Raw genomic sequence first — 54,543 nt, forward strand, 5'->3', positions numbered from 1 at the left:
TAAACGAGCTGCACCGAAAGCCCCGATCAACGAGAATATCTCGGCACGCGAGGTTCGGTTAATTGGCGCTGACGGCGAGCAGATTGGCATCGTCTCGATTGATGAAGCGCTTCGTATTGCTGAAGAAGCCAAGCTTGATCTGGTAGAAATTTCCGCAGACGCAGTCCCACCGGTTTGCCGGGTGATGGACTACGGCAAGTCGATCTTCGAGAAGAAGAAGCAGATTGCCGCGGCGAAGAAAAACCAGAAGCAGATTCAGGTAAAAGAAATCAAGTTTCGTCCAGGGACGGAGGAAGGGGATTACCAGGTAAAACTGCGCAACCTGGTACGTTTCCTGAGTGACGGGGACAGGGCCAAGGTATCCTTGCGATTCCGCGGCCGTGAGATGGCCCACCAGGAGCTGGGGATGGAACTCCTCAAGCGGGTTGAACAAGACCTGCTCGAGTACGGTTCGGTCGAACAGCATCCTAAGATGGAAGGACGCCAGCTGATCATGGTCATCGCCCCGAAAAAAAAGAAGTAATCACCAGGGCACGGCAGGCCTTGCGATTATGTTTATCAACTGAATGCGGAGTATCCGAACATGCCAAAGATGAAGACCAAAAGTGGTGCTGCTAAGCGGTTTCTGAAAACTGCTAACGGTATCAAGCACAAGCACGCTTTCAAGAGCCACATCCTGACCAAAATGTCGACCAAGCGTAAGCGTCAACTGCGCGGTAGCAGCTTGCTGCATCCGTCTGACGTGGCAAAAGTCGAGCGCATGCTGCGCCTTCGTTAATTTTTGGATCAAGAATAGAGGAAGTAACTCATGGCTCGTGTAAAGCGTGGCGTCATTGCCCGTAAGCGTCACAAGAAAATTCTGAAACTTGCTAAAGGCTACTACGGCGCGCGTTCCCGCGTATTCCGTGTTGCCAAGCAAGCGGTAATCAAGGCAGGCCAATACGCCTACCGTGACCGTCGTCAGAAAAAACGTCAGTTCCGCGCTCTGTGGATCGCTCGTATCAATGCTGGTGCTCGTGTTAACGGTCTGTCCTACAGCCGTTTCATCGCTGGCCTGAAAAAAGCGTCCATCGAGATCGACCGTAAGGTTCTGGCTGATCTGGCAGTGAACGAAAAAGCGGCGTTTGCTGCGATTGTCGAGAAAGCTAAAGCCACCTTGGCTTAAGTACCCCCGGCAGTCACCTGGGGCCACCTCTGTGGACCCAGGTGTCAAACGTCATAAATAGGGGAAGAGCCTTAAAGCTCTTCCCCTATTTCGTATCTGGAGTCTGTACATGGAAAACCTGGACGCGCTGGTCGCTCAAGCACTAGAGGCTGTGCAAAGCGCTGAAGATATCAATGCCCTGGAGCAAATCCGGGTTCACTACCTTGGCAAGAAGGGCGAGTTGACTCAGGTGATGAAGACCCTGGGGAACCTGCCAGCCGAAGAGCGTCCGCAGGTCGGTGCGCTGATCAACGTTGCCAAGGAGCGTGTCACAGAGGTCCTCAATGCGCGCAAGGCGTTGTTCGAGGAGGCGGATCTGGCTGCCAAGCTCGCCGCCGAGTCCATCGACGTGACCCTGCCTGGCCGTGGCCAGACTTCCGGTGGCCTGCATCCGGTGACCCGCACCCTGGAACGCATCGAGCAGTTCTTCACCCACATCGGCTACGGCATTGCCGAAGGTCCTGAGGTCGAAGACGACTACCACAACTTCGAAGCGCTCAACATCCCAGGCCATCACCCGGCCCGGTCGATGCACGACACCTTCTATTTCAACGCGAACATGCTGTTGCGCACCCATACCTCGCCGGTACAGGTCCGCACCATGGAATCGCAACAGCCGCCGATCCGCATCGTCTGCCCAGGCCGTGTGTACCGCAGCGACTCCGATATTACCCACTCGCCGATGTTCCACCAGGTCGAAGGCCTGCTGGTTGATCGCGACATCAATTTCGCCGACCTGAAAGGAACGATCGAAGAGTTCCTGCGGGTGTTCTTCGAAAAAGAACTGGCCGTGCGTTTCCGCCCTTCGTACTTCCCGTTCACCGAGCCATCGGCTGAAGTCGACATGGAGTGCGTGATGTGCAGCGGTAAAGGCTGCCGCGTCTGCAAGCAGACTGGCTGGCTGGAAGTCATGGGCTGCGGCATGGTTCACCCGAACGTGCTGCGTATGTCCGGGATCGATCCGGAAGAGTTCTCCGGCTTTGCTTTCGGCATGGGCGCCGAACGCCTGGCCATGCTGCGTTACGGTGTGAATGACTTGCGCCTGTTCTTCGACAACGACTTGCGGTTCCTTGCGCAATTTCGCTAAGCCGCAGACCCGTAACGAATCTAATAGGAGAGCAGGATGAAATTCAGTGAACAATGGCTGCGCGGCTGGGTAAGCCCGCAGGTAAGTCGGGACGAGCTGGTTGCTCGCCTGTCGATGGCCGGCCTTGAGGTCGATAGCGTCACGCCGGCCGCCGGTGATTTCAGCGGTGTGGTGGTGGGCGAGGTGCTGGGCACCGAGCAACACCCGGACGCTGACAAGCTGCGAGTTTGCCAGGTCAGCAATGGCGCGGAAACCTTCCAGGTGGTCTGCGGCGCGCCCAACGTGCGCCCGGGCCTGAAGATCCCGTTCGCCATGATCGGTGCAGAGCTGCCGGGCGACTTCAAGATCAAGAAAGCCAAGCTGCGCGGCGTCGAGTCCAACGGCATGTTGTGCTCCCAGGCCGAGCTGCAGATTGGCGAGGGCAACGATGGCCTGATGGAACTGCCGGCAGATGCGCCGGTTGGCCAGGACATCCGTGAATACCTGGGCCTGGACGATGCGAGCATCGAGGTCGACCTGACCCCGAACCGTGGCGATTGTCTGTCCCTGGCCGGCCTGGCCCGTGAAGTCGGCGCGTTGTACGCCGCTCCAGTGACGCGTCCGGTGGTCGCGAGCGTGCCGGCCGTGCACGACGAAGTGCGTTCGATTGAAGTCCTGGCGCCAGCCGCGTGCCCGCGTTACCTGGGCCGTGTGATCCGTAACGTCGATCTGTCCAAGCCGACGCCGCTGTGGATGGTCGAGCGCCTGCGTCGCGCCGACGTGCGCAGCATCGACGCCGCTGTCGACATCACTAACTATGTGATGCTGGAGCTGGGGCAGCCGCTGCACGCGTTCGATCTCGCCGAAATCAACGGCGGCATCCGCGTACGCATGGCCGAAGAGGGTGAGAAGCTGGTGTTGCTCGACGGTCAGGAAGTGGCCCTGCGCAGCGACACCCTGGTGATTGCCGACCATTCTCGTGCCCTGGCAATTGCTGGCGTCATGGGCGGCGAGCACAGCGGCGTCTCCACGACGACCCGTGATGTGTTCCTGGAAAGCGCGTTCTTCGACCAGATCGCCGTCGCTGGCAAGGCCCGCTCCTATGGCCTGCACACCGATGCCTCGCACCGTTACGAGCGTGGCGTGGACTGGCAACTGGCCCGTGAAGCCATGGAGCGCGCCACAGGCCTGCTGCTGGACATCACAGGCGGTGAAGCCGGCCCGATCATCGAGACGGTCAGCGAACAACATTTGCCCAAGATTGCTCCGGTCACCTTGCGTGCCCAGCGCATCACCCAGATGCTGGGCATGGAAATGGACCCGGCCGAAGTCGAACGCCTGCTCAGCGCCTTGGGCCTGAACATCAGCGCCGACGGGGCAGGGCAGTGGCGTGTCGACGTGCCAAGTCATCGCTTCGATATCAGCCTGGAAGTCGACCTGATCGAAGAACTGGCCCGCCTGTACGGCTACAACCGCCTGCCGGTTCGCTACCCGCAAGCACGCCTGGCCCCACAGGCCAAGGCGGAAGCCCGCAGCGACCTGCCGGAACTGCGCCGCCTGCTGGTGGCCCGTGGGTATCAGGAAGCGATCACCTACAGCTTCATCGATCCACGCCAGTTCGAGCTGTTCAACCCGGGTATCGAGCCGCTGTTGTTGGCCAATCCGATTTCCAACGACATGGCGGCCATGCGCTCGTCCCTGTGGCCGGGCCTGGTCAAGTCGCTCCAGCACAACCTGAACCGCCAGCAGGATCGCGTGCGGCTGTTCGAAAGCGGCCTGCGTTTTGTTGGTCAGTTGGATGGCTTGAAGCAGGAGCCGATGCTGGCCGGTGTCGTATGCGGCAGCCGCTTGCCGGAAGGCTGGGCGCAAGGTCGCGATGTGGTCGACTTCTTCGACGTCAAGGCTGACGTGGAAGCGGTGCTGGGCTTCGCCGGTGCGCTCGACGCGTTCACGTTCGTACCAGCCAGGCACCCGGCGCTGCACCCGGGGCAGACCGCACGCATCGAGCGGGACGGGCGCGAAGTCGGTTATGTCGGTGCCATTCACCCGGAACTGTCGAAAACCCTGGGCCTTGATCGTCCGGTCTTCGTTTTCGAACTGGTCCTGGCCGAAGTGGCGCAGGGGAAAATGCCGAAATTCCAGGAGTTATCACGCTTTCCTGAAGTGCGTCGTGACCTTGCGTTGCTGGCTGACCTTGACGTTGCTTCCAGCGCTGTACTGGACGTAATCCGTGAAAATGCAGGCGAATGGCTCACGGACCTCAGGCTATTTGACGTGTATCAGGGTAAAGGCATTGATCCGCATAGAAAAAGCCTTGCAGTCGGCTTGACCTGGCAGCATCCATCGCGCACTCTTAATGACGATGAGGTGAATACCGCAACGCAGAATATCCTCACCTCGCTCGAAAACAGGTTGAACGCCACGTTAAGGAAGTGACGTATGGGGGCTCTGACGAAAGCTGAGATGGCGGAACGTCTGTATGAGGAGCTGGGCCTGAATAAACGGGAGGCCAAAGAATTGGTCGAACTGTTTTTCGAAGAAATCAGGCACGCTCTGGAAGACAACGAACAGGTCAAGTTGTCCGGTTTCGGCAATTTTGACCTGCGGGACAAACGCCAGCGGCCTGGCCGCAATCCGAAAACGGGAGAAGAAATCCCGATCACGGCTCGCCGTGTGGTCACCTTTCGTCCAGGGCAGAAGTTGAAGGCCCGAGTTGAGGCTTATGCTGGAACCAAGTCATAACGACGAACTCCCCGTCATCCCGGGCAAACGCTACTTCACCATTGGTGAAGTCAGCGAGCTGTGTGCGGTAAAACCACACGTGCTGCGCTATTGGGAGCAGGAGTTTCCTCAACTCAACCCGGTCAAGCGCCGCGGAAACCGTCGGTATTATCAGCGCCAAGACGTGCTGATGATCCGGCAGATCCGCGCGCTGCTCTATGACCAGGGGTTCACCATCGGTGGCGCGCGTCTGCGCCTCTCCGGTGATGAGGCCAAAGACGATACAACCCAGTACAAACAGATGATCCGCCAGATGATCGCCGAGCTCGAAGATGTACTGGTGGTGCTCAAGAAATAAATTTCTGCATTTAAATCTTCCAGTTTTCAAAAGCTTGCGATATATTCCTGAGCGTTCCGCTGAGAAGCGAAACAAGATTCACGCCTAGTCGGGGCGTAGCGCAGTCCGGTAGCGCACTAGCATGGGGTGCTAGGGGTCGAGTGTTCGAATCACTCCGTCCCGACCATATAATTCAAGGGGTTGCGAGATTTTATCTCGCGACCCTTTTTTATGTTTGGTCGTTTTTTACCCCTACAAAACCAGCGGCTCTGGGTGGAATCCTCACAGCTTCCGCGTGGGCGGACGCAGGCTCTGGCGCTCACGCGTGGTCTCTTTACCAATGTTGATTGGTCTTTCTCTTCAGGTCCTGACGTTTTTGAGTGTTTAAGACTATTTTCCTGCGTATTGAGAACTACATACAGGTCAACCATCAGCTTGTTTATCTCAGGTCGCTCGGGTCATCCTACGCACCCGATAGTTAGGCTTGGGCGGCGCTGGGATCGTATAGCCGTCGGGGGCTAGACTGCGTAGGTCATAGCCCATCATGAACAATCCAGCTTGAAAGGCGTGGCAGCGGTCTACCAGCTGAGGCTGCTTGGCGAATAGTTCGGACCCTTCTAGTACCGCGCGGATGATCCAACCTAGTTGGAGCTGGCGCCGTGCCCAAAGGTGGCGACTGGTGGTGGAGAGTTGCGGTGTACCGTTGTAGCCAAGCTTTAAGTGTTTTGGGTTTCGAATCTGGTCGCCGATCCCTGGCCCCCAGGCGAAGTCCAGTGCCTGCGCCGCAGTGGTGCCGGTGCCTTGGCGGTACAGGCGGTAGAGCAGCGCGATGGCGGCACCGACCCGGCCGTCATAGATGGGAGAGCCAGTGGTGTCGAGCAGGGCATGGATCTTAGTCATGCCCGAGTCGAATCTTAGGATGTTCTGCTTGGTGAGGTGGTTGAGCTGCTGCTTGCGGTCCAGCGCGAAAAGCGCCTGGCACTGCTTTAGGTAATTCACCAAGTTCTTGTCCTGCATGCTCCTTGAGGAATCCGACGGCGCCATCGACATTTCCCCACGCTAGGATCGCTTCGCAGGCCCCATGCGTGGCGAACTCATCGCGGGCGCGAACCGCAAGGCGCAAGCGAATGCGCAGCCTGTGCAGCTCCGCCTTGACCGTCTCCCAGTTCCCGCCCCACTGGTATTCCGCCTGAACCGCTTCGATACCTTGAACCTTGCAGTCGATCGCTTTGCGCACGAACCTGCTGCGCGCGACCTTCAGATGCACTGGCAGAGTGGGGAGGTTTTCGATTAGCCACTCGATAAGGCCGAGCACGTCCGGTTGCTCGAGAAATTGCTTGCGATTCATTCCATGGTTCCTAGTCGCGTCGTGATGAGGATGAAGCTCTAAGGTAGCGCACGACGGGGTATGAGTGCCTGTTTTTCGATCCGCGGTGGATCTTTCACTATTGACTACACTCGACGAGCGGGCATTCGCTTTGGCTAATCCTAAAGGTCACTAGACTTGGCATTTTGGGCGACAGAGCATCTGAATGGACTTTTGATGAGGTCGGAATCAAATTCAAGGCAACGAGGTGTCTACGAAACCCGGGACGATTCAGGTGGGCGCGGATGGGTTACAACAGACTATCAAAGCCCGGTGTCCTCGAAGCCGCAAATGTGGCTACACTGGGCCATCACGATCTAGGAGCCATATCCATGAAAACATGTACCGTCTTTGGAGATATGCAGTCCGATCGTGCCGCCGAACAATACCCGACCGTGACTCTGTGTAATGATTGCGTCGAACAGGATTCCCTGGCCAGGGAGGATAGTCAAATTGTCAGCCAGGGAGCCTACGACGAATCCTTCGGCGACAGCTGTGAGTGGTGCGGAACCACAGCCGAGGAAGAGGCAGCAGTGTAAGGAGCCTCGGACCTAGGCCTCTATCACACAGCCCTGCTTAAACAAGCCATCAGAGAGGGCGGCTTTTCTGTCTACGCTGGCTCAGTTTCCGTTGTCCTCATTCGCCTCGGACGGGGTAAAGCCGATTACTGCTTGGCCCAGCCGTTCATTGATCTGCAGCAGCCTCGCCTGCTTTGGCTCAAGCTGATTTATAGTCAATGCCTGAGTCGCGCACGTTATGCCTCTCTGCGTTCTGCGGCATCACGCCCATCAACTCCGGCGGTATGCTCAGCATGGTCGCTCGTTTTACCATCCAGTTCGGGGTACCTATTCCCTGAACTGAGTTCAACCCCGGTTACTCAAAGCTTGGGCACGCTTAGGTCAGAACGCGGAAAACTGATCGAGAAGGCCCGCGTTGGTTGTGTATCGATGGCCCTCGGCGATATCTCCGGCTGGATCCTGTTTTAGCTTGATCTTCACCTTGACGCGCTGCAGGAGGAAGCTGCTGCGGTATTTTTTGTTCACTCCGATCGCCCCCGCAATGGACTCATTAATGAGAGCAAGAGCTTCCTCGAACTTACCCAGTTCGAGTTTCACCTGTGACAGATTATGAGCCAACCAGATCCGGCCGCTCTTGTCTTTGATCATCTCGAGGATAGTCTCTGCCTCTGCGTGTCGACCAAGTTTATAAAGCGTCTCGCCCCATTTGCGCTTCTGATAGGGGGCTGGCGCTTTCAGCGTCTCAAAAGCGTCTAGAGCACGGTTCAGGTAAATGGGTTTGTCGTCGACGCCTGCTGCGAGCAGCATGATCTCCGCATAGGAACCGCGGCTCTGGTCATCGTCCAGCATCAACGGTGTTGGTTCGGGCAGGCGCGCCAGTACGCTTTCGACCCGCTCCGGTGCGTGCCAGACCATCGCACGGACGAAGCTCGCGACAGAGTGATAGCCTTGCGGTATACCGATGGCGGCACTGTATAGCGCTTCCGACAGAAACAGTTCCTCATACTGTTCGATGAGGTCGCCCGCCCAGGATTGACGCGCACCATTGAGCGCATCACCTAATGCCATCAGGAGTGAAGGAGACACGCTGCCGGTGTCCAGCTTCTCAGCGATGATCTCTGACGCATATCGCTTAGCCGTCTCGTAGCTTTGATCCCTGAAACCGGCAAACCTTACCAGTTGAAGTTTGGCGTCATTCAGTGAGTGGCTGGCTACCACCTCCTCGAACAAGCGTTCGGCTTCAGCATGTTTCCCCAAGCCGCGTAGAGTCTTTGCATGGTGGTGCTTGATTTCAGCGGCTTGACGGGCACCAAGATCTGCCATGGCTGCAAGCTCGCCATAGGCTTGCACGACCGTTCCTAACCATTTGACGGCAGCCGCGTTCCCAGCCGTTTGCCGCAGATAGCGTTCCGTTGCTTCGATCGACTCGAGTACCACCAGAATGGCCACGTCGTTGTTGGCCGCGCCCAACGACTTGAGCCGCTGTGCTTCTTCCAGTGGGTTGGGCAGCAAATGGATCTTAATGGCGCTACCCATCCAGACCATCGACAAGGCGTATAGGAAGGCCGGACGTCGATCACCATTCTCGACGTTGCTGGCGATCTTGCCCTTCAACTGCGATGCGATCAGTTGTAGGCCGTGTCCGTCCTCGCGGATCTGCTGGAGAATGAACGCCTCGAGCTTAGCGTCAATTTGTCGCGCCTTCTCGTCGGTTAGCCAATTCAACGAGTTCAGGGCCGTAAAGACGATATCGTGGATGCGGATCGACGCTTCGCTCTCGGGCGCGGTCAGTCCATGATGTTCGAATGCTCTCAAACGCAACGTTCCGACAACGTACTTGAAGAACGCGCGATCGCAGTGACTCTGGCCTGCCCACTGGAACAGGCACAGTTCCTCCCCTAGTGTCGGTTTCAGCCGTCCGAGAATACGGTCAGCGAGTCGTGCGCCGTCAATTGGAAGATTAGCGACATTAGCGCAGTCCTCGGCGAGTTCTTTCCACGACACGCCCCCGTGCGCAGCGGCATTAAGCATTACCAAGCTCAGAGGATGACCGCCGACTGCGCGCCAGATCGTCTGGAACTCCTCCATAGACGGCTGGGTTTCAAGCCCCTTACCAAGCAATTCGCGAGCCTGTAATTCATTCATAGTAGGCATAGCGAACGCTCCAGGTGACGGGTTTTGCCGTGTGATAAGAATCCGAGAGTTCGGTCCACATAATGCGGCTAACTGTTCGACCACGAGGCTCGGTTTTGCATCGTCTACGACTAGAAATGTGCGGTTCCTGAGCAGGAGGGCGCTGACGTTACGCTCGGCACCGCCGCGCTGGACCGGAACCGACGAGAGCCGTTCGACACTGTCGATATCGCGACCGCTGACCCAGAACCTGTACTCGAAACGGCGTTCGCTACGCAGTAGACAGGCGGCTGCGGCTTGTGACTTGCCAATGCCGCCAATACCGCCGATCTCGACACAGGGCGCTGTTTCTAGGAGCCGGTCCAGTTTTGCGTCAATCGCCTCATTCCTAACATAAAGCGCGTTCAGCGGCGGAGCTTTCAATGACGCGGGGTGGTCATCGCGGATCTCGGCCAGAACGGGTAGATGCTGGGCTAGGTCGTCGATCGCGTCGTCACGTAGCATAAGCGTGTCAATGATGGCCTCGGCGATAGCGCGGCCGTCCATCAGGTGGAGACGTCGCCCGACCATGCGATCCTGCTGGAGGGCGGTATTTACCATCGCTTCGATTACTCCAGTCTCTGCGCGCTGCGAACTCAGCAGATAGATGTCTTCGGCCAATGGTGCCAGCGCGAGAGTGTGGTCGAGATCGCTCCAAGGCTTTTTCATCGCGCCCGAAAAATAACCCTTCACGATCGACGCCTCGACGACGATCCTGCCATCTTCGGAAACGGCATCCAGCGCTCCCCCGACGGGGCTGCCACCTACTGAAGAACCGCGCTGCACCAACCTGATATCGTTCATTTGCTCAATCAGGATGACCCCAAAACGCTCGAAAATAGAGCCAGGTGCTAAGATGCCAAGCGAGTCAATCACGCGCTGGATGAGCAGATTGCGGGTTTGCGGATTCATGAAGTGTTCCGGGTGCTAGTAGATCTGAGGCGACGCGCCACGACCGATTAGTGCTTTGCCGGAGAATCAGGCAGCAGAGGTTCGACCAATTGCCAGATATCGCGCGCAACCGCACTTGGCGACTGGTCCGCGTCGATGAGATGACAGCGTCTCGGGTTTTCAAGTGCCACCGCTAGTAGCGCGTCATGGATGGCCGCGAAATCCCGCGTTGCTTCCGCCGGGTCGGCAACGCCGTCGTGACGCTGGCCCCGCCGATTCCTTGCGACCTCGATCGGAAGGTCGAGGATGATCGTCAGAGCCGGGAGTGTGGATCCCACGACGATGTCGCGGGTCGATCGGAACAACTGATGCAGGTCGACATCGGATACCGCAACCTGAAACGCGTAAGTCGAATCGATGAAGCGATCGGAGACGACCCACTGGCCATTCGCTAATGCTGGCCGGATAATACTCTGTACGTGATCAAATCGAGCAGCGCTCACTAGCAAGAGCTGCTCTACAGGATCGAGTCGGCGGTCGGGCCGTGTCAGGATCGCCCGCACTTCCGCACCCAGTTGTCCACCATCAGGTTCTTTTGTCTGTAACACCGATTGACCGGCGATTCTCAGATGCTCAACAAGTAGCTTAACCTGCTCGGTCTTCCCGCTACCGTCGATGCCCTCGATACTTATAAATGGCATATGCGTCCTTTCTGCTCAAACACAAGGAAGTGGTACTTAATGAAGCGTTCGAATACGGTTGCATTCGTATCTGCTGGTATGTTGTCGCCGAAGAAGCGCGATCATATGCTTGCGCGTCGGCAGCTATATCTCAACTACGGTGCATTATCGCTGGCAACGATCCTGGATGCCATGGGGACCGAGACCCTGCTGTTGCATGGCGAGCACAGCGAACCCGCCGAGGTGCTTGGCGTGCTGCTCGACAAAGGCGTATTTCCGTCTCGGTTGCCAATAATGCTATCCATGCCCAGCTTCTATGCCCTTCCGTGGGCGCAGACTTTTTGCCGGCTAGTGCGTAGCGTTGATCCAGACGCCAGAATCATTGTTGGGGGACGTTGGGTAGTTGGGCCGGATCCTGACTGGTTGCATGCGAAACTGCCCGAGGCGAACCTGCTCGTCCCAGGGCTTGCAGAACCGCTTATAGCAAGCCTCCTCACGAGCTCGCCTGACTTGCGCCGCCTGCCTGCGCCAACACCAGATTTCGTCCTGAAGCATCCCTTGATATCAGGTTTCGAGCGCTATCAACCGAGTATCGAGGCATCGCGCGGGTGCGGCATGGGCTGCGCCTTCTGCGAGGAGCGAGATATCCGGCTTGAGAAGCTACGTGCGCCGGAGCAGATTGCCAGTGCATTTGCAGCGGTCGCTAGCCAGTATGGCGACAGCGAGATCCGACCCTATTTCCAGTCATCGATGTTCGCGCCTAATGAGAAATGGGGGACAGGCCTAGCGAATGCCTTTCGGGCAGCTGGTCTCAATGTCCAGTGGCGGACGGAAAGCCGCGTCGATGCGCTCACGCCTGAAACGATCGCCTGTCTCGCTGAAGCAGGTATGAAGGTGCTCGATCTCGGGCTCGAAACAGCGTCGCCGACGCAAATCCTGAACATGCGCAAATCGCCCAATCCGGATCGCTACTTGGAGCGGGCGTCTACTTTGCTCAAGGCATGTAGCGATCACGGCATCGCCGCCAAGGTCAATGTCTTGCTTTATGCTGGGGAAACGACCAAGACTTTAGACGAAACGCGTTCGTTTCTCGATGAGCACAAGGGTTCGATTACCGGAGTCTCGGTTGGCCCGGTCGTGGCCTATGGACCACCGAAAACTGCGGACATTCTTTTACGTGAATGGTCGAGGAGCGGTGCCGCACCGGTCGATCCAAGTAGCGCGAACGACAGCGGGATATCAATGATTCATCTCAGCCATGATTTCGACGCAAAGTCGGCTGAGGCCGCAAGCTTGGAGCTGTCTAGGCGCTACATGGATGCAGACGCATATTTCTACCTGAAGAGCTTCTCTTATTACCCGCGCGACTACACGCGTGCGGACTTTGATCGTGATGTTGCGGCAAGCGATACATCGCAGTTGCCGTTTCGCGCCTTTCCACGTCTCCCGTCCTGACTGGAAGAAAATATCGATGGGTAGGCATCTGTATCGCTGAGCGTGAGCAAACTGACCCTGCCTCGATTCCACGTACGGCAACAAGTTGGAAGCTTCAGATGTATAGGGAGTCGAGATGAGAGAGCAAAGCGCCCAAGCGGGAGTTCGCGGACGGGTTTAGTGCGGAGGCGGCAGGCTGGCCAAATCAGTAGCGTGCGCGTTTAGATGTTTCGTTCGCCGGATTCGATGGTATTAGCAGTCTTCGTAAACCATGGTTTTACAGGGCTAGCTGCTACCGCGGACGCGGCTTAGGCCGCAACTAGCCTGAAGCAGTAAGGAGATCTATAAAGGGAACGATCAGCATTGTACTGATCGCCATCGAAAGCACATTTCCAATATTTGAAACAAATATTTCGGTAATAGCCAGTGATTGTGCAGAGTAATGGCGGGGGCGATCAGCGTATCCAGCAGGGCACTTGACGGTAGCGCTGCCGCTGTTGGTCAATACGGCGGCGGGCACCGTGAACACCAAAGGTAAGTAGGTCGGGTATCTATCTGGACCCGACCCACTACGCGAATATCAAAAAACTGGTTTTAGCCGGTTAACACATCTGAGGAGCAAAGTATGGAAAAGCTCGGTGGCCGGCACGTCGACGTGTGGGCTACCTCATTTTTTTGTCCTATCCGGTCGTAAGCACGCCTGTGGCAAGTCGTTGAATGTTCGTTATTACATCAGGCGCCGCGTTTGGGCTTTGACGTCAAGTTGTCAGCTCTGCTAACAGGCCGAGTATCGATGAGCGGGATGAGAGGAATTTCGTCCCCTCCGGTCTCAGGCGTAATGATTGATGCACCAACCACTGTCGCCTGATCAGGAAAGGGGGGAGTAAATCTCCCCTTCAGGATGAAGATTCCTAGTCGGCGATGAAGCCTCGCGTTCTCCATGTAGCCCGGACATAGTCCGGAAACTTGTAACCGTCGCCTAGGGTCAGTCTATCTGCATGATCCGAGACGATGATTTGCGGAGTTACGCCTGTCTTCTTGCCGGTTTCATCACAGAACTTGGCCAACTGAGTGAACATGTTGGTCACAGCACTCATGTCTGCGTCGACTGCGTCTTCACGCTTGGCCTGTTTTGAAAGCTCTTGAGCATCGAAATCCTCTGCGTCATCCAGTGAGGCAGGGAAGTACACCTGGGTGGGCTGATCAAGGAACAGAATCGGTGGGATCTTGCACCCTTTGTTCGACAGCGCCGCGAACTGGTAGTGCAGGGACATGAACAAGGCGAGGTGAGAGTACAACCAGTTCGCACCGCTGCCCATCGAGCGTAGGTAAACCCGAGTGTTCTGATTCTGCTGATACCAAAGATCGAACGTTTCAACGTCAAAGCGCAGCTTCGAAGGTTTGTACGTTTCCTCGAAATCGAAGTGGTTGCCAAGCTCACACATCTTGGCGTCGATCTCATTGCTTAACGTTTTTAACCTGTCCTTGATGTCGTATTTCTCAAGTAGACCGGCCAGGCGATCAACCTCAGTGCGCAGATTTTTTTCTTCAGTCGCCAGCTCCGACTCAGGTTTGTCCAACTGATCTTGAATGGCGATTTCAAGCCGAAGCTTGGCCTTGGTTGCCTGCTCATCGATCGATTTGGATGTCTTGAGCTTGGCAATTTCTTCATCAAGTGGCTGGATGTCGGTCTGGATACGACGCAGCTCTGCGTTAGCCTTATCGAGCGCGTCCTGAATGTTTCGGCGCTCTGCAGCGAAACTCTCCCGGGCATAGGCGGACAGCTTGAGCTCGTCATTCAACCACTCGATAGCACCTACGAGCTTGTTGGCTTCCATAGCGGGGGTGCTGGTGTGGGCCTCGCAAAGCGGGCAATGAGCTTCGGACAGCTCAATGGAATCGGGCAGTGTCTCAGCGGTCATGCTCAAGCTGAATTGTGTTGCAGAAGTCAGAGACTCAGTGACCAGTCTCATCTGTCCCTGCAGCTTGCGCTTTTCGATGAGCGCAGCAATTCGTTGAGAGTGAAGTTCAGCCCGACGCATTTCAACCTGATCTGAGAGCACGTCGATTTTGACGGAACGCCCGGAAATCATCTTCAGCATCGTCGCGGGTTTGCTGTAGATGTCCTCAGCCGTTGCATCGACTAGAGGAAGACCTGCCAAGGACTTGAACTCGGTTAGGTAACGGTTGTAACGAGCGATCGCAGCCTCTTTGCGCTGAGCTTGCTTGGGAATTTGCGCCTGAATTTTTTTGAGCTCGTGCTTGGCAACCTCATGATCCCGGTACAGATCGAAATAAGCTTCGTCCACAAGTCCCATCAGAATCTTGAAGTGATTGATCGCCTGGTCACGTTTTTCCTTCTCATCGAAGCGGTAGAAAATCGCGTGCTTGTTGGCCACTAGGTTTTGATGCTGGAGCATGAAGGAGGAGAAACTGCGTACCGATGGAGTGGCAGATTTGTTGCGACCGGCCGCTTTCAGGTACGGGTCTTCGTCGATGTTTTCCAGCGTGATCGCAAAATAGCGCCCGAGGCTTTTCTTGAAGTCTGCCAGTGGCATGTAGTGCTTGGGATCGAAGAAGGCCTTGGATTGCTCGATTAGTTGAAGCAATCGATCTGGGTCGGAGCCTTGCACCTCAAGCAAAAAGCAGCGGTCGGATTTTTTCTTGCGTGCGGCCACAATGAAGTAGCTGGGAAATTGCAATGCGATGAAAAAGGTCTCGGCGCGCTCAGTGATCGTGCCCACCGGAATTGTGTCTTCGGTGCTGCCGAGGCAATAGTCGAATATTTCCAGGATCGCACTTTTGCCAGTGGATGACTTCCCAGTTATGACGTTGAGCCCAGGCTCCAGTCGCACCTTGTGAATTTTGTCTTGAGTGTCGACTACGCCGATGTACCGCAGAAAGCATTTCATAGAGACTTGAATCCTAACGTCCTGTAGATGGAAACGACGTCTGCCTCTGCGCAGACCATGGAAAGCCGGCGGGCGGCTTCAAGTTGTTTGGGGTTGGTATTGGACGCCCTGACGTCCCCGATCGACTTAACAGTTAGGTCGTCGGTGATCTCGATGCTTTGCTCTGCTTGAAGGACAAGCAGAGCGGCGTTTGTGAGGGATTTGAACTGCTGGGTGTTGTGGGTGAGCCCCACCAGCCGCGACTGCTCTTTGCAGAGCGTGCGCAGGTTGCTGGTCTTCCTCACGGTCAGCAGGTACGTCTGCATGGCCGGGTACAGCACCATGGGCAGCACCAGATAGCTCAATAGCAGGTCACGTTCCCTAGGTTCGGAATGGGCGAAGAAGTTGTGGATCACCGGTGCCAGTGCGATGGGGGAGCGCTGAAGCGTGAAGAGGTGTTCAATGGGTTTTGCACTCATTTCCATAGCCTCCAGTGAAACTCCTTCGCTGAGCTTGCGGGCACTGCATCTGCGAGCATGTGGTAGATGCCATTGCGGAATTCAACGGGCGTGTCTTCGTAGCTTCGGAAGCCCACGACATCCAATTCACAGCGCGCGTAGTAGAACTTGAGGGATTCCTGCTTCAGTTTCGAATCCGACCAGGTTTCGTCGCAACCGATCATCAGTTTTGCCCTGCTGGCACTATGGGTGCGCATATGGCTTTTGCTGTAGCTTTCCACGTCGCTCTGTGACGTGGTGCAGTCCTTGATCAGCTCGGCAATGTATTCGTGGGCATGAAGCAGATCGGCAGTTGCCTCAAGAATAAGCTCCTCCTCGCCGCCGATCTCATCTAGCTTTTGGGCGTAAATGCGGTCACGCACATTCATCTCAGCAGCTTCCCGCTCTATCTCCTCAGTGTTGACACGGGGAAATTTCACCGAGCCAATCAGGTAGCGGGCGGTGAGCTCTGTGAATTTGCTGTCGAATTCCGCGGTGGTGAACCGCCATCCTTCTGTGACCTTGACGGCGCTGGTCATGAAGCCAAAGAGGTCATTCAAGAAGTCGTCCATGCGATGCTCATGGATACTTTTAAGATGGGCCCTCTTGTACCTGGCGATCAAGCCAAGCAGGTCAGGTTGCTCGGTGATGATCTTGATCTTGGGCAGGGCTTCCATCAGCGATTCACGCATGGCTTTTGCCATCACCTTACGCTGTAGGGTCAGCGCCTTAGAAGGCCCAGGAGTTTTTCCTCCTGTACCACCTTCCTCGCTTTGGTCGGCAGTCGCCTCTTTTTCCTGCTTGGCCTTTTCGAATCGAGCCTCGGCATCCTGGAGGATACTTTCCAGCGCAGCCAGACGCTGATTAGCATTCCACTGATGCCAATCTTTGATAGCTGCTCGCTCACCATAGGCTTGAGTCGTCAGCAGGATCAGGTTGGCGTATTGCTGATGATTGAAATCAGGCTTTAGCCAATTATTGAGAGTGTTCCAGAGGTTTTCATGGCTGTCGGTCAGGCTGTCGCTGTACTCCTTAACCTCAACCTGATCACGGCCTTCGACGGTGACATCGCCAAACACCTCGATCCAAAGGACATCGTCCTTATCAAGGGTATGGCAGTAGTCGATCGCTACGTGGATTTGGTACTTCAGGGCTTCGTAGAGCTTTGATGCGTCAAAATCGAGCTTCGCGTTCACAGCAACTCCAATCTTGGAAAACAAGATTGGCCAGTGAGTAGCTAACTTCGCCATCCTGGCCAGGAAAATCCACGATACTGTATTTATATACAGGTTGAATGTGTTCAGAGCGCAATCTTATCAACCCAGACTGGCTAAACGCCATCTGATTGAGTCATGCCGTTATTTTTTAGTCGAAAAGGTTAGAAAGACTTCTCGATCAATATGCCTCTGCGACTGTCAAATAACTTTTCCGCCTCCATAGCAGACAGGTCAAGGGATGCAGAGCGGAACACGTCTTTTTAGATCCGTGTGCTCGCCACGCAGGATCTTGCGCTACGCCGTTGAGCGGTAACTAGCGAGCCAGATTGTCATAATCAGATTGGTGTGGTTTCAGCGCGTCGGGCTCAGCCAATTGAAAGGGGGCTTCAATCGTTCGCCGGGTAATTGGTGAGTTCGAATCAGTGCCAGTCCTGCAGGGCGGGGGCACGTCGAGAACCCGGATCTTGAGGAGGCTCGGGTTGGCCTTGTCGCTGCTTTTTTGATTTCAACCAGTGGGCACGGCCAAGGAGAGCGATGCCGGCTTAGTGGCGAGCTTTGGTGGCGGCGATGTTGGAAACACCAACGTCGTGAACCAATTTAACCATGGGCGTTTGCCATAATTTGTCGAACAGTTCCGCGACGGTGAAGCTCACAAATATTTACATGCATTCTGTCACCTTTGCTCATTGCGAATTTAAGGTCACAACAAGGGCAGTCGCGGATGTTAAATTCCGGGAAACTCTGGGTGCAACAGCCTATGAAGGTGTTCGCGTCTCTGGCGCCGCGTACGCTGGAAAAGACAACATCGACTCGTTTTGGCGTGTGCTCGTAGGCCGAGGACAGCACCGCACTGAGTTGATCGCCCAGCAGGTTCCAGGCGCGTTTCTTCTCTTCGGCATAGTCGTGATGCAGATAATGGCGCCTCACCCGAGAGCCGGCCAACACATGGTTTTGGCGACGATCGATGACGTCCAAGCTGCCCCCTAGCTGTGGCGTAGGCCTGTGCCTTGGCGGTTTTCTTGTGCTCGTTGGGACTGATCTGCTCTCAATGAGCACTCTGGCCTGGTTACGCGCCTTACGGATGTCCGTCAGGGAATTGCGCGGCCAGGTTCCGCAGGCGTACTCTTTGTTCTGCTTCCGCCCCATTAGGCGTGCCAGCTTTTTTCCCAGCAACTGACGGTGATCTTGCCCTTGCGTGGCGTCAGCTCTTCGAGAAACACCGTAATCGGGTCCAGGCCTTGTGCGCCAGTGATGACCAGTTTCGTGACCGTGGACCGCTCAATCGTCAGCAGATCGGCCTATTTGTTTTCTGTGGGCATGTCTATGTCCTTGCCGGGGCAAGCCCGGGCGGTGGGGTGTTGAGGGATCAGCTACAGTTCAGCGATCAGCCAATGGAGGTGACGTGAATGTCTGACTGGAGCGAAGTGGTTGCTGGGGCAATAGGCGGAGGTCTGGTGATTGCAGTGCAGATGGGTAAGCACAAGTGGGATAACGTCAGGGATTCGAGCAGGATTTATAGCTGGTTGGACAGTGAGTTCGAGAGAACCGATAAGTATGAAAAACGGTCAACACGGGCTATCGCCAAGGCTGTAAATCTGACACCTGAAAGAGTGGCGACGCTTTGCCACAACCATCCGCGTATAAAACATGTGCTTGGCACAGATGAAGAGCTCTGGAGTTTGGATGGATCCGACCATGAAAAACCGAAGAACTCGTTTTTTGCCGGTTAGGCAGCTTTCATCAATGCGTCAATGATCCGATGTCCTGCGCGCGGTGGTACCGCGTTGCCGGTCATGTGCATGGTCAGCCGATGATTGTCCGGGCGCTTAGTGTTTGGTCCGAAGGACTGGGCCGCCAGGGCTTCGTCAGCCGAAAGCATGCGCATTTCATCGCCTCGCACCAGGGCCCAGCGGTCCAGGGTTGTGATGGTGCCGATTGGGCGGTCCAAGCTGCGACCGGACAGGCCAGAACCTAATCCGTAATACGGCATGATGACGCGATCGCCGAAGCGCTCCCGGCCGTTCTTCACGCGAAGCAGTGTCGACCCGGCGCGACCGGGCTTTTCGATCTTGCTCCACTTGCCTGCGTCGAAGTCGAGGATGTCGCGTGCGGGCACGTGCTGGTACCGAGGCAACTGGAGATGCAATGGCGCCTTACTACGAGAGCACACCATGAAGAGCCGCACACGGTGCTGGAGAACACCAAGGTCGGCGCAGTCAACGATGTGAGGTGCCAGCACATAATCCAAGCGCTGCATTGCATCCGCCCAGACGCGGTACAGAACCCAATCCATGAACTCCGGTACGTTCTCGATCACCGCGAACTCCGGCCTGTTGACCCGGCGTTCTGCACCGGTGCCGAGGCTGTCGAGCGCGAGTTGTCGTACTGAGGGTTGCCGGCAGCCTTACCGCGAGCCTTGATGTGCCCTTGTCAGCAGGGTGAGGCGAGCGTCACATCGTGCTTCGGCACGTCTGCCCAGTTAGCTTGGTGCAGATCCTGACAGGCGTGAATGATGTCCGGATGGTTCGCGCTGTGCCATTCAACGGCCGATGGCCAGTGGCTGGCAGCCCAAAGCACGTTCAGGCCAGCGGCCTTCCCGCCGGTTGTCCATCCGCCAAACCCGGCGAACAAATCGATTGCTGATTGCATAGAGGATCCTCTCCGACCATCAAGGCCGGTAGAAAGGGGGGCTGGAATGAGGTAGCGTCAGCCCCTTTGCCATAAACCGGAGGTTGAGCATGGAAAGAAATGACTTTGAAGACTTTGTTCAGGAGGTCTTGGATGGCGGACACCTGGACGGATCTGTCGAGGGCATTGCGCAGCAAGTAGTCGCGCAAGGGCTCAGTTCCCTATCTAAGAAACAGGAGTACGTTTTCCAGCAGGATTTTATGGGCGAATTTCACATCGACGGTTGTGGCGTTTGCAGTAATCCGATTCCGTGGTCCGAGATGTATGAGGCGTATCACAACGGTGGTAACTGCTCATATTGTGATCACGGACTTGCAAAGCTAGAAAACGAATAGGCCTGCCGAGGCGTTCAGCCAGATAGGTGAAAGTGGGCTCAGGTGGTTGCGGAGAGAGCGAGGGTGTCTTCGCCGCCGCGAGCGATGCCGGCGTGCAGCTCTACCTTGCTGCCGGCGAGCATCCCGGCAATTTGGGCGTTCATATCCTGCTTGACGCCATTATTTTTCCGGGATTCTTTGATGTCTTGGGTGGCGAGGTACTCGCATAATCAATGCCTTGTCCTGCGCCTGAATCGCGACGAGATCTTGGCCGGTGGCTGACTGGTCGAGCGGATCATCGTCGACTTGAGGCACAAGCGCTTTCAGCTTCGACTGGAGCTCCTATACCCACGCCATCGCGAAGTGATCGCCGGCGGGTTCGGGCGAGTAGTCGCTGCGGCGAACTCCAGATCTGACTGCGGAGCAGTACTCCTTGCGCGCCTGGGTGAGCTTTGTGTGCAGGGACTCATACGCATACAGGGCGATGTTCTGAGCGGGAGAAACGCCGACGAATGTCGCGCACTCGATGACTTGGCCTTTTTCAGAGCTCCACTTCCTGCGACGCAGAGTCGTGCAGTTGAATGCATCCGCTACGGCGATGCTCAACTGCTGATCCCATGCCGGGCGCCGCTTGGCGCGGCAGAGGTCCGACTCGACTTCGCCGACGTCGCTCAACTTCACATCCATTTCGGTCAGGCGGTAGTCGCGCATCAGCGCCTGCGCCTGCCGAAGCGCTGTTGCGGCTTCGTTCTCGTTGGCACTTTGGGCCAACGCCAGACAGTGCTTGATCTTGCGGATCGCGCTCGAGTTTCTTTTCGTCGATCTGTTGTGCGGACATAGGGGATCCTCGCCGGCTGGCGTGATGTGGATTTGTGGACTATTGATTGAATTCCCGACATGACGCCGGAAAGGAGAAATGTATGACTCACCGCGCCCGACCGCTGTTTACGGTCAAGCAATATGAGAGCAGACACCCATGGATCTGCATTGAGTACGCAACCGCCGATGCAGATATGCCGAACGACCTATTCGGCTTCGATTTGAAGGCGGGTACATCCTTTGATCGAGCCTTGGAAATCGCTCAATATTTGAACGACAACCTTGCAGAGTTTTCCTTCACAAAGCTCACATAGCGAGCCATACGTTCAAATGAGTTTTGACTCAGGCGCCGCCGCCCCTGACCGGATGCGCAGCGTGGTGGAAAATTAGTGGTGTATAAGTTAAAAAGTCATTTTTTCGTCCGACAACGAACTTTCGGAGCCGTGCTATGGACTTCACGCGAGACCCAGAGGATTTCATCAGTTACATCGCCACAGTAAAACGAGACTGGACTCGTGCATCTTCCGAGTTCTTAGGTCTTGTGGACCACTGGCTGGATCTATCTTTGAATCATTTTGCGGGCATGACAGCCATATCTGTAAAGGAGCGCAGTATTGAAGGAGAGGTACTGAGCAAACAGTTTTCTATTGAACTCAGCCCGATCTCTGTTGATAAAGCTGGTTTCGCTGAGGTGGTCCTGTTTTTGCGTAGAATTGGAGGATCAAAGTCAGAACTGGGTCGATTTAATGTTCGCCGTGATGGATCCATTTTTAGCAGCGGCGGAGCGCTTCTACTTGACTCGGATATAAATGGTTACAGCTACAGAGTATTTTCTACTGTTCTGCAGGCGGTAATCGAGGCGCCTGTGCCTATTGATGTTAAGTAATCACCAACCTTTCTCAATCGGCATAAGAATTTCTTCACGCTGGTAAGCGAGTTTCAATTTCCGCGACACGTTTTCGGGTATCACGTATTCGTGTCGCGGCGGGGTGGGTAGGAGAAGGGCGCTGCCCGGATCGAGGAGCCTGAAGTGGACGGACAACCTTGCAACAAATTGATCGCGGAGCAAAGCGGTTTGACCGAAGCAGAGGTCGGAACGTACTTGGCAGCCCTAGAGATGCAGGCAGATGGAAGCTGGATGGTTTACTTCGGTGTTGAAGTTGCTCAATTGCCAGGTGTCGACAAGAAAATTGATGCATCTCGTAGACTGTTGATTCCAAGCTGGCTCGCCAAGCACTGGGTAGATCGAGATATTGGCTAGGGCGCGCCGCCCTCCGTGACCGGTGGTGGCAATTTGGTTTTGGTTGGGGTATGAGTAGTCTCGCCAACGATATGAGACCGAAAAATGTATCAAGCGCAATATTGGGTGGAGCTTCAAGCCCTCAGGGCTCACGTCTGCTATCTAAGCCTTTATCAGCTGAGATCAGAGTCTTACGAGCGCTGGATCGGGATCATATTGGCTATTGCCTCCTCAAGCAGCATCGCCGGCTGGGTGATTTGGCAGCAATATGCATTTGTATGGGCATGTTTCATCGCTATTAGCCAAGTCATTTCGGTGGTTTATAAATTTCTGCCATTTAAGGAGCGCATAAAGCCGCTGCGCTCTGCAGGAGCTGAGCTTGGGCTTCTTTTTGATGAGGCAGAGCGCTGCTGGTTTGAGGTGGCCGAGGGCGAGTTAACCGAAAAGCAGATAAACGAAAAACGTTTCGAGATCCGCAAAAGGAAGTCCGCAATCATGCAATCGGCATTCAATGGAATGGCTATCCCTGAGGTTAAGTCGTTGATGGCGAAGGCGGAGGAACACATGAGAAGGTACTTCAAAAGCCACTATCCGGAGCTGAATAATGACTGATAAAAAACCTACACGGCCAGTTCGTCCAGACACCCACGATGGCCGTGCCCATGTAAATAACGACAAAAACCTACCTCCAATTAGCAGCACATTGCCTATGCCAAAGGTGAAGCCACCTAAGAAAGATTAGGCAATATCTGCTGTACGCACGAGCCACTGCTCATTCAGCATCAAACATGGAAATTGTCGATTCTCGCTCTTTGTAACCTTTGAACCTTTGAAGCTTCCGCGCCACAGACGGCAAAACCGTGATTTCGTGTCGCGGAGGTTGAAAGAAAGGTGTAGAGCCTTTAGGCCTAAGGGCATGTAGGTGATGCAGCGCCAAAGTCATTGCCTCGCCCTGTTCATCGATCCGATGCCACTTAATTAAGTCGGCAAGCACCTGCCGCGTGTCTGCCATGGCATGCCCGCACAATCCGGGTGATGTCAGCCACGTCGATAATGCCTGGGTGGCTGGGCTGAAGATCCAGAGCCGTTTCCAACGTTCCTGCTTCATCCACCAGCTTCTGTCATGGACGAAACGGCCCTAGTGCTCATCCGACAATACCTCTGGCTATCGCGGCTTACCTTGAAACACTATTGCGAGAATCGGTCATGGCCGACAAGGCCACGGAGGTCGCTGCTGTGCGCGTCTCTACACCTAACTTCACATACACATGCTCTAGATGTTTGTTCACGGTGCGTGGGCTCAGATCAAGAATGGTGCCGATGTCGCGGTTGGTCTTGCCGCAGGCCACCCAGCGCAGAACCTCGACTTCCCGACCGGTGAGCTGAAAGCGTGCCGACAGCACCCTGTGCGCCGGTTCGTCGTCCAGGCTCGGCGCGGTTGGCTGTGACGACGCTCGGGCCGACAGCAGGATGCGCGAGGTGCGCAGGTGCGCGGCGACCCGGGCCAGCACTTCGTCGGTCTGGATCGGCTTGGTCACGTAGTCGCTGCCACCCACTTCAAAGCCCTGGACCACATGCCTGCTTTCCGTCAGTGCGGTCATGAACAGCACCGGAATATCGGCGTTGGCCGGCTGCTCCTTGATCCGCCGGCAGGTCTCGAAGCCGTCCAGGCCCGGCATCATCGCATCCAGCAGGATCAGGTCCGGACGCCGGCGTTCGATGCGGTTCAGGGCGCTGAGCCCGTCGAGGGCCACCAGTACCATGTAGCCGGCATCGTTGAGGGCGTCGGAGAGCATGGCGAGGTTGTCCGGGGTGTCGTCCACAATCAGCACGACACCGGGTTCAGCGACTGTGGTCAGTGCATTCATCTTCTGCCTCCTTGAGGGCGCGGTTGATTTCGTCCAGGCGAAAGTTTTTCAGCAGCTTGCGTAGCGAACTGATGAAAGGGGCGGTGGCGGGCGTCTCGGCCTGGATGGCGTCGAGTTTTTCGTGCAGACCGCGTACGTAGCCGATGGCGCTGAGTTCGCCGAGGGCGATGAGCTCAGGCTGTGAGGGCAATATCCCCGGGTCGGGGAATGTCGCAGGGGCTGGTTTTTCGCGGCGCAGCCAGTGCAGGTCGAGCTGCTGCTGGATCCGTTCGAGCAGCTCCGGGGTGTGTACCGGCTTGGCAAGGTAGTCGTTGCAGGCACTGGCCAGGCTGCGCTCGCGTTCGTCGTTAAAGGCATTGGCCGAAATCACGATGATCGGTGCCGTGGACAACGCATTGCGGCGGATCAGCCGGCTGGTTTCCCAGCCATCCATCGTCGGCATCGACAGGTCCATGAGGATCAGGTCCGGCCCCAGCAGGGCGACCTGGCGAATCGCTTCCTGGCCGTTGCTGGCCTGGACCACTTCAAAGCCCAGGGGCGTGAGCATGCCGCTGAGGACCTTGCGATGGTCCACATGGTCGTCCACTACCAGCACCAGACGCCGCGGCCCCTGGTAGCCGATGATGTCGTGTTCGACATGGATCACCGCCTGCGGCACCCGTACTTGCGACAGAAACAGGCGCACCTGGAAACAGGTGCCCTTGTCCTGCTGACTCTTGACCTGCAACTCGCCGCCCATCAACGAGGTGAGCATGCGGGTGATGGTCAGGCCCAGGCCAACGCCCTTGTCCTGGCGCGTCAGATCACCGCGTTCGAAAGGCTGGAAGATTCGCTCGATGTGCTCGGGGTCGATGCCGATACCTGTGTCGATGATGTCGAAGGTTGCCGTCTCGCGCATGTAGCTGACCCGCAGGCAGACCTCGCCGCTGTCGGTGAAGTTGACCGCATTGCCCAGCAGGTTGATGAGGATCTGCCGGACGCGCTTTTCGTCGCCTCGCACCACCGCCGGCATCTTGCCGATCAGCTCCAGGCGAAAGCGCAACCCTTTGTCCCGGGCTTGGGGGGTGAACATCAGCTCCAGATCGTGGATCAGTTCCGGGAAGGGGATTTCCGTCGCTTCCAGGCGCAGTTTGCCGGCCTCGATCTTGGCCACATCGAGCAGGCCGTCGATCAGCGACAGCAGGTGCGAGCCGCTGCGCAGGATGGTCGCCAGGGCATCCTGATGCTGCTCCGGCATGGCCGCGTCGCGCTGCAGGATCTGGGTAAAACCGAGGATGCTGTTCAACGGTGTACGCAGTTCGTGGGACAGTCCGGTGACGTAGCGACTCTTGGCCGCGTTGGCCGCCTCGGAAGCTTCCTTGGCATCTTGCAGGGCCTGGTCGGTCAAGCGGTGGGCTTCGATTTCCTGCATCAGCAGCTGGGTCTGGCGGTCCGATTCTTCCTGGGCCACGTGGCGGCTTTCCCGCGTCAGAACCACCCACCAGGCGAGGATGGCCGCCAGTACCGAGAGCGTCAGGAAGGCCTGGAAAAATGCCTGGTACAGCGTCGCCTGGGCTTGCGGCGAGTGGGGCAGTCCCTGGGAGGCCTGGCCATAGATCAGCGCCAGAGCGCCGCTGAGCATCAGGATCAGCGCGAGCAGCAGGCCCAGGTAATGCACCAGCCGGGTGTGCAGGCGCGGCACCGTGGCATTGGGCAGCAACCAATGCAACAGCGCTTCGAACTGCGCCGACAGACGCCCGTGGGGTTTGCAGCGATCGCCGCAACGCGCGTCCAGCGAACAGCAAAGTGAGCAGATGGGCGTGCTGTAGGCCGGACAGAAAGCCATGTCGGCGGTTTCGAACGGGTTGCTGCACAGGCCGCAGGTGATCTGCGTGCTCGGTGCCACCGGTTGCAGCAGTAGCGGATCGCTGGTGCGGGCGATGTAATAGCGGCTGCGGGTGGCCCAGGCCAGCAGCGGGGTCATGACCAGCGAGGTGCCGAGGGCGACGAAGGGCGGGGCGGCCTGGGCCAGCGCACCCAATAGACCGAAGTGGGCGAGGACCGACAGCAGCGAGGCAATCAGCATGGAGCCGACGCCCACCGGGTTGATGTCGTAGAGGTGAGCGCGCTTGAACTCGATGTGTTTCGGTGACAACCCCAAGGGTTTGTTGATCACCAGGTCGGCGACCACCGAGCCGATCCAGGCGATGGCGATGTTGGCGTAGAGACCGAGCACCTGGTCGATGACGTCGAATACCCCCAGCTCCATCAGCATCAGGGCAATGGCCACATTGAACACCAGCCACACTACGCGGCCGGGGTGACTGTGGGTGACCCGGGCGAAAAAGTTCGACCAGGCCAGGGAACCGGCGTAGGCGTTGGTCAGGTTGATCTTCATCTGCGAGACGAAGACGAACAGCACCATGGCCGCCAGGGCCCATTGCGGCGAGGCGAACACATAACCGAAGGCCACCAGGTACATCTGGGTCGGTTCCGCAGCGCGCTCGATGGGGATCTCGTGTTGCAGGGCGAGAAACGCCAGGAAGGCGCCCGCGAACATTTTCAGGGCGCCGGGCAGGATCCAGCCGGGGCCGGCGCAGAGCAGGGCGGCCCACCAGCGCTTGCGGTTGGCCGCGGTTTTTTCCGGTAGGAAGCGCAGGTAGTCGACCTGTTCGCCGATCTGCGTCACCAGGGACAGGGCCACGGTACAGGCTGCGCAAAACGCCAGCAGATTGAAGTCGCCGCTGGCATCACGGCCCTGGAAACTGGTCCAGTCGCTGAAGGCCTCGGGGTTTTTCAGCAGCACAAACAGATAGGGCAGCACCAGCAGCACCAGCCACAACGGCTGGGTCCAGAGTTGCAGGCGGCTGATCAGGGTCACCCCATAGGCCACCAGGGGGATCACCAGCACAGAGCAGATCACATAGGCAAAGGCCAATGGGATATGGAAGTACAGCTCCAAGGCCAGGGCCATGATCGCTGCTTCCAGGGCGAAGAACAGAAAGGTGAAGCTGGCGTAGATCAGCGACGTAATGGTCGAGCCGATGTAGCCGAAGCCGGCACCGCGCGTCAACAGGTCCATATCAACGCCGTAGCGGGCGGCGTAGTAGCTGACGGGCAGGCCGGTGAGGAAGATGATCAGGCTCACGGCGAGAATCGCCCAGAAGGTGTTGGTGAAGCCGTAGCTCAGGGCCAGTACCCCACCAATCGCCTCCAGGGCCAGGAACGACACCGCGCCCAGGGCGGTGTTGGCGATGCGCAGCTCCGACCACCTGCGGAAGGACTTTGGTGTGTAGCGCAGGGCGTAGTCTTCCATGGTTTCGTCGGCGACCCAACTGTTGTAGTCGCGACGGATCTTGGCGATGCGCTGGGTGCCAGGTGGAAGCACAGTGAAAGACTCCTGGGGTCGAGGCGCTCCGTGCCTGGCGAGTGTGCCCGTGGCGGATAGCCGAGCAATTTTCATGCCCTGCACCGCGCCGTCTTGCCACGCCAGCTGTTGCCTGCGCGCGCGTGCGCGCAGTGCCGTTCAGGCGGGGCCTGGAGCGACAGCCTGCGCCGCCTTGGTGCATTTTTCCCTACGTCAAATGACGTATGCGCTTACGTCAGGCTGCGTATACCCGTCACCGATCCGCGCCGCCATGCTGATGCCACCACCGTTGCCGGCCGCCCCAAGGCGAGCTGTCAGCGTCACCGCAGAGGAGTATCAGCATGGAACCACGATTGATCCGGACTAAAGGCCTGTTGCCGCGCCGCCTGGCGCTGGGGGCGGCGGCCCTGTCGTTACTGGCTGCCAGTGTGTTCAGCCAGGGTGTATGGGCCGACGAGGCCAATAGCACCGGCCTGGCGGTGACCGCCACTGAAGTCACGGTCGGCCAGTTGCACTCGGCCACCGGCACCATGGCGATTTCCGAGACCGGCTCGATCCAGGCCGAACGCCTGGCCATCGAGCAGATCAACGCTTCAGGCGGCATCCTCGGTCGGCAGATCAAGGTGATCCAGGAAGACGGCGCCTCCGACTGGCCGACCTTCGCCGAGAAGGCCAAGAAGCTCCTGGTCAACGACAAGGTGGCCACGGTGTTCGGTTGCTGGACCTCGGCCTCGCGCAAGGCTGTGCTGCCGATTTTCGAGAAAGAAAACGGCCTGCTCTACTACCCGACTTTCTACGAGGGGCTGGAGCAGTCGAAGAACGTGATCTACACGGGCCAGGAAGCCACCCAGCAAATCCTCGCCAGCCTCGACTGGATCGCCAAGACCAAAGGCGCCAAGACCTTCTACCTGGTGGGGTCGGACTATATCTGGCCACGCACCTCGATGAAAATTGCGCGCAAACACATTGAAAACGTGCTGCACGGCACCGTGGTCGGCGAAGACTACTACCCGCTGGGCAACACCCAGTTCGGCTCGCTGATCAACAAAGTCAAGCTGAAGAAACCTGACGTGGTGTTCGCCGCCGTAGTGGGTGGCTCCAACGTGGCCTTCTACAAACAACTCAACGCGGCGGGCGTCAATTCGGCCAAGCAGACCTTGCTCACCCTGTCGGTGACCGAGGATGAATTGCTGGGCATCGGCGGCGAGAATATGGCCGGTTTCTATGCCTCGATGAAGTACTTCCAGAGCCTGGACAACCCCAACAACAAAGCCTTCGTCGACGCCTTCAAGGCCAAGTACGGCAAGGATTCGGTGATCGGCGACGTGACCCAGGCCGCGTATCTGGGCCCATGGTTGTGGAAGGCTGCGGTGGAAAAAGCCGGCAGCTTCGATGTCGACAAAGTGGTTGCAGCCTCGCCGGGCATCGAGTTGAAAACCGCGCCTGAAGGCTACGTCAAAGTGCATGAAAACCATCACCTGTGGAGCAAGACCCGCATCGGTGAAGTGCAGCCCGATGGCCAGTTCAAAGTGGTGTACGAGTCCGATCTGATCGAACCGAATCCGTTCCCTAAAGGCTATCAGTAAGGTCTGGGCCTATCGCGGCAAGCCGACTCCAACACTCTGTAGGAGCTGGCTTGCCGGCGATGGAGCTCCAACGTTTTTCCACATCCTCCCTCCAAGCAGGAGTCCATCATCATGGAATGGCTATCGGAATTTGGTGCCATCGCGGCGATGCAGGGGTTCAACGGCTTGTCCGTGTTCTGCGTGCTGCTGTTGATGGCATTGGGGCTGGCGATCATTTTCGGCCAGATGGGGGTCATCAACATGGCCCACGGCGAGTTCCTCACGATCGGCGCCTACACCACCTATGTCTGTTCGAGCCTGACCAGTCATTTCGCCCCATGGTTTCAACCCTATTATTTTTTCATCGCCATCGCCCTGTCGTTTCTGGTGGCCGGGGCCATCGGCTGGCTGGTGGAGTGGGCGATGATCAGTCGGCTCTACAAGCGTCCGCTGGACACATTGCTGGCGACCTGGGGGCTTTCGCTGGTGATGCAGCAGACCTTCCGTTCGGTGTTCGGCGCCCGTGAAGTCAGCGCGACGCCGCCAGAGTGGTTGATGGGCTCGTTCAACTTCACCGAGGCCATCGAGATCCCGCGCAACGGCCTGTTCATGATGGCCCTGACCCTGCTGCTCACCGCGGCCATTTTTCTCTTGCTCTACCGCTCACGCTGGGGCCTGCAAGTGCGGGCCACGGTGCAAAACCGACTGATGAGCCGTGCCGTGGGCATCAACACGCGCAAGGTCGACCGCATGACCTTTGCCCTCGGTTGTGGTGTCGCGGGGGTGGCCGGCGCGGCCTTTACCACCATCGGCTCCACCGGTCCCACGGCGGGCTCGCAGTACATCGTCGACACCTTCCTGGTGGTGGTCTTCGGCGGCGCACAAAGCCTGTTCGGCACTATTGCGTCGGCGTTCGTCATCGCCCAGACCCAATCGATCTCGGAGTTTTTCCTCAGTGGTTCGATGGCCAAGGTGCTGACCCTGTCCGGGGTGATCCTGATCCTGATGTTGCGCCCTCAAGGGTTGTTCTCCATCAAAGTGCGCAAGTAGAGGCGAGCCAATGAAGCTTTTAGACAAGATGCTGGCGGGCAAGCAGAACCTGTTGGGCGTGGCCCTGTTGGCGCTGCTGATTTTCGTGGTCTTCCCGCTGACCCTGGATGCCTTTCGCCTGAACATGGTGGGCAAGTACCTGACCTATGCCTTCGTCGCTGTCGGCCTGGTGCTGTGTTGGGGTTATGGCGGCATTCTCAGCCTCGGGCAAGGGGTATTCTTCGGCGTCGGCGGCTACTGCATGGCGATGTTTCTCAAGCTCGAAGCCTCCGACCCGCAGAGCACCAAAATCCAGTCGACGCCGGGCATTCCGGATTTCATGGACTGGAACCAGATCACCGAACTGCCCTGGCTCTGGGTGCCGTTCCACAGTTTCAGCTTCACCCTGTTGGCGGTGATCCTGGTGCCGGTGGTGCTGGCCTTCATCATTGGCATGGCGCTGTTCAAACGGCGGGTGGGGGATGTTTATTTCTCTATCGTCAGCCAGGCCATCGCGCTGATTCTCACGGTGCTGATCGTCGGCCAGCAGGGCCTGACCGGCGGGGTCAACGGCATCACCGATCTCAAGACGCTGCTCGGCTGGGACCTGCGCAGTGACAGCGCCAAGCTGCTGCTGTACTTCATCAACGCGGCCTTGTTGTTCGGCTGCATTTTCATCGGCCGCTTCGTCCTCGCGTCCAAGCTCGGGCGGCTGCTGATGGCGATGCGCGATAAAGAGGAGCGGGTGCGCTTCTCCGGTTATGACGTGGCCAGTTTCAAGATTTTCGTGTTCTGCATCGCTGCTGCTTTCTCGGCCATCGGCGGCGCCATGTTCGCCTTGCAGGTGGGCTTCATGTCGCCTTCGTTCGTCGGCATCGTGCCGTCCATCGAGATGGTGATCTTTGCCGCTGTCGGCGGGCGCATGTCACTGCTCGGCGCGGTGTATGGGGCCTTGCTGGTGAACTACGGCAAGACCTATTTCTCCGAGTCGTTCCCCGAATTGTGGCTGTACCTGATGGGCGGGCTGTTCATTGCCGTGGTCATGTACTTCCCCAATGGCTTGGCCGGACTCTGGGACAGCCATGGCCGCCAGACCCTTGGCCGTTTATTGCGGCGTACCCCGCAGCAAGCTGCCGTTGCCGCGCCCCTGCCGGAGACACCGCGCACTGCGCCGCCGACTCCGGCTCCTGAACGTCCTTCGCTGGAGACGCAGCCATGACCGCCGTGGGTTTTCAAATGAACAAGCCGGTGCTGGTTATCGAGGGGCTGACGGTGTCCTTCGACGGTTTCAAGGCCGTGGACAACCTCAACCTGTACATCGACCGCAATGAAGTGCGAGTGGTGATCGGGCCCAACGGCGCAGGCAAGACCACGGTGCTCGACCTGATCTGCGGCAAGACCCGCGCCACCAGCGGCAGCATCCAGTTCGATGGAAAGGAACTGACCAAGATGCGCGAGTACAACATCGTCCGTGCCGGCGTCGGGCGCAAATTCCAGAACCCGTCGATCTACGAAAACCTCACGGTGTTCGAGAACCTGGAGATGTCCTACCCGGCGGGGCGCAAGGTGTTTGGCGCGTTGTTCTTCAAACGCAGTGCCGCAGTGATTGCCCGGGTTGAAGAGGTGGCGCGGGAGATCTTTCTCGGCGAACTGCTGCAGCAGCAGGCCGACCTGCTGTCCCACGGCCAGAAGCAGTGGCTGGAGATCGGCATGCTGCTGATGCAGAACCCTGACCTGTTGATGCTCGATGAACCGGTCGCAGGGATGAGCGTCAACGAACGCGTCCAGACCGCAGAACTGCTCAAGCGTATCAGCCAGGGACGCTCGGTGCTGGTGATCGAACACGACATGGAATTCGTCAAGAGCATCGCCCATAAGGTCACGGTGCTGCACCAGGGCAAGGTCCTGGCCGAGGGCAGCATGGAGTCGGTGCAGAACAACCCGAAAGTCATCGAAGTCTATTTAGGCCATTGAGGAAGCAGGCATGTTCAACGTAGACAAGCTGTCCTGTGGTTACGGCCAGAGTCAGATACTCCACGACCTCGACCTGGCCGTGGCCAAACGCGAAATCGTCGCCGTGATGGGACGCAACGGCATGGGCAAGACCACGCTGTTCAAGAGCTTGATGGGCATCCTTCCGCAGTGGCGGGGGCAGGTCAGCGTCGATGGCCAGGAAGTCTCGAACCTGGAAACCCACGAGCGGGTGGAGCACGGCATCGCCTATGTGCCTCAGGGGCGGATGATTTTCCCCAGCATGACGGTGTTGGAAAACATACAGACCGGCCTGCCGGCATCGGCCCGGGGCCAGGTGCCCGAAGACCTCTATGCGTTGTTTCCGGTGCTCTACGACATGCGCTCGCGCAAGGGTGGCAACCTTTCGGGCGGGCAGCAGCAGCAACTGGCGATTGCCCGGGCACTGGCGACCAATCCCAAGGTGTTGTTGCTCGATGAACCCACCGAGGGCATCCAGCCGTCGATCATCAAGGACATCGCCCGCACTTTGAAAGAGATCCGCAACCTGCGCGACCTGACCATTGTGGTCTCCGAGCAGGTGCTGTCATTCACCCTGGAAATCGCCGACCGCTTCCTGGTGATCGAGAAAGGTCGCTTCGTGATTGAAGAGACCCGGGACAAGGTCGACGAAGCCACCATCAGTCGCTACCTATCCGTATAGACGCGGCCGGGCGGCGCGATGGTTTATCGGCCCCCCTTGTAGCAGTTGGCAAGCCAGCTCACAGGGGTACGTCATCCAACGTATTGGCCTATTCGTGCCGCCATTCGAGACTGGTTCCAACGCGGTACATCCCTAATGTTCAGGAGCTTCGCCATGACCGATACCTTGATCAAAGTCGACCTCAACCAGCCCGCCACCGAGAACGAACAGATCCATAACCGTTGGCATCCGGACATTCCCATGGCTTGCTGGGTCAAGCCAGGGGATGACTTTATTCTTGAGACTTACGACTGGACCGCCGGCGCGATCAAGAACAACGACGACGCTTCGGATGTGCGTGACGTCGACCTGTCCACCGTGCACTACCTGTCCGGTCCAGTGGGCGTGCATGGCGCCGAGCCGGGGGATCTGCTGGTGGTCGACCTGCTGGACATCGGCGCCAAGGCCGAATCGATGTGGGGCTTCAACGGTTTCTTCTCGCGGCAGAACGGTGGCGGATTCCTCACGGATCACTTTCCCAGCGCACAGAAAGCCATCTGGGATTTCAAAGGCATGTTCACCAGCTCGCGGCACATTCCCGGGGTCAACTTTGCCGGCCTGATCCACCCCGGATTGATCGGTTGCCTGCCCGACCCGGTAATGCTCGCCGACTGGAACCGCCGTGAGCAGGAGCTGATCGACACTCAGCCGACCCGCGTGCCGCCCCTGGCCAACGCCCCGCTGGCCGCCACCGCGCACATGGGCAAGCTCAAAGGCCAGGCCCGGGATGATGCCGCGGCCACCGGCGCACGCACCGTGCCGCCGCGTGAACATGGTGGTAACTGCGATATCAAGGACCTGTCCCGGGGCTCGAAGATTTTCTTTCCGGTCTACGTCAACGGCGCCGGGTTGTCGGTGGGAGACCTGCACTTCAGTCAGGGCGACGGCGAGATCACTTTTTGCGGCGCAATCGAGATGGCCGGCTGGGTCCATATGAAAGTCGAGCTGATCAAGGGCGGCATGGCCAAGTACGGGATCAAGAACCCGGTGTTCAAACCCAGCCCGATCATCCCGACCTACCAGAACTACCTGATCTTTGAAGGTATCTCGGTGGATGAAGCCGGCAAACAGCACTACCTGGACGTGAATGTCGCGTATCGCCAGGCCTGCCTGAATGCGATCAACTACCTGACCAAGTTTGGTTATTCGCCCGCCCAAGGCTATGCACTGTTGGGCTCTGCGCCGGTGCAAGGGCATATCAGTGGCGTGGTCGACATCCCCAACGCCTGCGCGACCCTCTGGTTACCCACCGAAATCTTCGAGTTCGACATCAACCCCAACGCCAACGGTCCCATCAAACACCTCGACGGCAGTATCGATCTGCCGATCGCCCCGGACCTGTGAGACACGCCCGAGCCCGATCAATGCCAGGAGAGCGTCATGCCGACCTATGAGTACGAATGCCAAACCTGCGGCTCTTTCACAATGTTGCGGCCTATGGCCCAACGGCACGAGTCGTGCCAGTGCCCGTCTTGCGCGGGCCCGGGAGGGCGGTTGCTGTTATCTGCGCCGGCACTGGCGACGTTGTCGAGCAGCCAACGCCAGGCCATGGCGACCAACGAGCGAAGTGCCCACGCGCCGCAGACGCTTGGCGAGTACCAGCAGAACCGTCGCCATCCCAGTGGGTGCAGTTGTTGCGCACCGAACAAACCGCTGGCCCCGACCAAAGAAAATCCACAGGGGCTCAAGAGTAAAACCGGCTCCAGACCTTGGATGATCAGCCATTAACAGAGGTGAATTTCATGCGTCATGGTGATATTTCCAGCAGCCCGGACACCGTGGGTGTCGCCGTCGTCAATTACAAAATGCCGCGGCTGCATACAAAAGCCGAGGTCATTGAAAACGCCCGCAAGATTGCCGACATCATCACCGGTATGAAAAGCGGTCTCCCCGGCATGGACCTGGTCGTGTTTCCTGAATACAGCACCATGGGCATCATGTACGACCACGATGAGATGATGGCGACTGCCGCCAGTATTCCAGGCGAAGAGACTGCGATCTTTTCCGCCGCGTGCCGTGCGGCAGACACGTGGGGGGTGTTTTCACTGACCGGTGAGCGGCACGAGGAACATCCCCACAAAGCCCCGTACAACACGTTGGTGTTGATCAATAACCAGGGCGAAATCGTCCAGAAGTACCGCAAGTGCATTCCCTGGTGCCCCATAGAAGGTTGGTATCCGGGTGATCGGACCTATGTCTGCGAGGGTCCCAAGGGCCTGCAAATCAGCTTGATCATTTGTGATGACGGCAACTACCCGGAGATCTGGCGCGACTGTGCAATGAAAGGGGCGGAGTTGATCGTCCGTTGCCAGGGCTATATGTACCCGGCCAAAGAGCAGCAGGTGATGATGTCCAAAAGCATGGCCTGGGCCAATAATTGCTATGTGGCAGTGGCCAATGCGGCCGGCTTCGATGGGGTTTATTCCTACTTTGGCCACTCGGCGATTATTGGCTTCGACGGTCGCACCCTGGGCGAATGCGGTGAAGAGGAAATGGGCATTCAGTACGCACAATTATCCGTTTCGCAAATCCGCGATGCGCGAGCGAACGACCAATCACAGAATCATTTGTTCAAGCTGCTGCATCGCGGTTACACCGGAGTCTATAACTCCGGGGACGGCGACAAGGGAGTGGCTGACTGCCCGTTCGACTTTTACCGCACCTGGGTACTGGATGCGCAGAAAGCCCAGGAAAACGTCGAAAAACTTACCCGTAGCACCGTCGGCGTGGCTCATTGCCCGGTGGGAGAGCTTCCCCACGACGGTAAAGAAAAACACGCAGGCTAAACCATGCCTTTGGTGAATGATCGCATCGACCCAAACCACCCACAGCCTGGCCTGACCAGCGCATCACCGGCAGCAGATTTGTTGACCTCACGCTTCGTCTTCAATCCCGCCCAAGTCATGGCGTTGTTGCGCAGTCGAATTGTCGGCCAAGAACACGCCATGAGCGCGGTCGAGGCGTTGCTGAACGTGGTCAAGGTCGATATTGGTGAACGTGAAAGGCCATTGACGGTGAACCTGTTCATGGGGCCGACCGGTGTCGGCAAGACCGAAATCGTCCGCCTGCTGGCACTCGCCATACACGGTCGCGCCGATGCTTTTTGTCGCATCGACATGCACACCTTGGCCCAGGAGCATTACTCGGCGGCGCTCACCGGAGCGCCACCTGGTTATGTGGGGAGTAAAGAGGGCGTTAGCCTGTTTAATAGCGAATTGATTCAAGGTACCTACAGTCGCCCTGGCATCGTGCTGTTCGATGAGCTGGAAAAGGCCAGCAAGGAAGTGGTGCGCAGCTTGTTGGGTATTCTTGAGAACGGCCAACTGACCTTGGCGGGCGGTAGCCGAACGCTGGATTTCCGCAATAGCCTGATCTTCATGACCAGCAACATTGGAGCCCGGCAAGCGACCACCTACAGGGAACGTTTTTCCCGCGGTTGGCGGCGCTGGCTCGGCATCGCCCCACAAGGTGAGCAGGCTATGTTGGAGCTAGCGTTGCACGCCTGGTTCGAACCGGAATTTCTAAACCGGATTGATCGCATCCTGGTTTTCCAACGCATCGAAAGCCAATGGCTGGAAGCGTTGTTGCAGATCGAACTGAACAAACTCAACCAACGGCTCGGTCAGCATCGCCGTACGCTGGTCCTGGACGTTGCGGCAAGCGACTGGCTGTGCCGAAAGCATGACCCACGCTTCGGTGCTCGGGCCCTGACAAGGCGAGTGCGGGTTGAGCTGGAGCCTGCCATCGCTGAGTGTTTGCTGGCTTATCCGCAGGCAATGCAGATGACTGCGACGGTCGAGTCAAACAGGCTCACGGTTGTTCCATTGTCGTAAGAGACGACACCGGATTGAGGTCCGCGCCAGTCCTCCCTGAGGATGCGGCCTGGTCGTCCCAGCCGATTAGTTCAGAGGTTAGATGCAATGTTTCATACCCAGGCGTAGGTGAGTCCCTCTAGTGCTTATGCCTGGTAATTTGCAACAGCTTGCTCAAGGTTGAAGAACATTCGTGTGCGGCCCAGTTCTGCCAAAGGCGAATGCATCACCATAGCCAATACGCTGGGGTTCATGCCTACGAGCAAAAGTGTCACTCCTTGATCGCGCAGTCGGCGCTCACCATCCGCCAGCATTTTGAGCGCGGTGTATTCCAGATCGAATACACCACTGAGATCAAGAGCCACAATGCGTGGTTTCGCCTGGTCGATCAAGGCGAGCATTTTTTGTCCGACTCGCTCAGCATTTGCGAAGAAGATGCGGCCTTCGGGACGAAGTAGAAGTAAATCAGTGAAATGTTCATCAAGGGGGTTGGCGTCGCTCTCTGGACGAAAAACGTTAGTGCCAGGCTTGCGAACCATCACATATACCGGCGGGTTGGAGACCTGATGAGCTAAGGCCAAAAGTGAGACGATTATTGCAACGATGATGCCTTGCAGTGTTCCAAGCATCATGACGCCCAAAGTTGCAACAAGTGCCCAGATAAACTCTGTGCGACGGACTTTGAGAATTTCTCGAAATTCGGAAGGGGCAATAAGCCCAACTGAATAGACGATAACCACAGCAGCCAATGTGGCATTGGGCATCAAGCCAATATAGGGGGCCAAAAACATGCAGGCACCCAAAGCTAAAATGGCTGTTATTAATCCAGCCAACTGAGTGTGAGCCCCCGCCAGGCGATTCACCGCAGTCTGTGTGGTGCCCCCTCCGGCAACCATGGCGCCCAGGAAGGCCCCTCCTATATTGGCGATGCCTGTCGCGATTAACTCCCGGTTTGCTTGAGGAGAGGGCTCATCGCTGTGAGTAAAGGCACGCCCCGCGGCTATTGTTTCAGTAAAACTCATCAATGCAATGCCCGCTGCAGAAGGCCAGAGCTTTGTCACCAACTCCCAATTAGGCAACGTCAAGGCAGGTAAACCGGTTGGAACATGACCGACTACCGCAAGGCCATGGTTGTCCAGCCCTAGCCAGCTCACCCCCAGAATCCCGATGACCACTGCTGCCAGTGGTGCTGGTATGGCCGGCGTAAAGCGCTTCATGGTGATCAGGATAAGCAGCATGAGCCCCCCGACTGCAACCGTTAGCAACGACGCATCAGGGATACCCTGTAATGTGGCCAAGGAATTATGGAGGAAGTTGCCCTTGTTAATATGGATGCCGATTAGTTTGGGGATTTGGTCAAGCACTATTACGATGCCAATTCCTGCCTTAAATCCTACTAGTACAGGTTCGGAGATGAAGTTGGCGACAAAGCCCATGCGCAAAAGCCCCGCCAAAGCGAGGAATCCCCCTACCAGCAAGGCTAACGTGGCTGATCCTGCCATCAAGTCTGCCAGATCGCCAGACGCACCAATCTGATCGAGTGCCGAACCAGCAAGGATGGCGAGTGTCGTAGTCGTGCTCACACTGAGTGGTCGCGACGAGCCGAGCACGGCATAAATCAGCATTGGCACCATGACCGTGTAGAGCCCTACCTGGACTGGCAGACCGGCAATGGTTGCATATGCCAGTGCTTTGGGTATGACAACCGCCGCTGTGGTCAGACCTGCGACCGTATCGCCTTTGAGCCAGCTATGCCGATAGTTGTGCATCCATTCCAGCAAGCGCTTTTGCGAGCTGCTACTCGAATGCCCCAATGTGACTTCCGACTGGTCAATCTGTTGGGGGGTATTCGATTCAGAGGGACGTCGACTCATTGAAAACTCCCGAGCGTGACTCACTTTTTTGCAAAAGCTCTCAAATCCTCAGTTTGGGAGCGCTGCGGGGGGCGTGGTTTGCTTTAAATCAACTATTCGTCGCGTACTCAAGAGTTTCTTTCCAAACCTCCAACTGCTGCGTTATTTGCCGTTTTCTCACCGTGCTGTCCAGGGTTTGAGTGCCCCCAATCCGTCTTTTCCGCATCCGTCCCATTGCTTGCATTGATTTTTGTCAGAAATGCCAATGTCGAGTGGTGTTAGCGTTTTGATAAGAATGGCTGCGCATCGGTTCGAGTCTCCGTTATGGAGCAGGGGGAGGCGGGCGAACATGAACAATGAGAGACAGGTTGCCGTCATACCATTTGCCCTGTGTTGGGGGCTTTGAGGCAGTTTTTTGGTTGTGATAAAGAACCGGCATCCCCAGTGCGCGAGCCGCCTGAAGTAACGGTCATGACGGTCACCGCCCACGACACGCCAGTGACTTTTGAGTTCGTTGCCAAGACCCAGAGCGTTGAACAAAGGAGCGGACATGTCTCACAGCAAGAAGAGTTCTATCAAAGGTACGTTGAAGAACGCGAAGAGCATGGAGAGCGATGAACCGATTTTTCGCTCGCGCAAAGAACGCCTGGAAGCAGGTGAACGTTTATCCGAGAGTTTGCCACACGCACTTCACGCCATTTGGAAGCCAAAGCGTAAGCACCGCGATCCAATTGAAATCCTGGAAGCGTCGAACCGATATCGTCTGCCCAATCTGATTCCTGTCCGCTACGGGCGCATGTTACGCAGCCCGTTCACCTTTTTGCGCGGTTCTGCCGGCGTGATGGCTCATGACTTGGCTACTACTCCGAACACAGGCATTCAGGTCCAAGCTTGCGGGGATTGTCACCTTTTGAACTTCGGACTGTTTGCGACCCCTGAGCGCAACCTGATTTTTGACATTAACGATTTCGACGAAACGCTTCCTGCCCCCTGGGAATGGGATGTGAAACGCCTGGCAATAAGTTTTGTCGTGGCCGCCCGGGACAACCGGCTCAGCGACAAAGACGCCCAGGCGATAGCGGTTGAGTGTGTTCGTGCTTATCGCGAGCGCCTGCGCAAACTGTCGAAGATGAGCCCGCTGGAGGTCTGGTATGACCACCTGGACGCTCAAATGATCGTCGACATGGCCCCAAACGAAAAAATCAAAAGAAACCGCGTTCAGTTGATCGCCAAGGCCAAAGAACGCCTCGGTGATTACCTCTATCCGACGATCACCAACGAAGTTGCGGGGCGTCGACGCCTACTCGATCAGCCACCGATCATTTTTCATATCCATGAAAAGAACTTCGCGCAACGTGTGCAGATGGCACTACGAGACTATCGATTGTCGCTACCCCTTGAACGACGTTTGCTTTTGGATCGTTACCGACTCGAAGACTTTGTCGTAAAGGCTGTCGGGATCGGCAGCGTCGGCACCTATTGTTTTGTCGGCCTGTTCTTTTCCGCGGAAAACCACCCGTTGCTCCTGCAATTCAAGGAAGCCTGTCCCTCGGTGCTGGCCCCTTTTGCGGGCAAGAGCGACTTTGAGAATCAGGGTGAACGCGTAGTCACCGGACAACGGCTGATGCAGTCCTCCAGTGACATTTTCCTGGGTTGGACGCAGGGGGAAAATGGCCGGCATTTCTTCGTTCGGCAGTTGCGGGATATGAAAATGACGGCTCCTGTGGAAGGCGCAACGGTCGATCAAATGAAGTTGTATGGTGAGTTGTGCGGTATGACCTTGGCCCGTGCCCATGCCAAATCCGGTGATGCCGCGCTCATCAGTGGCTATTTGGGAAAATCGGACAGCTTCGATCAGGCTATTGGCAAATTTGCCCGAAGCTATGCAGAACAAAACGCGAAAGATCATGCGTCGTTGGTGGCTGCTGAAAAATCAGGGCGCATCAAAGCGTTGAGAGAAGAAGACTTATGAAACGGATTTAACGCTTGGCAATCGCCTCGCATGCCAAACCCGATTGCCAGGTGCGACAAAACAATACGCTGTGAGGCAAGGTCATGGATCACGATTTTTCAGCGGCGAGGACCGGGCCATTACCGGGCTGTACTCGTCAAATTGCGCTCTTCGTGATTGCCTGCTGGGTTACCGGGTGCACAACGATGGGACCCAGCTCGATTCAGCGTGACCGAACGGATTACAGCGCGGTCATTGCCACTACCTGGAAAGAACAGACACTGCTCAATATCGTCAAATTACGCTACGCAGATGCACCCGTGTTCCTTGAGGTTTCCTCGGTTATCGCCTCCAGCGCGATGCAGAGCCAGGTCAACTTCGCGGCGAGTTGGTATTCGGGACTTCCCAGTGATGGAAACAGCCAGGCTATAGGGGCTTCCGGCGTGTATACGGATCGTCCGACGATCAGCTACACGCCGCTTTCCGGGGAAAAATTCTCTCGCTATTTACTGCAACCCCTATCGCCGGCTGCCGTGTTTTCCCTGATTCAGGCAGGCTATCCCATCGATCGCGTCCTGCAATTGACCACAAGTGCCGTTAACGGCGTCTATAACCGATCCACATCGCCTTCGCGTTTTCGCGCAGCGGATCCGCGTTTCTACGAGTTATTGGAGGCCTTCAGGCGAATCCAGCGCTCCGAGTCGTTGGGGATGCGCATCAATCAACGAAGCAGCGATGAAAGCATGCTCGTACTGATCCCGCGGGACGTTTCCGACGACGTCGAGAACGATCGTCGAAAGGTTCGCAAAATCCTTCAGTTGAACCCCGATGCCAGCGAGCTGAATCTAACGTTTGGCATGGTGCAACGTTATGACACCGAGGTCGCGCTACTGACTCGCTCCATGTCGGAAATCTTCGTGGAGCTGGCCGCAACCATCGAGGTTCCACCGGCACATCTGCAGGAAGGGCGTGCAAACCCGGCGCCTGCTACGCCTGAGCATCCAAGCCCATGGGACGAACCATTAGTGCGTATTCACTCAAGCAAGGAGCGGCCGATCGATGCCCATACAGCCGTTCGCTATCGCGACTATTGGTTCTGGATCGATGACCGTGACATGAAATCCAAATCGGAGTTCTTGTTTGTTCTCGTCCTGTTTTCGCTGGCCGAAACGGGCGTGACACCACAGACGCCTGTGATTACCGTGCCCGCAAACTGAACGAAAACGGTGGAATCAGGTATCTGAGCAAAATCGTTGCTGGGTACGGTTTTATCCTGCGGCCAAGGTTAAAACGCCCGCCCGCAGGCGGCCTTCAGCTAACGATGTCACTGGGGCAACGCATGTTTCGGCGGTCCAGTTCTGGGCCGATGGAGTGTCTTCGGGCACTGCGTTTCCTTCAGCGCTGACCGGCCTGCGCCAGTTGGACAAAGACATTTCGCTGACCCCTTCGCGCCGGGAAACCTCTATGGGTATATGCACTTTCCAAGATGTCCCGAACCGTTCTGCTGAATGAATATCCGGTGTGACCTATAAAAAAGGGTTCTTACGGGCGTCTGTTCGCCAGTACCTGGTTTTTTCGAGATTTTCGATGCGCGGGCTTTATCTATTATTCGTAAGCTAATATATTCGGAAAACCATATATATGACGAGCCTTCACAATGACCAGCAAAGTCCATGTTCTGTCCGCTGAGAATCGATATGGCTGACCATCTGACACCGACCACTGTTTTCAAATGCCTGGCGGATGACATCCGCGTGCGCACCATGCTGCTTATCACTCGCGAAGGAGAGCTTTGTGTGTGTGAGCTGACCTGCGCGCTGAACGAGAGTCAGCCAAAAGTCTCCAGGCACTTGGCGCAGTTGCGCACCTGCGGTCTGCTTTCGGATCGTCGGCAAGGCCAATGGGTGTATTACCGACTGCACCCGAATCTCCCCGATTGGGTTCATCAAGTGCTGGCCACTACGCTGGAAAGCAACAAGCACTGGTTAAGCCCATATGCCAAACGCCTTGAGGGAATGGGTGATCGCCCTGAGCGTGCAGCCGTGTGCTGCGAAAGCCAGACCGCCTGATTACGCTGATTTGGCACGCTGTAGCCTCAGGAACATTGATCATGAGCAACAGGCGCCTTTTCTTCCTGCATAGGCCAGTTCGACAGCCAGTCGGACGCCACTGACAACAGAGCACAACAACATGACTATCAAGGTTGGTATCAATGGTTTTGGTCGGATCGGTCGCCTCGCTCTGCGAGCTGCCTGGAATTGGCCTGAGTTCGAGTTCGTGCAGATCAACGATCCAGCGGGTGACGCGGCCACTCATGCTCACCTGATCAACTTCGACTCGGTGCATGGCCGTTGGAACAACGAAGCCAGTGCCGAAGGCGACCACGTCGTCATCGACAACAAGCGGATCAAAGTCACGGCCAACAAAACGATTGCCGACACCGACTGGTCGGGTTGTGACCTGGTGATCGAAGCCAGCGGCAAGATGAAAACCGTGGCGGTGCTGCAGGCTTACCTGGATCAGGGCGTCAAACGTGTGGTGGTGTGTGCTCCGGTGAAGGAAAAAGGCGCGTTGAACGTCGTCATGGGCGTTAACCAGCACCTGTTCGACCCGGCGCAACACCGCATCGTCACCGCTGCCTCGTGCACCACCAATTGCCTCGCGCCAGTGGTGAAAGTCATCCATGAAAAGCTGGGCATTCGCCACGGTTCGATCACCACCATTCACGACCTGACCAACACCCAGAGCATTCTCGATCAGCCACACAAGGATCTGCGCCGTGCGCGTGCCTGCGGCATGAGCCTGATTCCAACCAGTACCGGCTCGGCCACCGCCATTGCCGAAATCTTCCCGGAGCTGCGTGGGCGCCTCAATGGTCACGCCGTACGTGTACCGCTGGCCAATGCGTCGCTGACCGATTGCGTTTTTGAAGTCGAACGGGCCACCACCGTGGAGGAGGTCAATCAGTTCCTCAAGGACGCTTCCGAGAATGAGCTCAAAGACATCCTCGGTTTCGAGGCGCGCCCGCTGGTGTCCATCGACTACCGTACCGACCCGCGCTCATCGATCATCGATGCGCTGTCGACCATGGTCATCAACGGCACCCAGGTCAAACTCTACGCTTGGTATGACAACGAGTGGGGCTATGCCAACCGCGCCGTCGAACTGGCCAAAATGGTCGGCCTGGCAGTCTGAGGGGCGGCCATGAAAGCGTTGTCAGCCCTCGCGCCGCCCGTGCGACAGTACCTGCTCGTGACGGGCAACTACTGGGCCTTCACGCTCACCGACGGCGCCTTGCGCATGTTGGTGGTGCTGCACTTTCATGCGTTGGGCTACAGCCCACTGCAAATCGCGGCGTTGTTTCTGTTCTACGAACTCTTTGGCGTGATCACCAACCTGGTGGGGGGGTACCTAGGTGCCCGGCTGGGCCTGAACCGAACCATGAACATCGGGCTGGGCCTGCAGGTCGCGGCCCTGCTAATGCTGACGGTGCCGGTCGCCTGGTTGACCATCCCCTGGGTGATGGGTGCCCAGGCGTTGTCCGGGATCGCCAAAGACCTGAACAAGATGAGCGCCAAAAGCTCCATCAAACTTCTGGTTCCTGATGGGCAGCAGGGCAAACTCTACAAATGGGTGGCGATCCTCACCGGCTCGAAGAACGCGCTCAAGGGTGTCGGCTTCTTTCTTGGCGGCGTCCTGCTGGCATTGATCGGCTTCAAAGGCGCGTTGCTGGCGATGGCGGGTGGCCTGGCGCTGATTTGGATCAGTAGCCTGATCCTGTTGAAGAAGGACCTGGGCAAGGCCAAAGCCAAGCCCAAGTTTCGTGACATCTTGTCCAAGAGCCGGGCGATCAACATCCTTTCGGCGGCGCGGATGTTTTTGTTCGGCGCCCGTGATGTCTGGTTCGTGGTGGCCTTGCCGGTGTACTTGAGCAGTGTCTTGGGCTGGGGCTTCTGGAAGGTTGGCGGCTTCCTGGCGGCCTGGGTGATCGGCTACGGCATCGTCCAGTCGTTCGCGCCCAACATCACTGGAAAGAAGCGAGGGCACGTGCCGGACGGTCGAGCGGCGTTCCTGTGGGCGCTGCTACTGGCGGGTTTGCCCGCGGCTATTGCGCTGGGGCTGAACACCGGGCTGTCGCAACAGGTCGTGCTGTTGGGTGGATTAATGGTTTTTGGGGCGTTGTTCGCCGTGAACTCGTCGCTGCACAGCTACCTGATCGTGTCCTACGCCAAGGAAGACGGCGTGTCGTTGGATGTGGGTTTTTATTACATGTCCAACGCCATGGGACGACTGATCGGCACCGTACTCTCCGGCTGGGTTTACCAGGACTTTGGGTTGGGCGCATGCCTATGGATATCAAGCGCATTTGTGTGTCTGGCCGCCTTGATCTCTGTTGCTTTACCCAGGCATGCCGAGGCGATATGAAACCGTCAGACTGGACGGCCTCCTGCGCGCTACGTGCATGTGAAGAAAATGGCAGCGCCAGAATCAGCACATGTCGCAGGCATGCCATGAGCCAATCAATCTCCCGCACGATTGTCCTTAGGTACTAAACCTGCGCGTCTTGAAGCTGATCGTCTCTTTGAACTCGTCCACCTTTCCGATACGGCGAATACTCGCCCATGTTCCTTTGTAGTAGGGCACCACGTTGCGGTCGGTCCAGGGCGTGGTCAGGTCGCCCATCACGCCGTTGAAGTGTCCAAACTGCATGAAGGTCTGATTGCGTTTGATATCGGGCTCCAGATAGGCCAGCGCATAGGACGAACCGTAATCGTTGAACACCTCGACCACGTCTCCGGCTTCAATGGTCAGCGTCTTTGCATCGTCGGGATTGATTTCCAGATAAGCCATCGGCACACGCCGCCGTACGAAATCGTTGTACTGGTCGTGGTAGAGCGTTTGCCATACTTCGTTGATCCGTCCGCTGTTGATCCAGAACGGGTGCTTGGCCTTCTGTTGCGCCACCGGTTCTGGCAACCCGGGCCATGCTGCTTGTTTGAACTCTGCTTTACCGTCCGGCGTGTCGAACTTGTAATCGGTGTAGAGCATCTCAGTACCGATCAGCTTGCCGTCTCGGTATGCTTGGGTGGGCAATTGGACGCCATTGTTGCCCATGGCTTTCAGGCGTTCGTAGGTGACGAGATGTCCCGTGGTCCCGCCCTGGCTGTCGATGGGGCCAGCACCAGGCTGGCCGGCCATACGGAAGCCGTCGTTGAAGGCGTCCTCCTCGCTTTTCCAGTCGAACCCTGCAAAACGCGCTGCCATGTCCAGATTCCCTTCGTCCGTATACATCTGCCGAAGGGTGTTGGCGATAGCCGCTGCGATGAGGCAATCGGCTTTCGCCGAACCTGGGGGATCCATGAATTTCTGTGAAAGGCGCATCCGCCGTTCCCCATTCATGGAGGTGAGATTTATTTCGCCTGGATGGGCTGCCGGAAACATCACATGGGCGGCTTCCGCCAGTTTGGTCGGGTAGAGGTTGATGTTGGCGACGAAGAGCCCGCCTTTGTTTTTTACCGCGTCGTAGACCGCATCCACCCTCTGCGCGGTTGTGCCGCCGCGAATACTGGCCATGGCCTCCCTTACGATGTTGGCGCGTTTGAGAATGACCGTACGATGCTGCTCGGCATTGAGTGTGGTCTGGAAGGGATTGGCCCCCCATGCCGTATACATCATTCCTTTGCCGTTGATGATCTCCTGATCGACATAGATCTTGGTATTGCCAGGATAAGGGGGGCGGGCATAACCCTCTTGATGCCCACCCATCCGCACCACGCCCGTACCTCGTCGTCCGACGTTGTGGGTCGCAAGGACCAGGTCGACCAATGCAGACTGGATCAGGTAGTTGTCATTGCCCCAGATGATTCCTTTTTCATAAGCGTGCAGGGTGTGGGGGCGGTGGCCGGAAGCTTTCGGCTTGTAGGCCCATTCGGCTGCTTGCTTGAGCTTGTCCGCCGATATACCGGTAACGCGGCTGGTTTCTTCAAGCGACATTCGATTGGCTTGGAATGCCTGCTCGAACCCTTTGGTATGGGCCGCGATAAATGCCTCGTCATGCCATTTCTGCTCGACCACATAGGTCAGCAGGCCATTGAACAGGGCGATATCCGTTCCCGGTTCGATATCCAGGTGAAGCACGTTGCCTTTACCTGCTGCCTGCTCCGCTATCGCGATGGTTGGCGTCCTGCGAGGGTCGACAAAAATTATCCTGGCTGGGACTACGGTTTCTCCAGCAAAACGCTGTTTGCGTTTGTCGACAGTCTGCCCCTGCAAGTTGGGCAGCCAATGCGCCAGGAAGTAGTTGGTTTGGGTTTCGTATGAATTGCAGCCGATGGCCACAATGACGTCGGCCAACTCTGCGTCTTCGTAGCTGTTGTTGAGTTCGCCAATGCCCATCTCGCGGGTGGCGTGGCACTCGGAGTTATAGGCCGGGCGGTTATGGATTCGCACCAATGGGGTTTGCAGTGCGGTGAACATCAATTTGCCGGTGCCCCAGGTGTTCTCGAATCCGCCTCCGGCGCCTCCATGGTCGAAGCAGTCAAAGGCGAGCGGGGCAGGCCCGTCATTATCAAGAATCTTCTTGATCACCCCAGCGTAGAGCGCCAGAGCATCATCCCAACTGGTGTCGACCCACTGGTCAGCCACATAAATGCGTGGGCTGCGCAAGCGCTCCCTGCCTACTCCGTCGGGGCTGTACATGACCTTGGCCAGTTGTCCGCCTCGTGTGGACGAGAGCCCTTTGTTAACGGCGCACTGTTTATCCGGCACGATCATGATGTTGTAGCGCTTACCGTCCTTGTCGATGATCGTGTTCTGCATGGCGGGCGTCAGGGTGGCAGCCAGGGGAGGTAATTGTGTGCGGAAGTCGAGCGCGAGTGCGTTCTCGTCGGGCGCCCGTCCACCTTCCTGATTTTCCGGCCATTTGTACACGTGATAACCGCAACCCACGATGCAGAAGTGGCAGGTCAGGTTGGTCTTTTGGGCATCTGTGGGGGGCAGTGCCACACGATCTTTGTTGGTTGCCATTTTGAATCTCCTTATGAAAGGAGGTTGGACTGACGTCCGTAGATCAACCCTTCGACGGCAACTGCACGTACCGAATCGTCTTTGGGGTTGTACTCAAGCACGATGCTTGGCAAGTTCTCAGTGGCCTGCCCGGAAACCATCTGGCCAATATTCTCAGGGTCGAACAGGCTGAAATGGCAGGGGCATTTGAACACCTTTTGTCCTGGGTCGTAGGCCACTGGACAGCCCATGTGCGTGCACAAGGTGCTGTAGGCCACGATGTCGCGCTCCGGACCGACCCCCCCTGGAACGGGAGCGCCCATCTTGATCAATGCGCAAGGTGATGCCGCGTCGGGATAAGAAAACAGGACGGGTGTATTGACCGGCAAATCCTGCGCTTTGGCGAGCGCGTTCATGGGGTAGGGGAGATTGACTCGTCCCTCTGCCGTTGGCTTGGGTGTCGCGGCTTGTGTGAGTTTGGGCAGACCTATCGCCACGCTTGCAGCAATGCCGCCTCCTGCTTTTAGCAAGAGCCTTCTGGATATCGATGTCATTTCCGCCTCCACATTGCGCTTGCGATGCAGTCGGCCCCCACCTCTGTCGTCAGCTGCTTTTACTTCAATTTAGTGAGCGTAGTAGACCGCTCGGTTGTTTGGCCCTAATGGCTTGAATAACCCTCTATTTCGTCCGGTTTTGTCGACATTTCCGACTGACGGGATGCCAGGCCGTTGTGACCTTGTCATTGCGCCGTCGAAATCCAGCCCTGGATATCCGCAACCGTCGGAATCTTCCCGCTGCTTACAACCTTCTCGTTGATCACCAGCGCCGGCATGGAGAGGACGTCATAAGTGATCATCTTGCCCATGTCGGTGATTTTTTCGAATTCGGCCTGGATACCCAGATTCTGCGCGGCTTGACGGGCCACGGCCTCCAGTTTCCTGCAGTTGGCGCACCCTGAACCGAGGATTTTGATGTTCAGCATTGGAAGCTCCCGAGTGTGAAAGTCAGCTTGCTGTTTGTTTACGCTGAAAACGGATCAACTGGAAAATCGCAGCGGTCATGGCCAGCAAGACCGCCACGCCCGCACCCAGGGTCAGCCAGCCGGTGCCATCGACCCAGGCACCGTAGAGCAGGCCTGCCACGATGCTGAATGCAGCGACCAACCCGACATAGGCGGCGGTCTTCTTGCGACCCATCACCGCCGCCACCATGAGCATGCTCTGCAAGCTGAGTTCCGGATCTGCCATCAGGTAGGCCAAGAGCGGGCCAGGATGCATGCCCAGATCAAGGAACATGCGTGCGACGGGTACTTCAACCAACGTTGGGAAGTACATGAACACGCCGAACCCTACTGCCGTGGCATTGGCGGGCACTGAATTGCTGCCTGCCAGGCTTTCAATCCATTCGGGTCGAATCACCTGGCGAACCATGCCGACGATGAAGACACCCACCACCAGCACAATGAATATCTGCTTGACGAAGCGCCAGGCTTCCCACAGCCAGCTTTGCCAGTCTTCGGCTGGCAGTTTTCGGGCAAAGTGCCAAACGGACAACAGGGCCAATGCGACACCGAACACGCGACCGGTGAAGATGAAAACCAAGGTGCCAGGTTCTGGCGTCAGGCGCATCGAGGCAATCAGCAAAGTACTCGCGGCCAGGCCCAGTGCAACCCATGTCCAACCATTGGCACCTTCGGTGATGTTATCCAGGCCACGCTTGGCCGTGGCGGCAATCATCAGGAGCAGGACGATGAGTACAGACCCTTGCAAGCTCACGCCTTCCTCTCCTTTGCTGGCGTCATAGGGAACCCATTCAAACAGGGTGTCTTGCCACGCTTGGGCCCAGGACAGCGGGACTTCGATGCTGATCAGGCCTGCGGTCAAAGGCCACAGTTGCAAGGTGCCCGCGATCAGCAGGACTACCAAAGACAGCAGTATGCCCAGGGCAGGCCCGCCAATGCGGGCCTTCTCTGCGAACAAGGCATCTGCCTGTGCATCGTGGGCCAGGTCGTCTTTCCAGAACAGAGTCGCCATTATCAAGCCAATACCGATGCCGAAGATCAGGCACAGGATCAAACGGGCGATTGCAAACTCCGCTCCCAGAATGTTGCCGGTATAGGCGAGGGCCATGATATTTCCTGCCGGGGCAAAAAATAGAAAGGTGATCGCCGGACCGATACCCGCGCCTTTGCGGTACACGCCCGCGAACAAAGGAACAATCGTGCAGGAGCAGACGGCAATCAATGACCCGGCCAGTGCCGCCGCAGGGTAGGAAACATAGACAGGTGCATGTCGACCCAGCCAGTGCGTGATGCTGGCTTTAGGAATGAGTGCTGCCATGGCCCCGGCAATGAAAAACGCTGGCAACAGGCAGAGCAGGACGTGAGCGGCCAGGTAGGAAGCCAGACTGCCAGCTCCACCATTGGCTAACTTGAGCAGGAGGTCCATGGCAAACCCTGGAGCAAGATCATTGAAAGTCGAGTTTCAAGGTATTTGCTGTGCGCTGAATGGGCTTGACGTAGATCAGTTGCATGCAGAAAAACTTTGCGTAATTTGCCAGATATTGCCCGGCGCCGAGGGCGGCTCATGGCAATCTGGTGTGTCAGCGCGCCAGCGCCGAAGGGTTTTCCTGCAGCAGCACCGAGTTGTGCAGGGTAGCGAGCGCTTCCTTCAATAAGGATTGTTCCTGCGCATCCTTGGATTTCTTGCTTTCCTTGGCGGCGTATTCCAGCAATACCAAATGACTGCGGCTGGTTGAAGCCTCCTTCGGCACCACTGTCTCTTCAACCATTTTGCCCATGACGTACTGTTGTGTCCGTGTGTCCTGGCTGGCGTTTTGCGTGACGGAGGCTCTGGTCAGCCGGCCGTCCTTGTAGGCGAGGCTGGCCGAGCTGCTGGCCTTGTCATTCACTTCTACGTAGCGATAGTTCTGCGAGTCGGGAGTTGTGCCGAGCACGGGTGCTTTCCCGCCCTTCAGGCTCTTGTGATAACTGGCCGATAGACTCGATTGCTGGACTTGATCGATGCTGCGATTGCGCATGATGGAGCCTTTGACGAGCGTTTTTTGCGACAGGTTATAGGCAAAGCTATCGACTTCAGACAGGCGCATCGGGTTGGACGCGTTGTGGGTCTGAGTGATGGATGCCTCGAAGTCTGCCAGTCCGGTCAGCAGCCCTTTGTCCGCCGCGTTACGGGTCAGTGGCTCTGTGGGGGTAGCGCCCTGTGGATAGTGGCTGTTCATGGCGCTGAAGGCGTCCTTGAACATCTCCATCAGGGCTGCCTTGGCACTGCCACGCTCCTGCACCCGATCAAACTGGGCAAGGTAGCTGTTCAGTGCGTTGGCCTGTTGCTTGGCATCGCCCAGGATTGCGCTGTTCTTCAGATCTACGCTCAGGTTCAATTCGCCATCCGGACCACGCATTTGCGTGGTCCGGCTCTGGCTGTCGGCGCGGTAGGCGAGGGTCAGGTCCTCACCGTCCATGCCCTTGAGCTTGGCGTTCAGGTCGATGGAGGCCAATACGCTGGAGTCGAACTGCGTCAGCTTGCCCAGGTCGAGCTTGGGAGGCTCGGCGGTCAACCCATCGACAGCGGCCTGGAAGGCACTGCCCAGAACGCCAATCGCCTTGAGTTCGTCCTCGCTCAGCGGGCCACCGTCTACCGTGGCCTGAACGCCAAGTCCATCGTCCTGGCTGGTCAGGCTGAAGGTGACCGTCTTGCCGCTGGCGGTCTTGATGCTGAGACTGATCAGGTTGTCGGCTTTATTGTGCAGCAGCGTCTGTTCGGATTTTATCTCGGCGGCGTTATGAGCCTTGTCCTGGGTGGTATGGAACACTGACTGGGAAATGCTCGAACCACTCTTGGCGAACTGCTCCACCAGGGCCGCACCCAGGCCTTGGAAGCGGTTGGCGATCGACAGCGACCTGGGGTTGGTCCCCATGACGCGAGTGACGGCATCCTGACTTGTCTTTTCCCAGACACGAACAATCTCCTGGCCAGGCAGTTGCCCGAGTCGGGTGTAGGTCTGTGATTCGACATCGACCCCGGGGTTGCCCAGGCTGACAGTTGCCGATGGTCGAGCCGGCAAGGCATCAGCACTCTCGATTACCGTTGCAGGCGATGACGCAACGGCGGAGCGAGTCTGGATGGCAATAGCAGAGCTGATCGGGGATAGGGTAGTCATGACAGTCCGTGTCGACAGAGCAGGGTTACGCCCAATGTAGTGAATCCACCGTTCGATTGAAAGCGTGGATGTTGAAATAAGTGGCAGAGAGCCATGATGCAATGTCAGGCAGGGGCGGATCAGTGCTGCGTGATCAAGCCGTCTGATAGTAGATTGAGCCCAAGCCGCTTGATCCTGTATGGCGCTTATCCAAAGTAGAGGGATTCTCATGAAAGCCGTAGTTTACGAAGCCTTTTCCCAACCCCCGCGCTTGATGACCGTCGAAGACCCGACCCCCGAGCGTCACGGTGTGGTTGTTCAGGTCCTCGGCACGGGTGTATGCCGAAGCGACTGGCACGGCTGGAAAGGTCATGATCCTGACATTCAACTGCCTCATGTGCCCGGTCACGAATTGGCAGGGATCGTGGCTGAGGTCGGTAAAGAGGTCACAAGATGGAAGGTGGGCGATCGCATTACCGTTCCTTTTGTAGGTGGCTGCGGGGCTTGCCCGCAATGCAATAGCGGCAACCAGCAGGTGTGCCACAGCCAGTTTCAGCCGGGCTTCACCCATTGGGGTTCTTTCGCCGAGTATGTGGGGATTCACAAGGCGGATCTGAACCTGGTCGCGCTACCTGAAAACATGGATTTCGCCACGGCGGCGAGCCTGGGCTGCCGCTTCGTCACCTCGTTCCGCGCGGTGGTCGATCAAGGCAAGGTCACGGCGGGCCAGTGGGTGGCGGTTCATGGCTGTGGCGGTGTGGGGTTGTCCGCGGTGATGATCGCCAACGCTATCGGGGCGAACGTGATCGCCATCGATATCGCGGACGATAAGCTCAAGCTTGCCCAGTCGCTGGGTGCCGTCGCGACGGTCAACGCAAGCCAGGTGGCGGATGTCACCGAGGCGGTACTCGAGATTACGAAGGGCGGCGCTCATGTTTCGCTGGATGCCCTGGGCCATCCAACCACCTGCTTCAACTCCATCAATAATCTGAGACGGCGCGGCAGGCATGTCCAGGTCGGTTTGATGCTGGCGGACCACAGCACGCCGGCGATCCCCATGAGCAAGGTCATTGCCTATGAGCTGGAGATATGCGGCAGCCATGGCATGCAGGCTCACCGTTACGGCGCGATGATGGAAATGATCACGTCCGGCAAGCTTGCGCCTGACAAACTGGTGGGCAAGACCATCAGCCTCGAACAATCGATCGATGCGCTCATGAACATGGACCGGTTTGACACGGCAGGGGTGACGGTTGTAACGCAGTTCTAGGCGTTCGCCGCCAACCGAACGAGGCTGCGATCTTTCCCTACCACTTGAGTCCCAAGCGAAAGATCAAAAGATCGCAGGCTCCGCCAGCTCCTACAGGGCCAGGCCAAAGATCGCCGCTACCACGCTTAAAAAATGAACTTGAACAGCGCAATCACCACGATCAGGCCAATCAGGAAAATGATGCCTACGGTACCGCCAAGGAATTTCAACATAAGAACGCTCTCATCGGATGGGCTTAATCGTCTAGACCGCTACCGATAACGCTCGTTTCGTTGAATATTCATTCGTGGTGATCAATGAACCGCAAAGGACCTTGGCACCGGCACATGCTCGAATTTTGAAATGGTCTTGATCCAGTAGCGGCGATAGTCCGTCTGGTCCGGCGCCAGCGGTTTGTGGCTGGACCAAGGATGTTTCTCCTTCAGGCTGGCGCGGTACGCTTCCCATTCCTTCTGTTCGGCCACTTCCCGGGCTTTGCTCCGGTCATCGAACCAGCCCAGGACGTAAGCTTCGCCCTGGTCCGTGCCGTGCGCTATCAGCAAATAAATCTCTGTCATGACTGACCTACCGTTCTGTCCTGCGCCCCCGGTTGCGGGGTCTTATCCTGGGTATCGGCCGTTATTCTCCTTTTTTGAGATTTATTGATGAGCTGCGTTTATTGCGGATCTGGGCGGTGAGGAGCAACCCCTGCTCATGACTGACCCCACCCGCTTAAAACGTTTGCCCCAAGGAAAACTGAAACACCTGCGTATCCGCGTTCTCAGGCGTGCGTACCGGAAAGGCCACGTTGGCGCTTAACGGGCCCAGTGGGCTATACCAGGTCACCCCGACCCCCACCGAACTGGCCATCTGGCTGAGATCGACCCCGTCGCATCCCTGGGTGGTGCTCAGGTAGCACTTGTCGGAGTAGACGCTGCCGACGTCCCAGAACACCGAGGTGCGCAGCGATTTGTTGTCTTTGATGAAGGGCAGTGGGAACAGGTATTCCACGCCGCCGGTGATGAGTATGTTGCCGCCCAGTGACTCGGTGTCCCGGTCGGAGTAATAGGCTTGGCCGGCGCTGGCGTAGGTGCCGGTGGCCGGTGTGTTGCGCGGGCCGAGGGTGCCGCTTTCAAAGCCGCGCACCGAACCTTCGCCACCGGCGGTGTAGTTTTCATAGAACGGCAGGCCGTCGGTCGAGCCGTAGCTGTTGCCGTAGCCGAGTTTGGTGTGCAAGCGCAGCGAGGTGGCGTCGCTGACCGGCAGGAACGTCTGCCCGGTGTAGTCGATCTTGTAGAAGCTCAGGTCGCTGCCGGGCACCGTCGCCATCAGGTTCAGGCTTTGCGAATGCCCACGGGTGGCCAGCACGCCCTTGTTCAGGGTCGATTCGGACCAGCCGAGGTTGGCCTTGAAGTTGGTGAAGTCCTTGCCTTCGCGCTCGATGAAATCGTAGATCTCATCGGCGCTGTAGGTCCCTGGTTCGATGCTGTCATGTTGCACCGTCACGCCGAAATTCAACCGTGAGGTTTCGTTGATCGGGTAGCCGAGGGAGGTGCCGGCGCCATAGCTATTGATGGAATAGTACGAATTATCGTCGTCGTAGTATTCGTTGTAGTCGGTGGCGTTGTAGAAGGCGTTATAACCCAGGCTTACGCCGTCCGGGGTGAAGTAGGGGTCGGTAAAGCCGATGTTGTACTTGCTTTGGTAGGACGAGCGGGTCAGGCCCAGGCTGGCGTAGTTGCCGGTGCCGAGAAAGTTGTTCTGGGTGATCGAGCCGCCAAGGATCAGGCCGGCGCTTTGCGAGAAGCCGACGCTGGCGCTGATCGAGCCGGAAGCCTGCTCTTCGACGCTGTAGTTCACATCGACCTGGTCATCGACGCCCGGCACGGCCGGGGTCTCGACGTTGACTTCCTTGAAGAAGCCCAGGCGCTCCAGGCGC

General features: G+C 57.3%; 50 protein-coding genes, 1 tRNA gene and 3 pseudogenes (1 of these 54 cut by a window edge). 31 read left to right on the plus strand and 23 right to left on the minus strand.

From position 1 onward, the window contains the following. The 8 genes from infC to AC09SL_RS17225 all read left to right on the plus strand — a co-directional run. A protein-coding gene (gene infC / locus AC09SL_RS17190; protein ID WP_169432615.1) for a translation initiation factor IF-3 crosses the window boundary here: on the plus strand, positions 1 to 523 show its 3' portion. The gene continues 29 nt to the left of window position 1, outside the view; the window shows 523 of its 552 coding nt (coding positions 30-552); the start codon falls outside the window, past its left edge; its stop codon occupies positions 521 to 523. 60 nt (positions 524 to 583) lie between these two features. After that, positions 584 to 778: a 50S ribosomal protein L35 gene (rpmI, locus tag AC09SL_RS17195; RefSeq protein ID WP_002553160.1), complete on the plus strand. Its 195-nt coding sequence runs from the start codon at positions 584 to 586 to the stop codon at positions 776 to 778. Positions 779 to 808: 30 nt separating this feature from the next. Continuing rightward, positions 809 to 1,165: a 50S ribosomal protein L20 gene (gene rplT, locus AC09SL_RS17200; protein ID WP_002553161.1), complete on the plus strand. Its 357-nt coding sequence runs from the start codon at positions 809 to 811 to the stop codon at positions 1,163 to 1,165. 109 nt (positions 1,166 to 1,274) lie between these two features. Next, positions 1,275 to 2,291, plus strand: coding sequence for a phenylalanine--tRNA ligase subunit alpha (gene pheS, locus AC09SL_RS17205; RefSeq protein WP_058546392.1), 1,017 nt, complete (start codon positions 1,275 to 1,277; stop codon positions 2,289 to 2,291). Between the two features lie 36 nt (positions 2,292 to 2,327). After that, positions 2,328 to 4,706 (plus strand): phenylalanine--tRNA ligase subunit beta, encoded by a 2,379-nt coding sequence (pheT, locus tag AC09SL_RS17210; RefSeq protein WP_058546393.1) that lies wholly within the window; start codon positions 2,328 to 2,330, stop codon positions 4,704 to 4,706. Positions 4,707 to 4,709: 3 nt separating this feature from the next. Further along, positions 4,710 to 5,012 carry an integration host factor subunit alpha gene (gene ihfA / locus AC09SL_RS17215; protein WP_002553164.1) on the plus strand — a complete coding sequence of 101 codons (303 nt, stop codon included), beginning with the start codon at positions 4,710 to 4,712 and terminating at the stop codon, positions 5,010 to 5,012. Beyond that, the gene (locus tag AC09SL_RS17220; protein WP_003179985.1) at positions 4,993 to 5,349 is read left to right on the plus strand and encodes a MerR family transcriptional regulator; all 357 of its coding nucleotides are present in this window, start codon (positions 4,993 to 4,995) and stop codon (positions 5,347 to 5,349) included. Before ihfA ends, AC09SL_RS17220 begins: the two co-directional genes overlap by 20 nt. A gap of 89 nt (positions 5,350 to 5,438) precedes the next feature. After that, positions 5,439 to 5,515: transfer RNA gene (locus tag AC09SL_RS17225), tRNA-Pro, on the plus strand. Between the two features lie 257 nt (positions 5,516 to 5,772). On the opposite strand, the gene AC09SL_RS17230 is transcribed toward AC09SL_RS17225, so the two are convergent. Beyond that, entirely contained in the window at positions 5,773 to 6,330 is a 558-nt protein-coding gene (locus AC09SL_RS17230; RefSeq protein WP_479571952.1) for a hypothetical protein, read from the minus strand. Beyond that, on the minus strand, positions 6,221 to 6,676 hold the full coding sequence (locus AC09SL_RS17235) for a hypothetical protein (protein ID WP_196764478.1): 456 nt from the start codon (positions 6,674 to 6,676) through the stop codon (positions 6,221 to 6,223). The genes AC09SL_RS17230 and AC09SL_RS17235 overlap by 110 nt, the downstream gene beginning before the upstream one ends. Positions 6,677 to 7,026: 350 nt before the next feature. Between AC09SL_RS17235 and AC09SL_RS17240 the strand changes: the two genes are divergently transcribed. Further along, positions 7,027 to 7,233: a hypothetical protein gene (locus tag AC09SL_RS17240; protein WP_058546394.1), complete on the plus strand. Its 207-nt coding sequence runs from the start codon at positions 7,027 to 7,029 to the stop codon at positions 7,231 to 7,233. Positions 7,234 to 7,593: 360 nt separating this feature from the next. Here the strand turns inward: AC09SL_RS17240 and AC09SL_RS17245 are convergent, their stop codons facing one another. Together AC09SL_RS17245 and tmk are read right to left on the minus strand one after the other, a co-directional pair. After that, positions 7,594 to 10,296, minus strand: a complete 2,703-nt coding sequence (locus tag AC09SL_RS17245) for a tetratricopeptide repeat protein (protein WP_058546395.1) — start codon at positions 10,294 to 10,296, stop codon at positions 7,594 to 7,596. Between the two features lie 47 nt (positions 10,297 to 10,343). Further along, entirely contained in the window at positions 10,344 to 10,976 is a 633-nt protein-coding gene (gene tmk / locus AC09SL_RS17250; protein WP_058546396.1) for a dTMP kinase, read from the minus strand. 39 nt (positions 10,977 to 11,015) lie between these two features. Between tmk and AC09SL_RS17255 the strand changes: the two genes are divergently transcribed. Further along, the gene (locus AC09SL_RS17255) at positions 11,016 to 12,410 is read left to right on the plus strand and encodes a B12-binding domain-containing radical SAM protein (RefSeq protein ID WP_058546397.1); all 1,395 of its coding nucleotides are present in this window, start codon (positions 11,016 to 11,018) and stop codon (positions 12,408 to 12,410) included. A gap of 890 nt (positions 12,411 to 13,300) precedes the next feature. On the opposite strand, the gene AC09SL_RS17260 is transcribed toward AC09SL_RS17255, so the two are convergent. The 5 genes and pseudogenes from AC09SL_RS17260 to AC09SL_RS17280 form a co-directional block, all read right to left on the minus strand. Then, complete coding sequence (locus AC09SL_RS17260) at positions 13,301 to 15,301, minus strand: DUF3732 domain-containing protein (protein ID WP_058546398.1); 2,001 nt, start codon at positions 15,299 to 15,301, stop codon at positions 13,301 to 13,303. Next, positions 15,298 to 15,759: a three component ABC system middle component gene (locus AC09SL_RS17265; RefSeq protein WP_058546399.1), complete on the minus strand. Its 462-nt coding sequence runs from the start codon at positions 15,757 to 15,759 to the stop codon at positions 15,298 to 15,300. The genes AC09SL_RS17260 and AC09SL_RS17265 overlap by 4 nt, the downstream gene beginning before the upstream one ends. Next, on the minus strand, positions 15,756 to 16,973 hold the full coding sequence (locus AC09SL_RS17270; protein ID WP_058546409.1) for a hypothetical protein: 1,218 nt from the start codon (positions 16,971 to 16,973) through the stop codon (positions 15,756 to 15,758). Before AC09SL_RS17270 ends, AC09SL_RS17265 begins: the two co-directional genes overlap by 4 nt. A gap of 776 nt (positions 16,974 to 17,749) precedes the next feature. Next, positions 17,750 to 17,981: pseudogene (locus AC09SL_RS17275) on the minus strand (integrase); the annotation flags it as partial. 158 nt (positions 17,982 to 18,139) lie between these two features. Further along, positions 18,140 to 18,286, minus strand: coding sequence for a phiTE_072 family protein (locus AC09SL_RS17280; RefSeq protein WP_479571954.1), 147 nt, complete (start codon positions 18,284 to 18,286; stop codon positions 18,140 to 18,142). Positions 18,287 to 18,400: 114 nt separating this feature from the next. Here AC09SL_RS17280 and AC09SL_RS17285 point away from each other — a divergent pair, with 114 nt between their 5' ends. Next, positions 18,401 to 18,724, plus strand: coding sequence for a hypothetical protein (locus AC09SL_RS17285; protein ID WP_058546402.1), 324 nt, complete (start codon positions 18,401 to 18,403; stop codon positions 18,722 to 18,724). On the opposite strand, the pseudogene AC09SL_RS17290 reads toward AC09SL_RS17285, so the two are convergent. After that, positions 18,721 to 19,643 (minus strand): annotated as a pseudogene (locus AC09SL_RS17290) (DNA cytosine methyltransferase). The gene AC09SL_RS17285 and the pseudogene AC09SL_RS17290 overlap by 4 nt on opposite strands. An 89-nt stretch (positions 19,644 to 19,732) precedes the next feature. Between AC09SL_RS17290 and AC09SL_RS17295 the strand changes: the two are divergent. Beyond that, positions 19,733 to 20,017: a hypothetical protein gene (locus AC09SL_RS17295; RefSeq protein ID WP_058546403.1), complete on the plus strand. Its 285-nt coding sequence runs from the start codon at positions 19,733 to 19,735 to the stop codon at positions 20,015 to 20,017. Between the two features lie 38 nt (positions 20,018 to 20,055). Here AC09SL_RS17295 and AC09SL_RS17300 read toward each other — a convergent pair. Continuing rightward, positions 20,056 to 20,834: pseudogene (locus AC09SL_RS17300) on the minus strand (DUF2786 domain-containing protein). Positions 20,835 to 20,916: 82 nt separating this feature from the next. On the opposite strand from AC09SL_RS17300, the gene AC09SL_RS17305 reads away from it, so the two are divergent. The 4 genes from AC09SL_RS17305 to AC09SL_RS17320 all read left to right on the plus strand — a co-directional run bounded on the left by AC09SL_RS17305 (position 20,917) and on the right by AC09SL_RS17320 (position 22,667). Continuing rightward, entirely contained in the window at positions 20,917 to 21,129 is a 213-nt protein-coding gene (locus tag AC09SL_RS17305; protein ID WP_058546404.1) for a hypothetical protein, read from the plus strand. Positions 21,130 to 21,263: 134 nt separating this feature from the next. Next, on the plus strand, positions 21,264 to 21,701 hold the full coding sequence (locus AC09SL_RS17310) for a hypothetical protein (RefSeq protein WP_058546405.1): 438 nt from the start codon (positions 21,264 to 21,266) through the stop codon (positions 21,699 to 21,701). 144 nt (positions 21,702 to 21,845) lie between these two features. Next, a complete protein-coding gene (locus AC09SL_RS17315; protein WP_058546406.1) occupies positions 21,846 to 22,076 on the plus strand; it encodes a hypothetical protein in 231 nt (76 codons plus the stop codon). An 84-nt stretch (positions 22,077 to 22,160) separates the two neighbouring features. Further along, positions 22,161 to 22,667 carry a hypothetical protein gene (locus AC09SL_RS17320; protein WP_058546407.1) on the plus strand — a complete coding sequence of 169 codons (507 nt, stop codon included), beginning with the start codon at positions 22,161 to 22,163 and terminating at the stop codon, positions 22,665 to 22,667. Positions 22,668 to 22,827: 160 nt separating this feature from the next. Here AC09SL_RS17320 and AC09SL_RS17325 read toward each other — a convergent pair whose 3' ends face one another. The 3 genes from AC09SL_RS17325 to AC09SL_RS17335 form a co-directional block, all read right to left on the minus strand. After that, positions 22,828 to 23,163, minus strand: a complete 336-nt coding sequence (locus tag AC09SL_RS17325; RefSeq protein WP_231139252.1) for a hypothetical protein — start codon at positions 23,161 to 23,163, stop codon at positions 22,828 to 22,830. Between the two features lie 67 nt (positions 23,164 to 23,230). Then, positions 23,231 to 23,923 carry a response regulator gene (locus AC09SL_RS17330; protein WP_058546408.1) on the minus strand — a complete coding sequence of 231 codons (693 nt, stop codon included), beginning with the start codon at positions 23,921 to 23,923 and terminating at the stop codon, positions 23,231 to 23,233. Further along, the gene (locus AC09SL_RS17335) at positions 23,898 to 27,290 is read right to left on the minus strand and encodes an ATP-binding protein (RefSeq protein ID WP_064107006.1); all 3,393 of its coding nucleotides are present in this window, start codon (positions 27,288 to 27,290) and stop codon (positions 23,898 to 23,900) included. Before AC09SL_RS17335 ends, AC09SL_RS17330 begins: the two co-directional genes overlap by 26 nt. 320 nt (positions 27,291 to 27,610) lie before the next feature. Here AC09SL_RS17335 and urtA point away from each other — a divergent pair, with 320 nt between their 5' ends. From urtA to AC09SL_RS17380, 9 genes are all read left to right on the plus strand, one after another. Then, the gene (gene urtA, locus AC09SL_RS17340; RefSeq protein ID WP_058542510.1) at positions 27,611 to 28,855 is read left to right on the plus strand and encodes an urea ABC transporter substrate-binding protein; all 1,245 of its coding nucleotides are present in this window, start codon (positions 27,611 to 27,613) and stop codon (positions 28,853 to 28,855) included. 111 nt (positions 28,856 to 28,966) lie between these two features. Next, a complete protein-coding gene (urtB, locus tag AC09SL_RS17345) occupies positions 28,967 to 29,884 on the plus strand; it encodes an urea ABC transporter permease subunit UrtB (protein ID WP_058542509.1) in 918 nt (305 codons plus the stop codon). A 10-nt stretch (positions 29,885 to 29,894) separates the two neighbouring features. After that, a complete protein-coding gene (urtC, locus tag AC09SL_RS17350) occupies positions 29,895 to 31,082 on the plus strand; it encodes an urea ABC transporter permease subunit UrtC (protein WP_058542508.1) in 1,188 nt (395 codons plus the stop codon). Next, a complete protein-coding gene (gene urtD / locus AC09SL_RS17355; RefSeq protein ID WP_003203582.1) occupies positions 31,079 to 31,837 on the plus strand; it encodes an urea ABC transporter ATP-binding protein UrtD in 759 nt (252 codons plus the stop codon). The genes urtC and urtD overlap by 4 nt, the downstream gene beginning before the upstream one ends. Positions 31,838 to 31,847: 10 nt before the next feature. Beyond that, positions 31,848 to 32,537: an urea ABC transporter ATP-binding subunit UrtE gene (gene urtE, locus AC09SL_RS17360; RefSeq protein WP_058542507.1), complete on the plus strand. Its 690-nt coding sequence runs from the start codon at positions 31,848 to 31,850 to the stop codon at positions 32,535 to 32,537. Positions 32,538 to 32,690: 153 nt separating this feature from the next. After that, on the plus strand, positions 32,691 to 33,920 hold the full coding sequence (gene fmdA / locus AC09SL_RS17365; protein ID WP_058542506.1) for a formamidase: 1,230 nt from the start codon (positions 32,691 to 32,693) through the stop codon (positions 33,918 to 33,920). Between the two features lie 36 nt (positions 33,921 to 33,956). Next, positions 33,957 to 34,304: an FmdB family zinc ribbon protein gene (locus tag AC09SL_RS17370; protein WP_081264490.1), complete on the plus strand. Its 348-nt coding sequence runs from the start codon at positions 33,957 to 33,959 to the stop codon at positions 34,302 to 34,304. Positions 34,305 to 34,318: 14 nt separating this feature from the next. After that, positions 34,319 to 35,362, plus strand: coding sequence for an aliphatic amidase (locus AC09SL_RS17375; protein ID WP_058542505.1), 1,044 nt, complete (start codon positions 34,319 to 34,321; stop codon positions 35,360 to 35,362). Positions 35,363 to 35,365: 3 nt separating this feature from the next. After that, entirely contained in the window at positions 35,366 to 36,409 is a 1,044-nt protein-coding gene (locus AC09SL_RS17380; protein ID WP_058542504.1) for an AAA family ATPase, read from the plus strand. Positions 36,410 to 36,534: 125 nt separating this feature from the next. Here AC09SL_RS17380 and AC09SL_RS17385 read toward each other — a convergent pair whose 3' ends face one another. Next, complete coding sequence (locus AC09SL_RS17385) at positions 36,535 to 38,157, minus strand: SulP family inorganic anion transporter (RefSeq protein WP_226921195.1); 1,623 nt, start codon at positions 38,155 to 38,157, stop codon at positions 36,535 to 36,537. Positions 38,158 to 39,037: 880 nt separating this feature from the next. On the opposite strand from AC09SL_RS17385, the gene AC09SL_RS17390 reads away from it, so the two are divergent. The 5 genes from AC09SL_RS17390 (at position 39,038) to arsJ (ending at position 44,617) form a co-directional block, all read left to right on the plus strand. Next, on the plus strand, positions 39,038 to 40,213 hold the full coding sequence (locus AC09SL_RS17390) for a DUF2252 domain-containing protein (protein ID WP_319017044.1): 1,176 nt from the start codon (positions 39,038 to 39,040) through the stop codon (positions 40,211 to 40,213). 83 nt (positions 40,214 to 40,296) lie between these two features. Further along, positions 40,297 to 41,409: a hypothetical protein gene (locus tag AC09SL_RS17395; RefSeq protein WP_058542503.1), complete on the plus strand. Its 1,113-nt coding sequence runs from the start codon at positions 40,297 to 40,299 to the stop codon at positions 41,407 to 41,409. Between the two features lie 480 nt (positions 41,410 to 41,889). Next, the gene (locus AC09SL_RS17400) at positions 41,890 to 42,261 is read left to right on the plus strand and encodes a metalloregulator ArsR/SmtB family transcription factor (protein WP_058542512.1); all 372 of its coding nucleotides are present in this window, start codon (positions 41,890 to 41,892) and stop codon (positions 42,259 to 42,261) included. 121 nt (positions 42,262 to 42,382) lie between these two features. Then, on the plus strand, positions 42,383 to 43,387 hold the full coding sequence (locus tag AC09SL_RS17405) for an ArsJ-associated glyceraldehyde-3-phosphate dehydrogenase (protein WP_058542502.1): 1,005 nt from the start codon (positions 42,383 to 42,385) through the stop codon (positions 43,385 to 43,387). A gap of 9 nt (positions 43,388 to 43,396) precedes the next feature. Next, positions 43,397 to 44,617, plus strand: a complete 1,221-nt coding sequence (gene arsJ / locus AC09SL_RS17410) for an organoarsenical effux MFS transporter ArsJ (protein ID WP_058542501.1) — start codon at positions 43,397 to 43,399, stop codon at positions 44,615 to 44,617. Positions 44,618 to 44,734: 117 nt separating this feature from the next. Here arsJ and AC09SL_RS17415 read toward each other — a convergent pair whose 3' ends face one another. The 5 genes from AC09SL_RS17415 to AC09SL_RS17435 form a co-directional block, all read right to left on the minus strand. Then, positions 44,735 to 47,218 (minus strand): arsenate reductase (azurin) large subunit, encoded by a 2,484-nt coding sequence (locus AC09SL_RS17415; RefSeq protein ID WP_058542500.1) that lies wholly within the window; start codon positions 47,216 to 47,218, stop codon positions 44,735 to 44,737. An 11-nt stretch (positions 47,219 to 47,229) separates the two neighbouring features. Beyond that, positions 47,230 to 47,751, minus strand: coding sequence for an arsenate reductase (azurin) small subunit (locus AC09SL_RS17420; RefSeq protein ID WP_058542499.1), 522 nt, complete (start codon positions 47,749 to 47,751; stop codon positions 47,230 to 47,232). 185 nt (positions 47,752 to 47,936) lie between these two features. Beyond that, complete coding sequence (locus AC09SL_RS17425) at positions 47,937 to 48,179, minus strand: thioredoxin family protein (protein WP_058542498.1); 243 nt, start codon at positions 48,177 to 48,179, stop codon at positions 47,937 to 47,939. 22 nt (positions 48,180 to 48,201) lie between these two features. Further along, positions 48,202 to 49,644: a permease gene (locus AC09SL_RS17430; RefSeq protein ID WP_058542497.1), complete on the minus strand. Its 1,443-nt coding sequence runs from the start codon at positions 49,642 to 49,644 to the stop codon at positions 48,202 to 48,204. Positions 49,645 to 49,798: 154 nt separating this feature from the next. Then, positions 49,799 to 51,376, minus strand: a complete 1,578-nt coding sequence (locus AC09SL_RS17435; RefSeq protein ID WP_231139253.1) for a lactate dehydrogenase — start codon at positions 51,374 to 51,376, stop codon at positions 49,799 to 49,801. Positions 51,377 to 51,584: 208 nt separating this feature from the next. Here AC09SL_RS17435 and AC09SL_RS17440 point away from each other — a divergent pair, with 208 nt between their 5' ends. Further along, entirely contained in the window at positions 51,585 to 52,625 is a 1,041-nt protein-coding gene (locus tag AC09SL_RS17440; protein ID WP_058542496.1) for a zinc-dependent alcohol dehydrogenase family protein, read from the plus strand. Positions 52,626 to 52,750: 125 nt separating this feature from the next. Here AC09SL_RS17440 and AC09SL_RS17445 read toward each other — a convergent pair whose 3' ends face one another. The 3 genes from AC09SL_RS17445 to bamA all read right to left on the minus strand — a co-directional run. Continuing rightward, positions 52,751 to 52,837: a small membrane protein YohP gene (locus tag AC09SL_RS17445; protein WP_442087941.1), complete on the minus strand. Its 87-nt coding sequence runs from the start codon at positions 52,835 to 52,837 to the stop codon at positions 52,751 to 52,753. 81 nt (positions 52,838 to 52,918) lie between these two features. Next, positions 52,919 to 53,182 (minus strand): hypothetical protein, encoded by a 264-nt coding sequence (locus tag AC09SL_RS17450; RefSeq protein WP_003203536.1) that lies wholly within the window; start codon positions 53,180 to 53,182, stop codon positions 52,919 to 52,921. A 154-nt stretch (positions 53,183 to 53,336) separates the two neighbouring features. Next, a partial coding sequence (bamA, locus tag AC09SL_RS17455) for an outer membrane protein assembly factor BamA (protein WP_479571953.1) occupies positions 53,337 to 54,543 on the minus strand: 1,207 nt, incomplete at its 5' end.

Source organism: Pseudomonas sp. PF05, assembly GCF_056521845.1.

Excerpts from the sequence above, each read along its gene's own strand:
- rpmI (WP_002553160.1), top strand. The coding sequence starts at position 584 with ATGCCAAAGATGAAGACCAAAAGTGGTGCTGCTAAGCGGTTTCTGAAA.
- rplT (WP_002553161.1), top strand. The coding sequence starts at position 809 with ATGGCTCGTGTAAAGCGTGGCGTCATTGCCCGTAAGCGTCACAAGAAA.
- pheS (WP_058546392.1), top strand. The coding sequence starts at position 1,275 with ATGGAAAACCTGGACGCGCTGGTCGCTCAAGCACTAGAGGCTGTGCAA.
- pheT (WP_058546393.1), top strand. The coding sequence starts at position 2,328 with ATGAAATTCAGTGAACAATGGCTGCGCGGCTGGGTAAGCCCGCAGGTA.
- ihfA (WP_002553164.1), top strand. The coding sequence starts at position 4,710 with ATGGGGGCTCTGACGAAAGCTGAGATGGCGGAACGTCTGTATGAGGAG.
- AC09SL_RS17220 (WP_003179985.1), top strand. The coding sequence starts at position 4,993 with ATGCTGGAACCAAGTCATAACGACGAACTCCCCGTCATCCCGGGCAAA.
- AC09SL_RS17235 (WP_196764478.1), bottom strand. The coding sequence starts at position 6,676 with ATGAATCGCAAGCAATTTCTCGAGCAACCGGACGTGCTCGGCCTTATC.
- AC09SL_RS17240 (WP_058546394.1), top strand. The coding sequence starts at position 7,027 with ATGAAAACATGTACCGTCTTTGGAGATATGCAGTCCGATCGTGCCGCC.
- AC09SL_RS17245 (WP_058546395.1), bottom strand. The coding sequence starts at position 10,296 with ATGAATCCGCAAACCCGCAATCTGCTCATCCAGCGCGTGATTGACTCG.
- tmk (WP_058546396.1), bottom strand. The coding sequence starts at position 10,976 with ATGCCATTTATAAGTATCGAGGGCATCGACGGTAGCGGGAAGACCGAG.
- AC09SL_RS17255 (WP_058546397.1), top strand. The coding sequence starts at position 11,016 with ATGAAGCGTTCGAATACGGTTGCATTCGTATCTGCTGGTATGTTGTCG.
- AC09SL_RS17260 (WP_058546398.1), bottom strand. The coding sequence starts at position 15,301 with ATGAAATGCTTTCTGCGGTACATCGGCGTAGTCGACACTCAAGACAAA.
- AC09SL_RS17265 (WP_058546399.1), bottom strand. The coding sequence starts at position 15,759 with ATGAGTGCAAAACCCATTGAACACCTCTTCACGCTTCAGCGCTCCCCC.
- AC09SL_RS17285 (WP_058546402.1), top strand. The coding sequence starts at position 18,401 with ATGTCTGACTGGAGCGAAGTGGTTGCTGGGGCAATAGGCGGAGGTCTG.
- AC09SL_RS17295 (WP_058546403.1), top strand. The coding sequence starts at position 19,733 with ATGGAAAGAAATGACTTTGAAGACTTTGTTCAGGAGGTCTTGGATGGC.
- AC09SL_RS17305 (WP_058546404.1), top strand. The coding sequence starts at position 20,917 with ATGACTCACCGCGCCCGACCGCTGTTTACGGTCAAGCAATATGAGAGC.
- AC09SL_RS17310 (WP_058546405.1), top strand. The coding sequence starts at position 21,264 with ATGGACTTCACGCGAGACCCAGAGGATTTCATCAGTTACATCGCCACA.
- AC09SL_RS17320 (WP_058546407.1), top strand. The coding sequence starts at position 22,161 with ATGTATCAAGCGCAATATTGGGTGGAGCTTCAAGCCCTCAGGGCTCAC.
- AC09SL_RS17325 (WP_231139252.1), bottom strand. The coding sequence starts at position 23,163 with ATGAAGCAGGAACGTTGGAAACGGCTCTGGATCTTCAGCCCAGCCACC.
- AC09SL_RS17330 (WP_058546408.1), bottom strand. The coding sequence starts at position 23,923 with ATGAATGCACTGACCACAGTCGCTGAACCCGGTGTCGTGCTGATTGTG.
- urtA (WP_058542510.1), top strand. The coding sequence starts at position 27,611 with ATGGAACCACGATTGATCCGGACTAAAGGCCTGTTGCCGCGCCGCCTG.
- urtB (WP_058542509.1), top strand. The coding sequence starts at position 28,967 with ATGGAATGGCTATCGGAATTTGGTGCCATCGCGGCGATGCAGGGGTTC.
- urtC (WP_058542508.1), top strand. The coding sequence starts at position 29,895 with ATGAAGCTTTTAGACAAGATGCTGGCGGGCAAGCAGAACCTGTTGGGC.
- urtD (WP_003203582.1), top strand. The coding sequence starts at position 31,079 with ATGACCGCCGTGGGTTTTCAAATGAACAAGCCGGTGCTGGTTATCGAG.
- urtE (WP_058542507.1), top strand. The coding sequence starts at position 31,848 with ATGTTCAACGTAGACAAGCTGTCCTGTGGTTACGGCCAGAGTCAGATA.
- fmdA (WP_058542506.1), top strand. The coding sequence starts at position 32,691 with ATGACCGATACCTTGATCAAAGTCGACCTCAACCAGCCCGCCACCGAG.
- AC09SL_RS17370 (WP_081264490.1), top strand. The coding sequence starts at position 33,957 with ATGCCGACCTATGAGTACGAATGCCAAACCTGCGGCTCTTTCACAATG.
- AC09SL_RS17375 (WP_058542505.1), top strand. The coding sequence starts at position 34,319 with ATGCGTCATGGTGATATTTCCAGCAGCCCGGACACCGTGGGTGTCGCC.
- AC09SL_RS17380 (WP_058542504.1), top strand. The coding sequence starts at position 35,366 with ATGCCTTTGGTGAATGATCGCATCGACCCAAACCACCCACAGCCTGGC.
- AC09SL_RS17385 (WP_226921195.1), bottom strand. The coding sequence starts at position 38,157 with ATGCACAACTATCGGCATAGCTGGCTCAAAGGCGATACGGTCGCAGGT.
- AC09SL_RS17390 (WP_319017044.1), top strand. The coding sequence starts at position 39,038 with ATGTTACGCAGCCCGTTCACCTTTTTGCGCGGTTCTGCCGGCGTGATG.
- AC09SL_RS17395 (WP_058542503.1), top strand. The coding sequence starts at position 40,297 with ATGGATCACGATTTTTCAGCGGCGAGGACCGGGCCATTACCGGGCTGT.
- AC09SL_RS17400 (WP_058542512.1), top strand. The coding sequence starts at position 41,890 with ATGGCTGACCATCTGACACCGACCACTGTTTTCAAATGCCTGGCGGAT.
- AC09SL_RS17405 (WP_058542502.1), top strand. The coding sequence starts at position 42,383 with ATGACTATCAAGGTTGGTATCAATGGTTTTGGTCGGATCGGTCGCCTC.
- arsJ (WP_058542501.1), top strand. The coding sequence starts at position 43,397 with ATGAAAGCGTTGTCAGCCCTCGCGCCGCCCGTGCGACAGTACCTGCTC.
- AC09SL_RS17415 (WP_058542500.1), bottom strand. The coding sequence starts at position 47,218 with ATGGCAACCAACAAAGATCGTGTGGCACTGCCCCCCACAGATGCCCAA.
- AC09SL_RS17420 (WP_058542499.1), bottom strand. The coding sequence starts at position 47,751 with ATGACATCGATATCCAGAAGGCTCTTGCTAAAAGCAGGAGGCGGCATT.
- AC09SL_RS17425 (WP_058542498.1), bottom strand. The coding sequence starts at position 48,179 with ATGCTGAACATCAAAATCCTCGGTTCAGGGTGCGCCAACTGCAGGAAA.
- AC09SL_RS17430 (WP_058542497.1), bottom strand. The coding sequence starts at position 49,644 with ATGGACCTCCTGCTCAAGTTAGCCAATGGTGGAGCTGGCAGTCTGGCT.
- AC09SL_RS17435 (WP_231139253.1), bottom strand. The coding sequence starts at position 51,376 with ATGACTACCCTATCCCCGATCAGCTCTGCTATTGCCATCCAGACTCGC.
- AC09SL_RS17440 (WP_058542496.1), top strand. The coding sequence starts at position 51,585 with ATGAAAGCCGTAGTTTACGAAGCCTTTTCCCAACCCCCGCGCTTGATG.
- AC09SL_RS17445 (WP_442087941.1), bottom strand. The coding sequence starts at position 52,837 with ATGTTGAAATTCCTTGGCGGTACCGTAGGCATCATTTTCCTGATTGGC.
- AC09SL_RS17450 (WP_003203536.1), bottom strand. The coding sequence starts at position 53,182 with ATGACAGAGATTTATTTGCTGATAGCGCACGGCACGGACCAGGGCGAA.